We start from the raw sequence: 50,098 nt of genomic DNA on the forward strand, positions 1-50,098 counted from the left end.
TTGTTTCAGGAAGAAAGTGCACATAACCGACACGGGTTTAAATACTTATTGTGAAATGTAAATGGCTTTATATAGATGTGATTACTTACTATAATCGCGTTTAAATACTTATTGTGAAATGTAAATTTAATATAGAAGTTAATGCCCAGGTTAGCCAATAAGTTTAAATACTTATTGTGAAATGTAAATACGGTCGTTTACTATGTTCAAACGTGGGAAGAATGGGTTTAAATACTTATTGTGAAATGTAAATTCCTCTACTTCTTCTAATTTTGTCGCATATTTCATGTTTAAATACTCATTATGAAATGCAAATAATTGTGTGTTAAACTCACTGATTGCCTCGCTAGCGTTTAAATATTCATCATGAAAATTTTTCGTAATCTAATCACCAAACTTCTAAACGATCTCCCTCACTTAACCCCATACCAGTTCCCTATTCTCCCTCAATCCCCATCACACAACCCCCGTACTTTCCAAGGCCTCAAATCACCGCCCCACCCGCACAACCAAAACCACTTCCCTTGAAAAAAAATTCATCCACTCCAAAACATCTGAAAGTAAAACCAAAAATCGCGAAAACGATTTCAAATAAGAACGCTTTCTGCTAAACTGTCCATGATATAAATTATTTATGGATGGTGATAAAATGACAAAGAAAATCGTTGCTGTTACTGCATGTGCAGCGGGTATCGCCCATACTTACATGGCGGCTGAGTCAATCGAGAAAGCAGCTAAGAAACTGGGCTACGAGGCGAAAGTCGAGACGAATGGGGCCATTGGTGCCGAAAACGTTTTGACTCCTGAGGACATCGAACAGGCTGATCTAGTTTTGATCGCTGCTGATATTACGATCAGTCCAATCCGCTTTACAGGCAAACCGCTCTACGTGACGAAATCAATTCCTGCGATTGAAAATGCAGAGGCATTGATCGAAACGGCTTTTAAAGAAGCAGAAGTATTTGGGAAAAAAGGAACCAAAGTAGGGAAAATTCAAATCGGAAATGATAAAGAAAAGGTCAACTTCTTTACGCATATTATGAGCGGGATTTCCTACATGATTCCCATGGTTATTGCGGCTGGTCTAATTTTAGCCATCGCCAATGTCTATGCCTTCCAAAAAGATGACATGGGGCACATTGTCGATTGGGGCTTTAATACGAAAACAGCCATGGGTTACCTCATGTCGAAGCTGTTCTATGTAGGGCAAATTGGTTTCAAACTGATGATTCCACTGTTTGCAGGTTTTGTGGCCAAATCGATTGCCGATAAACCAGCGATTGCACCAGCCATGATTGGTGCCTATCTAGTCAATGACCCTGAATTCCTCGGAACAGAGGCCGGCGGGGGCTTCCTAGGCGCGATTGCCGTTGCTTTCATTGTTGGTTATATGGTAAAAGGCTTGAAGAAAATCAAATGGCCAAAACTTGTACGTCCAATCGTACCAATTATGATCATTCCATTTGTCGCAACTCTGGTTATTTCACTTATTGTTCTTTATTTGATCGGGATTCCGATTGCCAATGCGATGGATGCCATGTATTCAGGCTTAACAGATTTAAATAATAATTTTGCCGGAGCACCACTACTTATCGGGGCTGTCTGTGGAGCCATGATCGGCTTTGACCTCGGCGGGCCTGTCAATAAAACCGCTCTTATATTCGGAACCGCCATTTTTACAGATACGATGGCTCAGTACGGCATCAATGGTGCCAACTTTGTTCCTCAAACCGCTGTTCAAGCAGCTATCTCTGTAGCTCCGCTGGGCGTTTGGTTGGCAACAATTCTATTTAAAAAGAAATTTTCCAAAGAAGAAAAAGTGGCCGCGAGTGCAGCCTTTGGTATGGGTATCGTGGGTGTGACAGAAGGGGCGATTCCATTTGTCGCCGCCCAGCCCGTCCGGATGATTATTGCGAACGTAGTCGGGTCGGCAGTAGCCGGTGGACTTGCAGCCGCGACAGGATGTAAATTCTACGGCGGGATCGGTTCGCCGCTCGGGACATTTGTCGGCTATATTGAGCAGCCAGTGCCATTCATCACGTGGATATTATGTGTCGGTGCGGGGATTTTGACAACCGCCGTGTTGATCGGTGTGCTGCGCCGGGATGCAGTGGAATTTGCTTCCATGGCCCCGACAGAGGACGAGAGCAATTTGACCGAAGACCCAGCTTAAATAATCAATGAAAGTAGGAATTTTACCATGAATGAACAAGTTTTTAATCAAGCACACATTCTTTTTGATAATACCGCCACGACACAGGAGGAAGCGTTTAGAGTAATCGCTCAATTTGCTTACAAGTTAGGCTTTGTTGAGAACGAAGAGGCTTATTTTGAAGGATTGAAAGAGCGTGAAAACGAGGCGACAACAGGATTTAAAGACCATATTGCCATTCCGCATTGTAAACATCAAACGAATTTGAAACCGGGCATGTTTCTGGTCAAATTTGAGCATGATATTCCGTGGCAAGCATTAGACAAACAGCCAGTACGTGTGGCTTTTGCGCTGACAATTCCTTTAGAAGGGGCGACAGAGCATTTGAAACTGTTAAGTCTGATCGCGCGAAAACTGATTGACGATACTTTCAGGGAGGATATTTTAACCTCCAATGATCCGGAAAAATTAACACAAATCATTGATTCCATCGTCTTTTAAATAAGGGCTGGAGTAATCGCTACTCCAGCTTTTCATTTTTTGGCAGGACGGGAAATAGGATTGATGGGAAGCTTGAGAAGTGAAAGGAACGATGGCTTGATGAAAAAAAATGTACATGTCATTCACCATACGCATTGGGATTTTGAATGGTATTTTACGAATAATGAATCATTTGTTCAATTGACATACCATTTGGATGAAATGATCGAGGCGCTGGAGAACGACAAAATTGACCAGTATTTGCTGGATGGACAAATGAGCATTCTGGATGAATATTTTCAGTGCTTTCCGGAGCAAAAGGAACGGTTCAGCCGCTTAGTAAAAGCAGGTCGTTTGAAAATTGGTCCCTGGTACACGCAAACAGATGAGCTGATCGTGGCTGGCGAATCGATTGTTCGGAATTTAAACTTGGGGATGAATCTAGCAGAAGAACTAGGCGGCACGATGAAAATCGGCTATTTGCCAGACTCATTTGGACAAAGTAAAGATATGCCCAAAATTTATCGCGGCTTTGAAATGGAGCAGGCGGTCTTTTGGCGAGGGGTGGATAGTGAGCTGAGCACGGACAGAGAGTTTTACTGGGAAGCGGAAGATGGTTCCAAAGTGCTGACCGCAAATATCAGGAACGGTTATTTTGTTGGCGTTGGTCTGATCGAAAACGATGACTATGAGTCGTTGATGGCTGCCATAGAAGAAGGGGCGACGGGGGATGAGCTGGTTTTACCTGTGGGCGGAGATCAGCGCTACATTGATTTTAATTTGCGCGATCGCATGGAGCAGTACAATCGCCATTTAAGCGGCTATCAATTGCAAGAGAGCAGTTACGAGCAGTTTTTTGACGCGATTAAGGATCAACCATTAGCCACATTAAAAGGAGAATTCATTTCCAGCTCTGTCTCTAAAATTCACCGCTCGATTTATTCGTCGCGTTATGATCACAAATATTTGAATGACAAAATCGAACGCAGAATGATTTACCAAGTGGAGCCGCTGATGGTCATGGCGGAACAGTATCAAATCCCTTATAAAAAAGGACTTTTAGACCGCATTTGGAAATTACTAAGCAAAAATCAAGCGCATGATTCTGCTGGAGGTTGTAACAGCGACAAGACGAACCGAATCATCCGTGAGCGCTTTATTGAAGCTGACCAGCTGTCCTATTCGCTACTCGATTATTTGACGCGCAAACTGACGGAATCCAGAGCGGAAAAAACGGACTATGACATCACGATTTTTAACACTTTTCCATGGACTACTGAAAAAATCGTCCACTGTGAAATTTCAACACCATTTGAAGAAGTAACAGTGATGCAAAATGGTCGACCGGTTTCATTTGAAGTCTTAAACACCCGAAAAGAGTACAGCGGTTCGATTAGGCGGGCGGAGAATGAACAGGATCAAGATAAATATTTTTATGTCCATGAAATCGCGCTCGAGACGTCCATCCCATCTTTGAGCTTTGCCACATATCAAATAGTCGAAGCACCTGAGAAAGCAGTCTCCCATACGGAATCAGCCGCAGCACAGATGATCGAAAACGATTTTTATCAAGTCAGCTTTGAAAATGGTGCACTTCATATTTTGGATAAATTGTCGAACCGTACCTATCAAAATGTCTTGACCTTTGAGGACAGCGGGGATGAAGGCGACACATATGACTATTCGCCAGCCTATCATGACGACCAGTATGAACTAACACTAGAAGGGGCAAAAGTCGACACTAAGCGCCGGAAACTCTGGTCAGAAATGGTGCTTGGCGGAACGTGGCAGGTTGCGAAAGACTTGGAAGAAAGAGCCGCCAAAAAAAGAAGCCAGTCCATTCCGTATCAACTCATCATCACGCTGAAAAAAGACACCAATCACATTGCCTGCCAATTGGAACTTGACAATCGGGCCTGTGACCACCGAATGCGAGCGCTCATTGATACGCCACATGAAAATCATTTTTCCCATACAGATACCCCGTTTGGCACCATCAAACGAGTGGCAGAAGATCCGCATCTGCACAACTGGAAAGCACTTGGCTGGCGGGAAGAGCCGACTGCCATTTTCCCAATGCTGCACTATGTCAATACGCACGATGAAGATTCCAGCTGGACAATTTTTGCAAAAGGCATGAAAGAATATCAGTTGATTGGGGAGAACTACAGTCGAATCGCCCTTACTTTATTCCGTTCTGTCGGCTATTTAGGGCGGCCCGATTTGATTCGCAGACCTGGAGTGGCCTCTGGAAATGAGTTCAAATATATCCCGACCCCCGACAGCCAGCTGCTGGAGAAAATGAAATTCAAATTTGCAATCCAGCTTTCATCAGCCTATGAGCCGGCAAAAATTGCGCAGGATTATTTTGAATATGCAGTCCAGAATCCGTATTATCAAATCCAGGAATTGAACCGCTTTACCACCACCTTAAAATATTTTGTTTCGCACCCACTTGAGCAAGAAATCGCAGAAAAGGAAATGGTGGAGCTTACGTGCGACAAGCTGGTGTTCAGTTCACTTCGGAAAGCGGAGCAGAAGGACGGCATTGAAATCCGCGTGTATAATCCGAGTTTGACTAATGAGGTCGACGGCGCAAGCATTGATAGTAAAAAAGTCGTTTCGTATCAATTTGTAAATTTAAGAGGAAAACCGATGTCTGACTGTAAAAAAGCTGATAAAATAGAATTAGGAAATTTCAAGCCGGGGGAAATAAAGACCATATATATTTCTAATTAAGGAGCTAAAGATGAACATGCAGGAAGATATATTTATTTTGATTGAATCTTGTCGCTTAAACTTTACAAATGTCGAACAGGTTATTGCGGATTATTTTTTAAGCAAGAAGAAGCCGAAAAATATTAATCAATTGGCGGAAACTTTGGCTGTCTCAGAGTCATCCATCACCCGTTTTTGTAAAAAGATAGGCTTAAAAAATTACAAAGAATTGATCTTTTTATATAATCTTTCGTTAACTAAAGAAGAGACTGCCAGCGTGTCGGTCTCCTCTAAAGTGACGGCTGCATATCATTCGTTAGCCACACGAAGCAATCATCTTTATTCCAAGAAGGCACTCGATTCATTTTGCGAATATCTTCATCAGCGCCATATCATCCACTTTTTCGGCAAGGGCTTCAATTCCTATGCCGGGGCAGATTTCCAATTTAAATTCGCACGAGTGGGTAAATATGTACGCATCATAGCAGATGAAAATTCGATTCTTCTATCGTCGCATGCAGCAGCACTAGAAGAACTGATCATCGTGGCCAGTTTACGCGGGGACGACGAGGAGCTGATGAAAGCAATGAAGGCGGCAAAAGCAAAAGGAGTGCCGGTATTATTGATCACAGCCAACCAATATTCCCAGCTTTTACCATATGCAGATGTTGTGTTGCGGGCGGCCAGCCTGACAAAGGAAGAATCTCTAGGCTATGTTTCACCGCAAATTCCAATTTTAATGCAGCTGGACATGGTATATGAGCGCTATATTCATCTTTATTCAGAATCCCTCAGCAAGTGGTTTGAAGCGGAGAAGATTTTGCACAAGTAGAGAATATGCGTGTAAAAAGAAAGCAGATTTGTGCAGTTTGCGCAGGTCTGCTTTTTCTTGCTCCACAACAACATTCCACTCAGTTTTAACGAAGCAGTTTGAAAAGTTCTCTCACTAAATATTTCCTCTCTAAAAGTCCTCCCTCTCTACGCAATTAACAGCCCAATCCAAAAAGACGCACAAACAATCTGTTCATGCGCCCCACTCCCAATTATTCATCTCATTCATTCTTCATAAAAACGCATCATCTACACGCAATCTCATCTTTCCTATCCAACAAATGATAAACCGCACCAATCAAATTGGCATCACTTCCATAAGTTGCTTTGACGATATTCGGCCGGGAAATGGTTTCTTTCACAATCGGCAGCTCATCTATCAGCAGGTCATATTGCCTGTTCAAAGTTTCAATAACAATCGGCTGGTTACTGATTCCACCACCTATCGCAAAAATTGGCAAATCCAGCATTGCTTGAATATTTAATAACAGCGTCGCCAAATTTGTACAATAATCCATGAAAATTTGATTGACTTGCGGATGACGTTGCGAGCGGATCTCTTTAAAAATCACCTTGCCATCTGTGTCAGCCGGAAGCGAGAGAACGTCACTGATTTGGCTGATCAGATTAACAGACGAACAAGAAGTGCCGACTAGTTTATCCATCCCTTTCGCTTCGGGACGGCCGATCATGAAACTCACCTCACCGCACTGACCATGCGTGCCTCGACTAATTTTTCCATCAAGAATTACGCCGCACCCCACACCAGTACCTAAAACAAGCACAGCCCCACTTGGAAAACCAGCTAAGCTTCCCAGCCAGTATTCAGCCAGTGCACAAGCCTTTGCGTCATTTTCTATCTCTACCGACAGCTGGTATTTTTGCGAAAGCAGCTCTTTTAAATTGCAGCCGTGAAGAAACGGCAATGCGCCCCCAAAAGAAATCATCCCCGTTTCTGAATCGATTTTTCCAGGCGCACTGATTCCAATGCCCGAAATTTGCGCCTCAAACTGATCCACAATCCCATAAAGGGCAGCGAGAAAATCAGCCAAGTTGCAAGCTGGCGTGGCGATTTGATCTTTGAGAAAAATTTCCCCGTTCTTTTCTAATAATGCATATTTGATGTTGGTCCCGCCAATATCAATACCTAGTAATTTAGACATTTACTTACTCCTAACAACCATTCATTTAAAAAAATCAGCTATCTTATCAAGTGCTTTTTCCGTTTCCGGCATATCAAACAGGATAAATACATGGAAAAGGTCCCGCCAAATATCCAATGAGACATCTGTTCCGGCCTGCTGACACAAGGTATAAAGAACTTTTGCATGATCTAATTTAACCTCTTCACTGCCGCAGTTGATTTGGAGTTTTGGAAATCCAGTAAAATCGCCATATATCGGGGAAATCAAAGGGTCTCTTTTTTCCGGCTCATCAAAATAAGGAACAGGATCACCGGCTCCGATCAGCATAGGGTCGCGTTCAGAATGCGTGAATTCTGACGGCAAGATACTGAGTTGAGACATAACCGGTGAAAAGACGGAAACTTTTTCCGGTAAAGCCAGATTTTTAGCTTTGCGATCCAGCACAAGTGTCAAGGCAAGTGTCGCCCCGGCCGATTCTCCAAACACATAAATTTTTTGATAACGTTTTTCCAGCCAAGTATAGGCCGCTACGACATCTTCGTGAGCCTGTGGATGCCGCGCTTCCGGCCATTGCGCGTAGTCAACAGAGAAAATATCAAACTCAAGCCGCTTCAACAATTTGAAACAAATGCCCTGTCTTGATTTGACCGAACCCGTCGCATAGGCACCACCGTGCATGAAAAGCAGGACAGATTCACTTGCTTCTTTTGTGCGATATAATTCCCCCGCAACGCCATTTTCGGCAATATTTTCCAACTGAATATCAGCCGGCGTTTCAACCGCATTGCCTTCATCTGCATCTTTTCGAGCATGGGCGGCAATTTCTGGTGTTAATGGGAATTTTTGACCAGGTTTGATGAAGTTTCGAGAAAAAGTAATCGCTTCTTGGGCTTCTTTACTTAACATTTGTATGCACCTCATCCAGCAGATTTCCCTGTGGTTCATGGTATCTGATTTTTTCAAAGTTCATGCCCGCAATCGTTGCCACAACAAACAGGATGGCGAAAATAATCATACCGACAAAATAAGTAAATGTGGCCGATTGATTATGAAATACATTGGCAAACATTTCAGTGACATACGGAGAAATGAGTGTACCGACATTCGCACAAGTAATCGCGACGGAGGTTGAAAAAGCCACTTGCCGCATGGATGTGAATGAACTGATCAGCGTAATCATAGAAGCCATAAAAATCGAAACGGACATCCCAACTAATACAACCGCCACACCACTTAGGAAAAGAGAGTGCGAGAAGGAAAGCATGGCATAAGAAATCGCTGCAAAAGCAAGCCCAATCGCCATCGAATAGCGGTGCCATCTTTTTTGAATCACCATAAAGAGAAATCCACCCGCTGCCATCGCAAATGACATAATTCCCAGTAAAGTACTTGCATCCGAAAGCGTCCCGTAGCCTTCTGTCATCACAAGCGTTGCAAATTTAGTTGGAATAAAAGCAAATGTTGTATTGAAAAGAAAGGCAAAGAGCGCGAGTATCCAAATTTTCCCGTCGATTTTCTTGCTTGTTTGAGCGAACGGTGCTTGAGGAGCATGTTGATCCGCTTGATTTTTAGACAGGTTTGGAATGTAGAAAGCTGCCAGCAGTAAAATTGGTAAAGCGATCAAGTAGACAAAATAAGGCGCTTGCCAGCCGCTGCCAATCAAGATGCCCACTGCATACGTAATCGCAAACATGCCGAGCCCTTGGAAAACGCTAGATAGACCGAGCATTCTTTGCTGTTCCGTGCCTTCAAATAGTTGAATGATCAGGGATTGGGAGAAAGAAGCAATCAAGCCAGTTCCTAGACCAATGAAGATACGAGAAATAAAGATTAGCGGGAAATTCATCGTTAAAGCGGGAATAATTCCGGAGATTAAAATCAAGAACAGCCCCGTCAAAATGGTGTTTTTTATCCCAATCTTATCCGCAACAAAATTACTTAACGGGGTGAAAAGAATGATTCCCAGTGAAGGAATAGTCATCAATAGTTCGATTGTTGTCGGACTGATAGAAGAGAAGGACTCCATCATCAAAGGAATGGTTGCAGCCGTTGCCCCGGCACTTACCGTAAATACGGAAAGACATAAAATGGACAGCTTCATCAAAAGTTTTTTCATGTTTGTTTACTTCCTCTCTAAATTTTCTACTGTGTATTGCTTGAAAGCCGCATTGATTTGCTGAATATCTTCTTTTGTCAATTCAGGAAAACCAATCCCTTTCATTTCGTTACTCAATTGAATCAGTGAATATTTTTCAAAATTGGCCATGTTATTTGGCGCGGTCAAAAATCCCCAAAACGGCACATAATCAGCTATCTTTTCCACAAGCTCCTGATTTTGATTAAAGGCGTGGAGGGGCGAATAGATGGTGGGCGAGGAGATGAAAGGTGTTTCCGGCTCATATTCAATGACATATTTGCCAGCACTTAAAATAGCTCCGTTTGAAAATTGCCCGTTTTGAGTCGACCATGAGTGGGTATTCGGCATCCTCACTTGGGCTGTCACGCCGAATGGAACCAGTAGCTCGACTTGAACCTTGTCGCCAAATGGATTCATAATTTTCCAGCTGAGTGATAGCTTGTCACCATTAATCGCCGTGCAGCCCGAAACTTGCCGGAATCGCGGTGTTATGCCCGGATGAATGAGCACTTCCTGACGCGACTTCTGCTGAATGCCAAGCAAATGCTCATAGCCCCATTCCATCACGGAGCCAGTTGAATAGTGGTTTAGCGAGTTCATGCCATTTTCAGCAATTTTGCCCTCAGCATCCATGGAATCCCAGCGTTCCCAGATGGTAGTGGCGCCTTTTTCCACCTGATAAAGCCAGCTAGGGTAATCGGTATTCAAAAATAATTGACAGGCCAGTTCATGCTCGCCGTATTGGGAAAGAACAGGAAGCAGAAGAGCCGTCCCGACAAATCCGGTCGTCAAATGGTTGCCGTTTCTGGCGATTCGTTCGACTAATTTTTTCACAAGTTTGTTCGTATGTTCTTCCGGTGCTAATTGGAATTTCAGGCAGACAGCTAAGCCGGTCTGTGTATCCGTAATCAGCCGACCATTTTTTGTGAAAAATTCCGCCTGAAAAGCTTCTTTGATTTTGCCAGCCAGAATTTTGTAATAGTCGTGTTCTCTTTTCTTGCCCAAAATTTCGGCCGTTTTCGACACGATTTGACAAGAATGGTAGTAGTAGGCACTGGCAATCAGATCGTCCGGCGTCCTACCTTTTAGTCGCATAATATCTTCCGTATCAAGCGCCAACCAGTCACCTAGCTGATCTGAGTCCAGCCATAGAAATTCATTGCGGCTTTGTTTCGCTTGTTCATGAATCCAGTCCACCCAAGACATCATCGCTCCGAAGTTTTGTTTCAAAATGGCCGGATCATTCGTCCGTTCATATTGGACCCATGGAATAATCGTTGCCGCATCGCCCCAAACGGCCTTTCCGCCATCAGTGCCATGAATAGCCGGTGCATATAAAGGCACGCGTCCTTCATTCAAACTTTGTTCAACCGCTATTTCAAAGGCAAATCGTTGAAAGAAGGAATAAGTGTCCATATTATAGCTGGCTGTTTTCGCAAAAATGGCCGCATCCCCCGTCCAGCCGAGCCGCTCATCCCGTTGTGGGCAATCTGTCGGGATATCAACAAAATTGCTCTTTTGTCCCCACATCACATTTTGGAACAATCGGTTGACATCTTGTCGATCGGTTTCAATATGCCCAATTTCCTGCATATCTGAGTACAAAGCCCGGACAAAAAAGTCTTCTTCTGCAAAGGACTCAAAACCTGTGATTTTCGCATAGCGGAAACCAAAATAAGTAAAGTGAGGTCTAATCCATTTTTCCGTTCCGTCACTCACATAAGTGAAAGCTGCTCTGGCAGAACGTAAATTTTGCGTATATAGATCACCGTCTTGCAGCAACTCCCCGAATTCGATTGAGATTTTATCCCCTTTAGGAAGCCGATTAGCAAAAAAAAGCCAGCCGGACAAATTTTGCCCAAAGTCCAATATTTTCTCGCCAGTTGCTAGTGTCAGAACCTCTTTCACTTCAAAACGTTCCTGCAGTTTGACGGGCGGACTAAGGCGGTCAAGCAGATATTTCGTTTCTGGCTTTTTCTGCACGACTGGCAGCAAGACATGCTGGTCGGTAAGATCGTCCACATCTTCCCCGTAATAGATACCAGAATGTGTGATTTTAGAAGGCCGGCACTGCCAACTGTCATCCGTTATTAGGACATGTTCTTCCTCATTTTCATCGATATAATGAATTTCTGCGAGAGCCATCAAGTCATCCCCGTAGCTGTTATCACTGCCACCATGCGGAGTAATCCCGATTTTACCGCGATACCAGCCGTCCCCAAGCATGATTTTAAAAGTATGTTCACCAGCCTGTTGAAAAGCAGCCGTCAAGTCGTGCGTCGCCCACTGGACATAGTAATGGTAGTTTGTAAATCCTGGCGCCAGACACTCATCGCCAATTTTTTCTTCATCTAGATAACACTCATATACGCCAAGCCCGGTGACATATAAGCGCGCCTTTTTCACGCCGTGAGGGAGATGGATTTTCTTTAAAAGTTCGATGCCATGCCAATCATTATTTTCCGGACCGATCCATTTTGCTTGAACGGGGGAATCAAGCAGCCCTGTCTCGAACCACGTTTCTTTCTCCAACTGTTTTTCTTCATATTTAAGTCGCATTTGAACCCGGTATCTTGTCCGCGGTTTCAGAACAAGGTCAGGCTGGAAGATCAAATCATCCGCTTTTTCCCAATCAGATTGAAAGACCAGTTCTTGATGATCATAAATCAGCAGCATCTTTTGCAAATCGCTAGGATAACAGCCGGCTTCCAGAATGCCATTGATGAAAAGACTGTCAAATTTATATCCTAGGGGATTTTCCATGTGATTAATCTCAATTTTTTTGAACTTCATTCATGGTCCTCTCCTTCATAAATAAAATAATAGTAAACGTTTACAAATGAATTATGCTATAATGTGAACAGTGCTATTAAACAATTACTGTTTTTATTATACGATTACTGCTTTATTTAGGAGTGAAAAATTGTGGAGTTGATTGAAAGCCAACTAAATAGCTTTAGCATTTCAACCAATTTATCTGTCTTTATTTATGATTTACAAGAGGAAAAAATGACCAAAATCAAAGCTTCGGGTGAGCCTGAAATCACGGAGACAATCCTTCGATATATCGTAGCCAGTTCTCAGGAGAAGGGAAATGACATTTATTTTTCAAAACAGCAGGAATATCTAGGTTATGTTAAATTAGGCAGGCAGCTTTTTATCTGTTTATCCAGTAATAATGAAAAATCATTTTACAGCTATTTGAAAAAAGACAATCTTTCTAACTTAAACTCGGCGCAATTCAGAGAGCAGTATCGTCTTTTTTGTTTTTTGATTACGAAAAAATGGATGGATGTGCCAGAAAGTCATATTTTGTCCGATTTAGACTTCGCCTCGCATACTTACTCTATGAACAGCCACTATGATGAGCCGCATTTATTTTATACGGGCTTTTTGACCGAGCAGGAGATGCTTTTGGCAGTGGAGCGGGGGAATGTGAAGGAATTTAATCGCATTTATCCCTATTTTATGTCGCTGGGGAATTTTGGCGTTTTGGCCAGTGATGATTTGCGCAGTAAGAAGAATTTGACGATTGCAGCGACGACCTTGTTTACGCGGGCTGCTGTAAAAGGAGGCATGTTTGCGGAAAATGCCTATGCGCTAAGTGATGACTGTATTCAGAAGTCAGAGAAACGAGAGCAGATTGAAAATGTGTACGAGTATACCCGCAAAATTGGCGAGCTATTTGCCGAGCGAGTCGCGCGAATCAAGCGCCAGAACCTGCCAACACTCATTTATCGGACGCAGGAATACATTTACGACCATTTAGCCACGATCAAAAATATTGAAGAAATCGCGGAAAGTTTAAATTGCAGCGAGTCCTACCTGATGCACACATTTAAACAAACAACCAATCAAACGATTATGACATTCATCAATCAACAGAAGCTTGAAGAAGGCAAGCGGCAATTATTATTTACAGATTTAAGCATCCAAGACATTTCGGTTAGTTTAGGCTTTAAGTATCAATCGCAATTTTCCCGATTTTTTAAAGCGCAGATGAAGATGACCCCGTCGGAATATCGAGATAATCGACGTTTTTAAGAGAAGCGTTTTCGGAGCTTTGAATTTCATATGAGGAAAAACTTTTGATCGGGCAAAAAGAAGAAAATGAGGGAAACTTTTTGGGATAAAGAACTTGACAGAGTGAAGAAAGTTTAACAAAATTTAATATACAGGAAAGGTGGCAAACCATGAAAAAGCAGACGAAAAAGCGGCGACAGCAGAAGAAAAAATTAATCAGTACAATCATCGTTGCGGCCATTATCGCGATTACAGGCGGTAGTTATATTGAATTTGAACAAGGCGGATTTGATTTCCTGCATGAAAGCCAGCAAGCGAAAAGCAGCACAACCAACAAGACAAAAACCGAACTGGCGAATCTTACATACGAAGGCAATCAAATTGTTGAAATAAATGGGAACAAAACGACATTCACAGAAGAAGAACTAGATGTGAATCAGGAACCTAGCCAGACGTTTTCTGATTTAGATCAGTATAATCGAGTCGGCGAAGCAAACGCAGTCTTAAATAAATCGATGATGCCAACAGAAGAGCGCGAATCCTTATATATCGACCCGACTGGATTTAAGAACAAAAAAATCTCCACAGGATGGCTTTATAATCGCTGTCACCTGATCGGCTTCCAACTCACCGGCGAAAATAACAATATAAAAAATCTAATGACTGGCACACAAAGCTTCAATACCCCTTGCATGTTAGAATACGAAAATCAAGTAGCCGATTATTTAAAACAGACAGGCAAAAATGTCCGCTACCGAGTCACCCCAATTTTTAAAGATGACGAACTAGTCGCGCGAGGTGCCCAGCTCCAGGCTAAAAGTATGGAAGATGATGGCCTAGAATTTAATGTGTATATTTTTAATGTCCAGGATGGCGTGACGATTAATTATCAGGATGGGTCGTCGAAAGTAAACTGAGTACATGTGATTGTGCTATATGTCAAAAAATCATTTGATAAAGGCGGTATTAGGGCGTAGTGGGATCGGATTTAAACGATTTTGGTACTCTGCTAAAAAGAGGCATTGCTTAGCATGAAGCAGTGCCTTTTTCTTGTGAAAAAATTGTTTTAAATGTAAATTGACAGTTATTTCACAATGTTATATGATGGAACGGAAGAGAATCCTGACCTTCATAGCTTGTCAAATGAATTCCTTCTTTCTGACAAGCTATCCCTCTCTGCCAACAGGGAGGGGCTTTTTTGAATAATAATATAGAGTAACTGCTAATAATGGAGGATGGCAATGACTAGATTGAATAAAAATATTTTCAATAGTTGCGTTTTTAGGATCCCTCCTTACAAAAGGAGGAGTCCTGATGAATAACGATGATTTAAAGAAAAAGATTGAACAAATTGTAGATGATTATATATGCTTTAGTGAAGAAGAAAGAGTAGAGAAATCAATTAGAAGATATACTTTGTGTAATCTTCAAGTCTTTATAGGTTATGACTTCAATAAAGAACTGTATGCTATTTATTGTACGATACCTGAATGCAGTAAAGGGAAAGCTTTTGATGTATTTAAGAAGGAGATAGAGAAAATTTGTTGTTCAGAGAAAGATATTGTTTCTGGAATAATGGATTACATAAAAGAATTGAAAGAAGCATCGCTTAAGGATTTTGCAGTTCTTTCTTCTATTAAAGGCTTAAAAATGAACTGTATTAAGAAAAGTTTTGGTGAATTTCAAATTATTAAAACTCCGGAAGGTAAAGATATCATCACTAGTATGGGACATATGCCTACTAAATTTTTTGATGAATGGTTTGAAGCTCAATCACAAGAAAAAATGTTCTTATGTATCAAAATAAGCGCTCAAGACTATAATTCGGCAATAGCAATGGCAAAGCCAAAGTTTGAAGAATTTAACGCCATTATGAAATTCCTTTTAGCAGGATCAAAATACAGGGATGTATATACTCTGCAACCAGATCCATATGGCATTGACTACATCGTATTAGAACCTTCAAGCTCTTATAAGAAGGACACTGTAGATAGGAGTATCCACCTAATAAATGCTGAAAGTACATCGCTAAATAATAATTTATCAAGAAAAGTATGGGAACTACAAAAAAAGAAAAGAAACCAAAAAGAAGAACGAATTTTTAATGCAATTATATGGTGCGGGAAAGCCATGCGGGATCAGGATCAGAAGCGTAGTTTTGTACAACTTTGTTTTGCGTTAGAAACACTATTACAAGTAGAACAATCTGGTAGAGGCAGTGTTGTAACTCCTTCGGTGATGAATACATTATCAGAAAATGCGGCATTTATATGTGGGAATGACTATGAAGAGAGAATGAAAATTTCAAAACAAGTAAAAAATCTATATAGTAAAAGATCGGCAATAGCTCACGGAAGAGAGCAAGATATTTCTGAATTTGATGTAGATGAAATGCGGCTTTTGATTGTTCAGATAATTACTGAATTATTGTGGGGAACAGAATTTGAAAATTTAGAACGCATAGAACAATTAATCGATAAAATTAACAAGAAAAAATTCTCATGACAACTAATAAAATTTTAAAAGTGTAAGTCATAAATTAAAAGTAGGTGAAGATGATGTTTGATATGCGGCCAAGTGTAACTAAGATAAATTTTTATCGTCAAGGAAGAGGATACGAAGAGGATGTTACAGTAAGGGAGATTAAACTTGAGAATGATGAAGAAAACTTTGAGTTAGGTTTTGAGATGACTCTTGCAGGATTAGATTTCTTGAAAACACCAAAAGAGCTTATTGGAGATGATGATTCTCAATATAATCCCTTCTATTTATATTTTATTCTCTATCTTCAGCGGGGGCAAAGAGATAACAAAGTTATTTCTTTTAACAGTCGATATGTAACTGAAGATGAATTAAAGATGGGAAACCTAGATATTTCTTTCACAGTAACGAAATTTTTGAATCGTAAAGAGGATGATGGACTAGATTACAATATGGATTTTATAACTTCTATGCTCCATTTTAGTGTGTTTTATTCCTATGAAGAAAATGTTGAAGATATTAGTCAATATATTAATAATCCATATTTAACTCTCTTTAGTACTAAAATCCCCTATATCGTGGAGGGGATTTTAAATGAGTGAAGTTAGGTTTATTCCCAATAGAGAGGGAGAAACATTTAAACAAACAAGCTTCATTTCAGAACGAGAGTTTGATGCAACTAAAGATCATCTTATTGAGAAAATAAATACGGTTCAGAATGAACTTGAAAAACTACAAAGAGAATTAAAAGAGGCTGAAAAGCAAAAAAAAGTAAATAGTAATAATAGTATTACAAGTATAATCTCAGGGATAGCTGTGATAGTTGCTATTATAGGTATATTTGTTTGATTTAAAAAATACACACATTATCGTCAAAATAGACAAATAGTATACCTGAAAGGAATATAAAATGATAGAAGTCACGTTTTTAATAGGAAATGGTTTTGATATTTTACATGGAATGAAAACGACTTATAGTAATTTTTATGACTATGCTGAGAAAACTTTTAATGAAGATAAAATTAAAAGTAATTTCTTTTATAATCAAATAAAAGAAGATGTTTCAAAGTGGTCTGATTTTGAACTGGCTATGGGTCTATCAACTTTTGATGGTGTTTCTTTTAAAGATAAATTAAATCTAGCAAACGATACAAAAACAAATTTAAATAAAAAAGAATTTAATTCTGAGGAATTCATGAACTCGCTGCAAGAATTTCGCATGGATTTTCAATCATATTTGAGCGCTGAACAAAAACGCATTCAAATTCCTAATATTGAGGATTCATTAGTAACTTTCTTTAAAGATCTTAAACCAGGGGCATTAAAAGATGTTAACAACCTTTTTAATCAACAGGGAGGAGATATTAAATTCAATTTTATTACCTTTAATTATACTAGCTTACTGGAATTAACTTTGAATAAAGTAAATTGGATAAATGTATCTAATCGGGCACGAGAAATTTTTCCCAGTTTCAAATTTCAGATTATACTTGGTGAGATTGAGTATGTCCATGAGAGAATTGGATCAGGAACATTTTTAGGCGTAAATGATGCTAGTCAGATTAATGTAGAAAGGTTCAAAGAGGAGGATGCACAGATAATAATCAAGCCTTATTTGATTAGAGAAAATGATCGCTATAAAATAGATCAATTAACGACAATGATTAAAAGATCAGGGTTGCTGATAATATTTGGTATGTCATTAGGGGAGACAGATAAGCTGTGGTGGGAAGAGATACTTGGTTCTATGAAAAGCCTAGACTCCTCTCAACTTCTTTTAATTCATTATTATGATAGTAATAAAAAATCATTGACAAGAAATAATCCTCGTCAATATTTTGAGATGCAAAAAAATATTAGAAATTTGATTCTTAGATATGATAAATCTGAAAATTTAAAGGAGGTAGAGCGAATTATGACATTATGCAATAATGATAAAATTTTTAAACATATTGATAGGAAGGAATATAGAGGACATACTGTGGATACAAGGTTTTAAATCGCAATAATGAAAGTGTCCAGAAATCATAATTTCTGGACTTTTTTTAATCCAACGAAAGAATGCGGCTTTTCACGCATCAAATCACTTGTTTTTTGTCTATAATAATAAGTATAGATTATTGTATATTTTGGACGTTGAGAAGGTGAGATTTTGAAATTAGGATATGCGATAGTTAGTACAGTTGGCCAAGATTTAGAAATGTAGATTGAAAAGCTAAAAGAAATCAATATTCAAGATGATTATTTATTGAAAAAAATCTGGAACAACAATCAGGAATCGAGAAGAGTTAGAGAAAATCATCAAGCAATCTAGAAAAGGCAATCATATTTATGTGACTAAAATTGATCGGTTGGCCAGATCTATTATTGATTTGAATGGAATTATTCAGCGATTTAAAGAAAAAAGTGTTAATGTCACATTTTTGGATAACAATATGACCTTTGGATCTGATACTGAGAATGATCCTATGCAACGGTTACTTTTCAATGTTTTAGGATCGTTCGCAGAATTTGAACGTGATATGATTGTCAATCGAACAGGAGAGGGGCGACAACGAGCATTAAAAGCTGGCAAAAAATAAGGTAGAAAGGGACAACAGGATACCGAAGTAAAGAGAGCTATTGAACTTTGGAAGAATAAGAAACAAAATGGATTAGCCATTTCGGATATCGTGAAAATGACAGGTGTTCCAAAAGCAACTCTTTATAAGAAATTGAAAGAAAATAATTTATAATTAATAATAAAAAAAGATTTTAGAGTACTATTTTTAATATTAAATTTGAATACAGCATAGTGATATAATGAACAAATAGTATTATTAATATGCATGCATATAGAAGGGATGTCTTAGTGAATAATGACGGATCAGAAAAAAATAATTGATGTGGGAAGTCAAGATAACTATTTTGAATATCATCAGAGTGCTAATACGTTATTTCATTTTATGGGCAAATTAGAATATTTGTTATTAAGCCTAAAAAAAATATGTTTATTTCCTCGATATGTATTAGAAAATGTAGAATATTTGAACCTAGAGTATAAAGAGAAACAAATAAAGTGGGTATCGTTTCCAATGCTTTGTTTTTGTGATATAAATTTTCATATGCTTTCAATGCATGCTGAAGGTAATCCTTTAAATGGTAATAGGGATGGTTATGGAACATATGGGTTAGGACTAGATAAGAAATGGTGTGAGCAAAATGGTCTTCAGCCTATTTCTTATCTGAATGGAAAGGCTTCTCAAACGGAATCACTGCGATTATTATTCAATAGAGGATTAGATTTAAGGGCGCAAAAGAAATTTGATGAGTCCAACGAAGATCTGTATGATTTTATTTTTACTCAAGTAGCTTTATCTAAACCTTTAGGCGGGAAAATGAGGAAAGGGGAAAACGAAGTACAAAAAAACTTTCATGATGAGAGAGAATGGCGATTTCTTCCTAATCTAGAAGGCTTAAGTTCACCAGAGTTTCTAAATGACGTAACAGACCCACAATACATGGATTATGCATCTCAGAGGGACTTATCAAGTGGGTTGCAAGTGGAAGAGGGGACCCATTTGAAGCTTGAAATAGATATTATTAAATATATTATTGTGAAAAGTGAAGACGACAGAGCTGAGGTAATTACTCTATTGGATAAACAATTTTCAAGAAGCAAGGCATTAGGAATGGCTTCAAAAATAGTTGTGTATGATCAAATGGTAAAGGACTGGTAGAATGAGATTTAGAAATAGTTTTAATGAGAACGAAAGTGGAAAAAAAATAGCGCCCGATGTTTATGAAAAATTCTTAAATAGAGATTTGCCACCTAATGTTCATTATGTTACTACTAATAATCAAGAATTCTTCTTAGTACCTAAGGATGAAGAAGGGATACTTAAGTTCAAATTTAAAATAAATGTAAAAGAACTGTTTGGTGATGTGGAGATTGCTTCAGCTAAAGATCTTGAGGAACTTTTGTATCGAACTCAAAAGATAGTAGAGGGGAAGACAAAGGATGTTATACCATCAATTGGGGAAGATGTGATAGATCTTGATAAGATGGTTAAGATATTTGGTGAAAATGTTGAATTTGAGAATGGTAATTTTATTATAAAACCAGCCTCTTTCCCACCTCCTTTTAATATGAATTATAAATTAGGTGATAAGAACTATTCCTTAAAATTGGTACAAAAACCTTATCAAAGCTTGACTGAGGTATTAATAGAATCAGTAGACGAAGATATTTTTCATTTTAAGTTTAAACTCTCTCACAATGATCAATGTAATGATGAACGTATTAATATGAAAATTAATGTTAGTTATAATTTTAATAATGCAGACTCTCTGGATAGTATTATAAGGCAAAAAGAAAAGTTGATTAGTTATAGCTCTGGATATATGGAAATTTTTGGAACTAGCATAGAATTAAACGATGGAGAAAGAGATGAAAATATCCCAAAACTTGTTGATTTTTATGAGAAGCTCCAGGCTATTTCAACTACCCTAGAAAGGGAATTCGATATTAGTAAAATAATAATGAAATCAGATTTTATAAACATGAATAAATTGTATTATTCATTTGTAAAAGATAAATACTATTATTTTCCTGAGTTAGTTGAGAAATTTAATTTGTTTTTTGGGGAAGAATTCTCACCTGACGAGTTCTTGGATAAGAATATGGCTATTACAGGATTTGATGAGGTAGAACTCAAGTTATTAGGTCAAACATTTCAACTAAATGAACAATTTATTTTTAAGAACGCTAGGTATCTACCAACACAAAATGAAGATAATCTTGGCAATAAATTGGTATTCGAGGCATTAGATGACAAAATTCGATATCAGAAATTATTTGAGAAAGAGAACCCCCCTAAAACTATAGATTTTAATGAACTTATACTCCACCTAAATGAAGCATGTGAGATAAAATTAGAAGAAAAGAATTTAAGTGAATAAAACATAATGTCTATTAAAGGAAGTACATTCTGTCAAATGTTATTTTTTCTAATGAAATCAAAGCAGTTCATCATTTATGAGCTGCTTTTTTCATTGCAAAAAAAGCGGGTTTTTCATACATTGGCATAAAAAGGGCAGTGCATTTTTCAGCTGAAGGCAATTTTGAGGAAATTCATGTATAAAATCCTGTATAGAAATTTTTGAAGGTGCAGACGGTTTGTGAAAAACCAGAGGACCTATTATTAAAGAAAGAATATGAACAAAAAAACGCCAGGAAGGATCCTGGCGTTGCTGTCATGACTTTTTCTTCGCCAGATTGTTGTTCTTGGGATGAGCTTGGCGAAAAGTCTTCACAGCAAATGAGATGAATGAAAACTACCAGTTGTTTACTTCGATTTCAAGTAAATAAAAGGGAGTTCGAGAGCATATCGCCCTACTGTTAGATACGTCGTAAAAGCGTATCTAACAGTAAAGAAAAATGTTCAGAAACATACTGAGTTTGGTGGAACCCAGTATGTTTTGTGACAGAAATGTGAAAATAGTTGAAATATGCTATGTCTGCTCACATGATCAGTAGTATCTTCCACGTGGATTGTATATAATGTAGACATATGATCATCATTGGTCATGAACAGCAGCTATTGAGCTGATGGTTATGAGGCCGGGCTCAATAGTTGGCTTCTTGAGCGTTAATTATCCAATGAAGTAAATAACGCCAAGTTTAGATAGCAATTCCATCATAATTTCCACCTCCTGTTAGTGGTAAATGTATCATAAATAAAGGTAAGCGGTACATTTTATCTCGAAAATGAAACGAAGGGATGCGTTACTCAGTGGAAAAGGTGCTAGAAAACGAGATTGGATCAGTCTTGAAGCGATTAAGAGAGGAGAGCGGATTAACCAGAAGCGAATTATATTCTGGAGTTATGTCTCCAGCACACGCTCATCGAGTAGAGAATCAAAATCAAGTACCCGGCTTCTTTAAAATTACAGAAATATTAAAAAGAATGTCGCTGGATGTAGATGAGTTTCTCTTTATCGCCAACGGATACGAAATGGAAGAAACGGGCCAATTTATTCAACGATTTAAAGACATCAGAATTACACTGAATGTTGAAATGATGCAACAGCTAAAAAAAGAAATCGATCAGACATTAGTCGAGGGCAATAAGCCGTTTCTTGAATGTCTGTCCCAGGTATTGGATAGCTATATTTATATTCAGGAAACCGATGACTGGGTAGGAGCACGAAAGAAGTTTTATCAAGTTTGGCAGATCCTCGAGAAGAAGGAAATCTGGAACTACCAAGATATTTTGTTGATGAGCAATATATTTTATATTTTTGATGAACCGGCAATCAATCAAATTTTTAAGCGGTTAAATTTCTATTTTGAGTTATACGGTGATTTTAAGGACTTGAAAAAACTGAAAAGAGTGACGAAATATAATTATTGTTCTTTTTTAAGAGAAAGAGGGCGTCAATTAGAAAACGAGCAGCGGTTGAATGAAGTTGCAGCAGAGGCCAAACAAGCAATGGATATCCCGATGTATTTAGAATGTAGATATTATCTTTCTGAGCTACTATGGATGAAGAATATGAAGGATGTGGGACGGCGTGAAGCGAAAAGAGTGCTTCTCTTACTAGACAATTTAGAGATGGACATATTCTCCAATGATAATCGGAAAGATTGGAAAAAACTAACAGGAGAAGACTTAGAGCCGTTTCATGTAGCAGAAGAGGGATTGACATGGTAAAAATACAAGTGAAGGAAAGTACATTCCAAACGCATGCGACTCAGCTGAGCAACGATGTAGCGGGGCAGTCCTTATGATTCACGAAGTTGTGGGCATATGGCTTACTCCAATGGGAACGCTGTACAAGATCTTCAGGTTTCTATAGGTTGAAGTTGTTATTAAACTTAAATTCTATTATAAAAGTAAAAACTACAATTTACAACACAGCCAAATGAGACAAAATAGTTCGTTTTACATGTGTACAATTTCAATATAAAGCAGCAAACAGAAGTAAGAAGCCATTTCTTAAAATGGTTCCATCTGTTCGCTGCTTTTTTGTCATGCACACAAATGAATGCGATAGGCGTCATTCGGTCTATCCAAACGGCAGCTTTATGTAATATATGTTTTAAATTTACATTTTAAAAATTTAATAAAGAAAATCATTTACAAAATCGAAAATCTAGCATATAATTTACCTGTAAAAGAAAACGATTACAAATTTAGGAGGAGAAAAAAAGCTATGTTTCCAATCGATCTAGAAAGTTTGACAATCAGTTTGCCAGAAGTCCGAGTTGCTCTTATTGTTTTGGTCAATGTATTTTTTGTTGTATTGATGATCAAGAAAAAATGTCCTACATTGGTTGCTTTACCAGTAATGGGGATCTTGACGGCACTTATTGCTTCGGTCGGTTCTTTACCAATGGCCGGTTTGTTTGATATGACGACGGGCGTTGATGAGGCGGGGCAAGATATTATTCAATCCGGTATTTTGAACGGTGTCATCATGGAAGGTGCCAAGATGATGGCCAGTGCAGTCGTGGCGGCAATTTTCGGGGCAGCCTTTGCAAGATTGCTGATGAAAAGTGGAGTTGTTGAATCGCTCATTCAAAAAGCTGCTGAGCTGGCGGGAGATCGGCCACTTGTCATTGCGTTAGTATTCTTTTTTGCAACAGTCATCATTTTTTCAGCAATCGGTGGTCTGGGTGCTGTTATTCTGGTTGGTACGATTGCTTTGCCAATTATGGTCAGTGTGGGGCTTGGCGAGGTACTATCCGGGACGATCGTTCTGCTAGGGCTCTCGTGTGGTGGGCTCATTAATCCAGCCAACTTTGCTACTTTCGCCGCAATTTTGTCCCCTGCAATGGGTGATGATTATAATGCTGCATTCAATGAAATTTCGCAAATGTCGATCGTTCTTTTTCTAATCGTATTAGTTATTTCTGTTATTTATATTATCTTCTGTTCTCGAAAACTCGTTTTTACTAAGACATGGGCAAAAGCGCAGGGTGAACAAGGGCCAAATAAAAATGTTCCTTGGTATCTGCTCATTACACCTGTTATTCCAGTACTCATCGTTGTTATCAGTACCTTTATGAAAATGACGGTTCCTGCTGAAGTAGCGATTATGCTAGGGATTTTATACTTGCTATTCGCTTCTAGAATGCCTGGGAAAATCAATCAGCTGACTTCTTCTTTCATTGAAGGAACTCAAGATGTTGCGGGTGCCATCGTGCTTTTGATCGGCTTGGGAATTTTGATCAAAGGTTTCCAATTCTTCTCAGTCAGTATGATTATCACACCATTTATTCAACTACTTGTTTCTTACTTGCAAAATCCATTAACCTATGTGATCGGCTTCACCATTGCGACACCACTTGTGCTTTATCGTGGACCACTTAATACATTTGGTATCGGCGGCGCATTGCCAACTATTTTTGCATCAGCAGGTTTCTCGCCATTAGCCATTATTTGGGCACTACGGGCAACTGGTAATATGCAAGGCTTCGGTGATCCAACGAACTCACAAAATATTTGGATTGCCAACTTTTTAAAAATTGATCCGAATGAGATTACAAAGAAAACATTCTTACTGGGGATCATTATCACCTTTGTCATACTATGTTACGCAGCATTTATTTTGCAGATCGATCTGGTTGCCTAACCTAACCGATTTGCTAGAGTGAAATCATAAACGGAGGGAACAAAATGAGTAGAAAAGTGAGAATCGGGATCGATGTCGGCGGTACTTTTACGGATGCTGTAGTCATTGATAATGAAACAGGAGAAGTACTGGCCAAAGCCAAAACCCCTACGACGCATACAGCGGAAGAAGGCGTTGCAAAAGGAATTATTGAGCTGATTACTCAAATCCTTAACGAGCAAAATATTTGTCCTGATGATGTCGTTTTTATTGCTCATGGAACTACTCAAGCGACGAATGCCTTACTTGAAGGCGATGTGGCCAAAGTAGGTGTTATTGGTATTGGCGAATCTCGAATGGCGCAAAGTGAATTAAAGATAAAGGATATTGAACTCGCTCCAGGTCGCTACTTGCAGGTGGTTAATCATTATATTGAACTGAGTCATTTTTCTAAGGAAACTGTGATGCAAGGGCTGGAATATTTGAAAGAAAATGGTGCTGAAGTGATCGTCGTTTCGCAGGCGTACGGCATCAATGATCCGAAGAATGAAATTCAGGCAGTGAAGTGGTGCCAGGAAGCGGGCTTTTTTGCAACGGCGGGGCACGAAGTCAGTGAGCTGTATGGATTAAAAGTGCGCACAGCAACCGCAGTGATCAATGCCTCCCTGATTCCCAAAATGATGGCAACCGCCGATATGACGGAAAAAGTAGTCAAGGAAATCGGGATTAAAAGTGAACTGATGATCATGCGTGCAGACGGCGGCGTAATGTCGATTAAGGAGGTCCGCAAACGGCCGATTTTGACCATGCTTTCCGGACTTGCTGCCGGAGTTGCAGGGGCACTAATGTATGGCAAGGTAACGGAAGGGATATTCTTTGAAATTGGCGGCACCTCCATTGATATTTCGGTCATTAAAGACGGGAAGGTCATGATTAAAAATGCACGCGTCGGCGGTCATAAAACCTATTTGAAATCGCTGGATATTCGCACGTTGGGGATTGCCGGCGGGTCCATGATTCGCATAAAAAATGGCGACCTTGTGGATGTTGGGCCAAGGTCGGCTCACTTGGGCGGCTTTGAATATGAGTGCTTTGCAAGTGATGCCGCTCAAGCAACAAATCCATCAGTGAAGTTAATTCGACCGCTTGAAGGCGATCCAGATGATTATGCCGTTTTTGAGGCGGGCGGTGTTCAATATGCGTACACACTGGCAGGAGCAGCGAATATATTGGGCTATATTCCAGAAAAAGACTATGCATACAGCTGTGCCGAAATGAATCGACTAGCATGGGAGACACTGGCGGCTTACTGTCAAAGTACTGTGGAAGAAGTGGCACGAAAAGTGATGGATATTGCTTCTGATAAAGTATGGGCGACAGTAAAACCGATGATTGAAGAATATGAATTAGAAGAAAGCTTTTTAACGTTGATCGGAGGTGGCGGTTCAGCCTCCGTTCTGACGGGATATTTGGCAGAGCGGCAGTCGGTCAACTTTAAAATTGCTGAAAATGCGCCATATATTTCCACGATTGGTGTGGCAATGGCCATGGTGCGTGAACAAATGGAGCGCTCAGTTATTCATCCAACGAATGACGATATTCGCAAGCTGCGCCATGATATTATTAATAAAATCATGGAATCGGGAGCGAAGGAAGAGACGATAGAGGTCACCATTGAGGTGGATGAACAGCAGAATAAACTCATTGCCACTGCTACCGGTGCGAATGAGTTTAAAGCCAAGGACATGAAAAAAGTATTTTTGACAGATGAACAACTGCATGCCAATGTTGCCCATTCTGTTCAATTAGAAATCGGCGAGGTAGAAGCTGTCAAAAAAGTTGGGCGCTATTCGGCTTTTCGCGGCGTGCAAACCACGACCAAGTTTTTCGGCCTGTTGAAACAGAAAAAAAATATCACAGCCATCAGCGACAATGAAGGGGTCGTGGTTCTGCGACGTATCGGAGGAACCGTTTACTGGACGACAAAAGAGCGCTTAGAAGAAAAATTAAGCAAAATTGTAGAAGAACTGTCTTCTTATTCCGATGCAGGTCAGACCATTCCGGCGATCTATGTGTTTACACCAAGCCGCATGCACGATTATTCAGGACTGCATGACTACGAGCAGCTCAAGAGCCTTTTGCAGCTGGACACGGAATTTTTGAAACCTGATGATGAGCTGATACTTGTCGGAGAGAAAAAATAATGAATGGTCAACTGATTCAAACGCTTTTTGCAGACGATATGCAGGAAGCGTTTGACCTTGATTTATTAAAGTCGGATCGAGCCTTTCCCTATTTAGAAGAATCGCCGCAAGAGCTGCTTGCACGTGTTTATGCCTATACAGATAAAATTTATGCGACATATAGCAATCAAAATATCGCGAAAATGCTCAAGAAATTGGCTTGCACTTATACGGTAGTAAAGAATGATGGCACCACCAGTTCAGCCTATAAACGGGCGATGATCTCTATTACTAAAAAAGAAAAAAAGATTCTCATCTATCAAGATTCCATAGATGAAATCAGTCAGCTAACCAAGCAGTTTCTTCCGATGATTACAAGGGAACAAATTGAGCAATTGCATGCGGCTCATGAATTTTTCCATCTGCTGGAATATGAAAATGGGGCAGATGTCTCCAAGGTTGTGCAGCCCGTATTACGGTCTAGCTGGCTCATGAAAAGGAAACGAATGGAGATGCTTTCGGAAATTGCCTGCTACCGGTTTTCAATGAAATTTGCAAAAGTAGATGTTCATCCCAGAGCCTTTGATTACGCGGCGCTATTGGCACGAAAACAGGATAGTGAGCAGTATGTAAAAACGATATTCTCGCTTTGAGAAGAAAGGATAATGGCTATGAGTAAAATCGAGCAAATATATGATGTGGTCGTTGTTGGCGGTGGGACAGCAGGAGCCATGGCAGCCCTTGAAGCTTTAAAGCAGGGACTTTCAGTAATCATTATTGAAAAAACACTGGCACTAGGCGGAACGATGACCAATGCTCTAGTTACGCCAATGATGCCAACCTATGTTGAAAATACACATTTGACCAAGCATATCAAAGCACTGCTAGAAGCCTATGAAGGGAAAAAGTTAACAAAAGATTCGCCAGTCGTTTGGTTCAATCCAGAAACAGTCAAGTATGTCATGGAGAAAGAGATTCTTGATTGCGGCGGAACGATTCTATACGATGCCACACTCACAGAGGCGCAGATAAAAGAAGGCTCTATCGTCGAGGTCACACTGCTAGCCGCAAATCAGCCATGCCGAGTAAAAGGACGCCACTTTATCGACTGCTCGGGAGATGCCGCATTGGCAAAAGCTGCAGGAATTCCGACGCGCTCTGGCAATGAGACAGACGGGAAAAATCAGGCTGTTTCTTTCCGCTTTGAGATTGGTGGCATTGACATTTCAACGTTGCGCAACTGGTGCAAAAATGAAGCCTATACATTCAATGACTGTTTGAACGATCAATTTTTTGAATTTGTTCACGTGCCGAACAACCCAGCTTGCGGGAATCTGCTCGAAATTTTTGAAGCTGGACGTAAAAACGGTGAGTTAACGGCAGCAGACATTCGTTATGTTCAAGCATTCAGTATTCCTGCCAAACCCGGTGTCATGTCATTCAACGGACCGCAACTACCTAATGACCATGCGGTAACAGACCCGCTAGGCTTTAGCCAATATGTCAGTACAGGCCGTGCCATGCAAAGACGTCTGTTTCAATTTTTGAAAAAACATATTCCAGGATTTGAACAGGCCTACATTGCGCAGGAAGCGAGAATGCTTGGTGTTCGAGAGTCTTGCCGAATTGTTGGTCAATATGTACTGGATGAGGCAGATTACATTGCCCGGCGCAAATTTGATGATGGGATTGCACGTGCTGACTGGTATGTAGATGTGCATACGGATGACCTCGAAGTAGAAAAAGAACACTTTAAGGTGAAATATGATCCAGGGGAATATTATGAAATCCCGTACCGCTGCTTAGTCAGTCATGAAGTGAAAAATTATATTGCAGCTGGTCGACATATTTCGACAACCTTCAAAGTCCAATCTTCCGTCCGAATTCAATTCACCTGCCAGAATATGGGCGTGGCTGCGGCTTATGCGTGCAAATATAGTAAAGAAACAAATATACCGCTCAATCAGATTGATGGCAAGGCACTGAAAGCCCTATGTCTGAAAGAAATCTACACGGAAAGATAGGAGGCGTTGATGTGGAAAAAATGATCATCATGACGCATACACATTGGGATCGGGAATGGTATGAGTCATTTGAAAGCTTTCGTTATAAGCTACGTCATGGAATGGATGGCGTTGCTCGGAAAATCCAAAACGGTGAGCTAGCCTATTTTTTCTTGGATGGGCAGACAGTCGTGCTGGAGGACTATCGTGAAATTGCGAATGAAGAGGATTATCAAAGGCTGGTTCAGCTAATTCAAAATAAAAAAATAGAAGTTGGTCCGTGGTATTTATTGGCGGACGAATTTTTAGTTTCCGGTGAATCACTCATAAAAAATTTAGAATTTGGCACGGATACGGCTAAACAGCTAGGCTCTGCGCATAATATCGGCTATTTGCCTGATACTTTCGGCCATGTCAGCCAAATGCCACAAATACTAGCAGGCTTTGAGATCGAACATGCGCTAATTTGGCGGGGCTGTGATGCAGAAGCTTATGAAAATAACTGGCAGAGTCCAGATGGTTCGGCGGTCAAGACAATCGTTTTGCCACTATTTGAAGGCTATTACCAAACCTATCTAAATGCAGATAATTTTGCTGAGCAAGTAACCACCTTTATTGAAAAACACCGCGAGCGAGTCAAAAATGGCACACTGCTGTTGATGAATGGCGCAGATCATAGCATTATAATCGATCAAATGGCTGCAAAAATAAAGACGATTCAGGCCGACCATCCTGAACTGACCATCATAGAGGGCAACATGTCGACTTTTGTAGATGAAATAAGCCAAGCGCCATTTGCCGATACTATTTACGGTGAGCGAAGAGAAAATGAGAAAATTTTTCTTCTGCCGAATGTGTTGTCCACACGCCTATACCTGAAAGAGCAAAATCAGCGCTGTGAAGATTGGGCAATCCATTATTTGGATACATTTTCACTCTTTGCGCGCGATACAGCACTAAACGAGCAATTCCGGCGCTATATTTGGAAGACGCTGTTAAAAAATCAACCGCACGATAGTATTTGCGGCTGTAGCATCGATGAGGTGCATAATGAGATGGAAGGGCGCAGTGTCAAGGTTCTTTCAGCGATCGATCAATATTTAAAGAGCACGTTACAACAGCAGTTTCCTTATAAATACGGGGCTACATTAGCCGCCAATCCATTTTTATATTTGACGCATGTTTTGCCTTTTGCCACCTCTGTTTTAACTGAAATAGAAGTTATCGTGCCCGTACAGGATGATACAGGCAACATTCTTCTCACAGATGCCAAAGGACAAAGCGCTCTGTATGATGTGCTCGAGCGAAAAGAAGAGGAGCGTCTTTTTAGAAATGTCTATAATGAGCCGCAGTATCACCAGGTTGTCGCTTACCGAGTCGCTTTATTGGCGTTTTCGGAAGGGATTGAAACGAAACGGTATCAATACCAGCAGAGTGATAAACCCTTGGCCTTGTTTGCAGCGACAGATAAAAAGAACAGTATTGAAAATGACTATCTCAAAATAACCGCCGATCTAGATGGAATTGTTGTGCTAGATAAAGAGTCTAACCAGATATATCGAAATATCAATGAGTTTCGGGCCAGTCTAGATGTTGGTGACAGCTATAACTATTCTCCGCCACTAGAAGATGTCATCAGTGATGCCAAAATCAGCAAGGTTTCCTGCCAATTTGTTGGCGATACACATCAGGAATTAGTCGTTCACTATGAATTGAACACACCGAAAGAGCTAAATAAAGAAAGAACAACAGGCAGCACCGAAAAAGCAGTCACAGAAATTCGCTCATCTATTCGACTCGTAAAAGGAAGCAGACGGATTCAATTTAAAACGACCGTCACCAATCGTGCAAAGGATCAAAAAATCGTCTTGCGTTTCGGCGTCGGTCAGGCAGATGACAGCTTGGCAGATACAGCATTCGATATTATCAAACGAAAGACGGATTCACAAGCTCAGTATGACGCAGATAAGAATAAAGAAGTCCGTGTGCAGCAACATCCAACGCAATCTACCATTTGGGTGAATGGTTTCCAATTTACACATCGCGGCTTGCAGGAATATCAGATTGCACGTGAGGAGCAGGATTATTTGCAGGTGACCTTTTTACGCAGTGTGGGCTGGCTATCAAGGCGAGATCTGCGTACGCGCGGCAACGGGGCAGGACCGGGATTTGAAGCTCCAGGAGCCCAGTGCCTAGGAACCTATACTTTTGAATACAGTCTGCAACTAGGTATGCCAGAAATAGATTTGAATGAAAGCAAGAAATGGCGGGTTCAGCCTGTGTTTCAGCAGGCAGATGTCTCGCGAGATGAAACGAAAATATATGCTCAGCTGACACAAAATACCGTTTTTTCAAGTGCTAAAATGGTTGATGAAAATGTAATGGAGCTGCGCTATTTCAACCCGCAAAATAAACATGTGAAAGAATCATTCCAGTTTAAGTGGCCGGTTAAGCAGGCGACAGTAGTGAATTTGAATAAAAAAATCATTGAAAATGTGGAGGGGGCTCAGGAGTTATCGTTCAGCTTTGCTCCGTTTTGCATCAAAACCATCCATATTTACTTTGAGAAAGAGCAGAAGGAGGAACTGGAATGTCCCAAATACTAGCATTCGATATAGGGGGAACATTTATTAAATACGGCATCATCAGCTCTGTGGGGCAGGTGATTAGCAAGGGACAGGAAGAGACCCCTTCAAAAGAGGGCGGAAACGGCATTGTTCGGTTGCTGAAAGAGATTGGTGATCGGCTAATAGATGAGCAGGTGACAGGGATTGCCATCAGTACAGCCGGACAAGTAGACGTTAAAACAGGCGAAATTATACATGCTTCGGAATTAATTCCCAACTTTAAAGGGATCAATCTGAAAAGAGAGCTGGAGTCCTATTTTCATCTGCCTGTAGAGGTTGAAAATGATGCCAATTGTGCGGCGCTTGCTGAAATGTGGCTTGGGGAAGCGAAAGGAAAAGAGACGATTTTCTGCCTGACACTGGGGACTGGAATAGGCGGCGGTTATGTTGCGGGAGGGCAGCTGCAACATGGCGCCCATTACCGGGCAGGAGAGATCGGCTATTTGCGCATAGGAAATGAAAAGTTTGAAGATTTGGCGACACCGCGCGTACTAATTGAAAACGTTCGAGAGAAAATAACGTCAACTGAGATGGACGAATTAACAAGCGAAAAAATTTTTGAACTGGCTAAATCGGGGAATCAGGTTTGTATTGATGCGATTGATGAAATGATGTATCATTTGAGTAAAGGAATTTCCGCAGTTTGTTACTTGCTAAACCCGGAAATGATCGTGATTGGAGGCGGTATTTCTGCACAGCGGGAATATTTGCAGCCGGTTTTGGAAAAGCATATCAAGAATGAATTATTGACAAGCTTTGTTCAAGATGTCACCGTGACCTTTTCAAAAATAAAAAATGAAGCAGGGATGATTGGCGCCGTTTATCATTTTATGCTTCATTAATCGTAAAGGATGGAATGAGCGGATGCGGGAGTTTTTGTCATTTAGTATTGAAAGCACCTATATTGCTTTTGGTATTGTTACGGAAATGGGCAGCGTTGTTGAAAGCTCAGTGATCGAATACAACAACCGCCTAACTGGTCCGGAAATTGTCACGACGATTATCCGCATCGCCAAAGAATATCATGCGCGGGGAATTTCGGGGCTTACAATTAGTACAGCCGGCCAAGTAGATGCGAATCGTGGCGAAATTCTTTACGCATCTGAACATATTTCTGATTATACGGGAGTTAAATTAAAAAGCTTGATTGAAGCAGAGACTCATATACCTGTGGAAGTTCAAAATGATGTCAATGCATCGGCTTTGGCAGAATCTTGGCTGGGCGTAGCAAAAGATGTTCAAAGTCTGTTTTATTTGTCTATTGGAACAGGCGTTGGTGGCAGTTATATCATTGATAATAAGCTGTATGCCGGACATAGTTTTAGCGCGGGTGAGATTGGCTATCTGCCCATCAAGCAGCACTATTTGGAAGATTTGGGTTCCATGCACGCCTTGCAGACACAAATTGCCGAACAACTGAACTTGCCGCTTAAATCTGTCACAGTGGCTGATATTGTAAGCAAATATGAGCAGGGGGAGACCGTTTATGTAGAAGCAGTGGATGCTTTTGTAGATGTTATTGCCCAAGCGCTAGCAACGATTGTTTATATACTTAATCCAGAATTGATTGTGATTGGCGGAGAGGTTAAAAATAACCGTTCGTTCTTTCAACCGCGCTTCAGTCAGGCCTTAGCCAATAAACTGCTCCCTAATTTCCGCAAGAATATTCGGCTGGAAATCGCAGACACATTGAAGAAAACACGTTTAGTGGGTGCCGTTCGGAATTTCTTACTGCAAGAAAGCAATTTACCACTTAGGAACTTTCTGACCCTTGTCGAGCAAAAAAGAGCTACTTTTACCAAAAGAGAAACGATTATTGCTGACTTTATTCTAAATAATATGGAGCGGGTGCCAGCCCTCACCATTTCGGAGATGGCCAAGCAAGTAGATGTTTCGGATCCAACTATCACACGTTTTTGCCGGAAGATTGGTGTAAGCTCATTTAATGAATTAAAAATGATGGCTAAAACCGCACAAGCCAGCAGTAAACTATACGAAGGAAATAGGAACCGGCTGCCATTTAGAAGTATTTACGAAAATGCCATGATTGCAGTTGAAAATGAACTGAAAACAGAGCAGGGGCAAGCGCTAGTAAATATGGTCGGGCAACAGAAGCAGCTTTATTTTTTGGCGTATGACATGGAGCCGCAGCAATTTTCCGAGATTCAACGGATGTTTTTACAGAAGAATTACATTGTGACGTCCTTTTTAGGAAATGAAGCGATTGAAGCTGCTGAAAAAGCACTTCCTCAAGATGCCTTCATTATGTACTTTTTTAGAGAAAATGACGCAGCTAAGCAAAAGAAAAACATGTATCAATTGCTGCAAAAACGTTCTAATGCGCTAGGTATCAGTGAGGTTCATTTTACAGAGACGGTCCAGCCAATGATCACACTACCAGTAATGGCTGGCAACATGAACTTCGCATTGACTTATTTTTTCCAACTACTAATCGAGATGATCGAATAATAAGCCAAATAAAGAGAATCCGTCATCAAGCAATCGAAAGCATTTCTTACAATGCCCATTGCTTGATGATGGATTCTCTCTTTATTATGTCTAAAACGAACTCATTTCTCTTCCGACTCGTCCTGCTCAATAATCTCATGCTCGGAATCATCGGACTGTTCTTCAATCGTCTGTTCCTCCCGTTCGCGTTCAGCGTCCTCCTGCTCCTCGTAAGCATCGATCTCTTCTGCGCGTAATTCCCAGTCCAGCCGATCTTCCAGCGCTTCCTTCTCCTGCCGCGCTTTTTCGATCTGCTCTTGACGAATGATCAAATTCTTCCGCTGCTTGATATCGTCTTTTTTGACGGAACGCAACTGGTCACGAATCCGAATCGCAAGGGGAACGCCCGTATCATAAGCGGCCCGGTTGATCAGATGGGAGGCGACCGGCGTTGTCAAAAAGATGAACAGAATCGCCAGCAATACCCGCGCATTAAAACCTTCCCCTGAATGGAAAAAATAGCCGACCGTTGCAAAAAGCAACAAACTGACGCCAAACGTATTGCTGATTCCGGCCGCATGCGTTCTTGTGTAAACGTCTGGAAGGCGAATCACACCAACTGCCGACAAAATGCTGAGCAGTCCGCTGATTATGATCATGACAGAAATAATAATCTCAATTATCACGTTCACGTTCGATCACCTTCCCTTTCTCAATGAATTTGGCAAATGAAACCGTCCCGATAAAAGCCAGCAGTGCGATTAACAAAATAACATCCAAATAGGCATTCGTATCATAAAACATGGAAAGCAGAGCGACAATGGCGACCAGATTCATACCAATCGAGTCCAGCGCGACAACTTTATCCGAAGTGGTCGGTCCTTTCAAAATGCGATAGAGATAAAGAAAAATCGAAATCGAGTAAAGCAGCAGCCCAATTGAAAGTGCAATTTTTAAAATCATCCGTGGAACACCTCCATGATCGCCCCTTCATAAGAATTCCGGATCGTGGCGATTTCCTCTTCAATATTCGGCACATGCAGCGAGTGAACATAGATGGCTTTGTAATCATCAGAAATCGTAATGGAAAGCGTCCCCGGCGTCAGTGTGATCATCAGTGCCAGCATTGTGACCTCCCAATCCGTCTCAAGCATCGTATCATAACGGAAAATACCCGGCCGAATATTCATATCCTTTTTCAAAACAATCCGGCTGACATGAATCGTCGAAACAATCAAATCGTGCAGAAAGTTGTAGAGCAGTTTGACAAGTGCCAGCAGTCGGAACACGTAAAATGTCGTGCCCAGAAAGCGCCGCATGAAAAACAGCAGAATAACGCCAATGAAAAACCCAACAAAAAAGGTGCCAAAGGTGAAGGATGATTCAAGGAACATCCACAAGCAGGCAAGAATCAAATTGATTATCAGTTGAAAAGCCATGAACCATCACTCCTTAAAGACGGCGTTGATATAGATACTCGGATCAATCAAAGAGTCAACCGCCTGTGAAATATAAGGCAGCATCAGCTCCGAGCAAACGCCGTATAATATTGAAATCGATAACAAAATGACAACGGGCAGCATCATTTTCCGGTAAGGGATTTTTAGATTGAAATTCCCCTGCTTGCCGCCCCAGAAGCCACGTGTGAACACTTTGATCAGCGACATTAGGACAAACAGGCTCGACAGAAGGACGATCACGCCGCCAACGATCATTCCCGCCGAAAATGAGCCCTCGACAATCAGCAGTTTCCCGAAGAAGCCACTAAGCGGTGGAATTCCGGAAAGCCCCAGAATTGCAATGAAGAAAGCCCAGCCGAGCGACGGTTTGACGGTCATGAGCCCGCTGAATTTCTTGACACTGGAATAGCCGGTAATCGCCATGACGACACCCACAATTAGGAAAAGCGCCGCCTTGATAATCATATCATGGATTAGATAGAAAACCGCACCAGTCATTGCTTCACGTGACATAAGCGAGACGCTGAACAGGATGACCCCGATGGCAATCAAAATATTATAAATCACAATCGTTTTTAAATCATAGTAGCTCATTGCGCCAATTACACCCAGAATGATCGTGATGATCGCCAAAATCCCGAGCAGCGGCAGAACAAAATCGGACAGCTGATAGAAAAACAGCGAGTAGGTTCGCATGATGGCATAGACGCCAACTTTTGTCAGCAGTCCGCCGAATAGTGCCAGAATGGGGATTGGCGGTGCAAAATAGGAACCTGGCAGCCAGAAGTAGAGCGGAAACAGCCCGGCCTTGAGTCCGAACACAAACAGGAACATCACGGCGACGACGCTGATCATGCCGTAGTTGCCGCTACCATCAAGCGCCGCAATCTTTTGGGAAATATCCGCCATGTTCAGAGTGCCAATCATTGAATAGAGCAGGGCGATCGCCACAACAAAAAATGCAGAGCCCACAACATTGATCAGAAGATATTTGATGGTGGCTTTCAGTTGGATTTTCGTCCCACCGATTACAAGCAGTACGTATGACGACATCAGCATGACCTCGAAGAAAACAAACAGGTTGAAAATATCACCCGTCAAAAACGAGCCGTTCACACCGACCATCATAAATAGGATTACCGCATAGTAGAGGAACTTTTCACGCGGCTTTCCGATCGTATAGAAGGAATAAATGACCACGCAGTTCAGGACAATACTGGAAGTCGTCACTAGGAGAAGGGCCAGCATATCGCCAACCATGGTAATCCCAAAAGGTGCGTCCCAGTTGCCGATATTCAGCGTCATAATCCCATTTTTGTGTACATAAAAGACTAGAAATAGGGAGGCCAGAAACAGCAGAATACTGAAAATCAGTGCAACAGTTCGCTGGAGATAGATCCGTTTTGGTAAAATCATCAGTAAAATTGCACCGAAAAACGGAATCAAAATCGGCATCAGTACAAGGTTATTCGTCATCGGCTTCATGTCCTCTCGTTTTCGATACACTTTCACTATCCAGTTCCTGATAAGCCCGGTAAGCCAGTACTAGGAAGAAGGCCGTTACACCAAAGCCAATCACAATGGCTGTTAAAATTAAGGCTTGCGGAATCGGGTCATTGTAGGCAGTGGTCACCTTTAAACCTAAGATGGGTGCCTCGCCGCGCTTCAAGCCGCCCATTGTCAAAACGAGCAAGTTGACACCGTGGCTTAAAATGGCCGTGCCGATAATGATCCGAAGCAAACTTTTCGATAAAATTAAATAGACAGCAGCAGCAAACATTAAACCGATGAGGATCGACATTAAAAGTTCCATTAGTCACTCTCCCCAATCGATTGAATGATGGTCAGTGTCACACCAACGACGACCAGATAGACACCTAGATCAAACAGAGTGGCCGTGTGAAGGGAGACATCACCAAGGATGGGCAAGTCGATATGTGTATACTTATGCGTCAAAAATGCATCTCCCGTCAGAATCCCAATCAGCCCCGTTCCAAGTGCAAACAGAAGTCCGATCCCCGTCAGCATGATCGTATTGATATTGAGCATGCTTTTGACTGTTTTTGTATCATAAGCAAGAAACATCAGCGTAATCGCACCGGCACTCGTAAGCCCAGCCACAAAGCCGCCGCCGGGATTATAGTGTCCCGCAAGAAATAAATGAAGCGAGAACAAGAAAATGATGAACGCCACAACTTTTGTGACATTTCTCAGCAAGACGTCATTGGTTTTCATCTTTTTCCCTCCTCTTTGTTAAACGTAATTTAATCATCGCATAAATGCCAATGGAAGCAATTGCCAGAACCGCCGTTTCAAACAGTGTATCAAAGCCCCGGAAGTCAACCAGAATCACATTGACAACATTTTTTCCGCCCGCTTCTTTATAGGCATTGTCTAAATAGTACTGCGAAATCGAATCATAGAAAGTCGTATCAAATGCAGAAAGCGCAATGAGCGTCACTGTCACGCCGACCCCGATACTTAAAATCGTTTTGACCGAGAACCATTTCGGCTTTTCCTCAATATTACTGAATTGCGGCAGATGATAAAAGACCAGCAGATAAAGCACAACAGAAATCGTCTCGATCACGAGCTGCGTCAGCGCCAGATCCGGCGCCCGCGAAATAATGAAGAAAATACTCACCGTATAACCCATGGCTCCGAGTAAAATGATCGAAGTGATACGCGATTTGGAAAAAACCGTTCCGATCAAAGTCACCAGAATGACCGCCGCTAAAACAAAATCAACCGCCGTTACCGGTGTCATGGCACTAAAGTTAAAATTAAAGGCATCCGTTATAAACATGGTGCCGATAATCAAAATAATAAAAGCCGTCAGCATGTAGTTCAAATAAGTCCGCAGCCAGCCAGTCATGATCCACATCGTCGTCCGGTATGAGCCCTGTTCCAAATAAAACATACTCGCATCATAAGCACGGCCAATTCGCAGCTTCTTCGGCACGCGCGTCGTAATCCAAGGCTTCCAGTAGCGATTCGTCTTGTAAAGCAGGGTCCCAACGATGACCACACCAATCGTCATTAATAGTGCCGGCGTGATGCCATGCCATAGACTGATATGAATGGAAAAATCGCTGTCCGCCGCTCCCAGTGTTGGAACGATCGCTTTAACAGCCGGCTCTAAAATCGGCGCGGCAATCAGATTCGGAAAAATCCCGATTAGAACGACCAGAAAGGCCAGAATGCAAGGTGGAAGAAGCAGTCCGAGCGGTGCTTCATGTGGTTTTTTCGGCAGCAAGTAAGGCTTATTTTTACCCGTAAAGGTTTTGAAGAAAATAATCATACTGTAGACAAATGTAAACACGCTGGCAATCCAAGCAATCACCGGAAGTAGAACGCCCCAAGTGTCGGCATTCCAAAGATTCATGTGCACAATATCCGTCATGCTTTCAAAGAACATCTCTTTACTCAAGAAACCGTTAAACGGCGGCAGACCAGCCATCGCGAACGTCCCGATAAAAGCGATCGTAGCAGTAATCGGCATGATTCGCATTAACCCGCCAAGACGCCGAATGTCGCGCGTCCCCGTTTCATGGTCGACGATCCCGACCATCATAAACAAACTTCCTTTGAAAGTCGCATGGTTGAACAAGTGGAACACAGCCGCCACAATCGCTGCTGCATAAAATTCCTCGTTGCCAAAATGCAGACTGAGCGCCCCGACCCCGAGCAGGGACATAATCAAACCAAGCTGGCTAATCGTCGAGTAGGCCAAAATGGCTTTCAAGTCATTCTTCTTGGTTGCATTGATGGAGCCCCAAAGCAGCGTAACAATCCCCACAATCGAGACCGTCCAAAACCAGACCTCGGATACAGCGAAAAGTGGCGTAAAACGGGCGACAATATAAATCCCCGCCTTAACCATCGTAGCCGAATGCAGATAGGCGCTGACAGGAGTCGGAGCTTCCATCGCATCAGGCAGCCAAACGTGGAACGGCACCTGAGCTGATTTGGTAAATGCACCGAGCAAAATGAAAATCATCGCAGGGACAAAAAGCGGATTCCCCGCAATCGCCGGCCCGCTGGCAATGATTTCCCGAACAGAAAAGCTGTCCGTCATGATGTGCAGCAGAATAAAGCCGCCGAGCATCATCAAACCGCCAAACACCGTGATCATCATCGACTTTCTGGCCCCATAACGCGACCGCTCCCGATGATACCAGTAACCAATCAAAAGGAATGAACTGATCGACGTCATTTCCCAAAATAGGTAGAGCACAATCAAGTTGTCACTGAGCACAACCCCCAGCATGGCCGACATAAAAATCATCAGAAACGCATAAAAATTATTCAGCCGCTCCGTTTTTTTACCCAGATAATAGATCGAATAGAAAACGACCAGCGACCCGATCCCCGTGATGAGGAGGGCAAAGAGCAGACTCAGACCGTCCACAACGACTGTAAAATTAATCCCGAAGCTTGGAATCCAGGGCATTGTGGCAGTTGTCGACTGGTGCATCGTTTTGGGAATAAAACTGCAGAAATAAATGAAAAGCAAGACAGGAATCGGCAGCACCAGCCAACCTGTATGAATTTTTTTGGTCCACTTATAAACGAGCGGAATCAAAAGTGCCGCAAAAAATGGCAGCAAAATAGCAACATGCAGTAAAGACAAATCGGCTCCTCCTTTTAATTTTATCTATCTAACCAGCCGAAAGAAGTCCAATCTAATGGCTGAAATAAGCAAAACAACATTCAAAAAGCAAGCAAGTACTTACATTTCTTTTCTTTGATAAAAAAATGCTTGAAAAAGAAAGCACAAATTTATTATAGCACACTTTTTTCCATGAAAAAAAGATAGACAGCTTAACTTTATAAATGGCGGGCAAGGTTTGAGGACGAATGTTAAATAGGAAGAAAACGCCTATATTTTTGCTAGAGGGCAATCAAAAAATAAAATTTTACAGATAATGCCCGTTGTCAAACGATGAGAATAAACGATGTCAGAACTGGAAATAGGGCTGCCTTATAAAGTTCATTTTATTTCAAAAAGCAGTCCATTCATTATAGAATAAAAAAGAGCAAGCCGAAAAGCCATGCGTGAAAAGGAGAAAACATGATTAAAAAAATTGTGATTTGGACATTGGCTGTTATACTAGTAATGTATCTTGTTGCCGTATTCATCAATCTGCTCATCATCTGGTTCGGCAGCTAAATCTAATCAAAGGAGCTATCAATACATGAACTATCCTCAATTATCAAAAGAAATTGCTGAAAACGAAATTTCAGCTGAAATGGTCACAAACCGCGGAACAATCAAATTAAAATTATTCCCAGAAATCGCCCCGAAAACGGTCGAAAACTTTGTGACACATGCCAAAAATGGCTACTATGACGGTTTGATTTTCCACCGTGTCATTCCTGAATTTATGATTCAAGGCGGCGATCCAGACGGTCTTGGAACAGGCGGCGAAAGCATCTGGGGCGGCCCATTTGAAGATGAGTTTTCTCGCTATGCATTCAATCTTCGCGGTGCGCTTTCAATGGCCAATGCTGGCCCGAACACAAACGGCAGCCAATTTTTCATCGTCCAAAAGCCAGATATGCCAGAAGATATGCTGGAACAAATGCAAGCGGTAGGTTTCCCAGCAGAAATCATTGAAGCCTACAAAGAAGGCGGCACACCATGGCTTGACGGTCGTCATACGGTTTTCGGTCATGTTGTCGAAGGCCTTGACATCGTGGACAACATTGCAAATGTCCCAACTGGCGCACAAGACAAACCAGTCAATGACGTCATCATTGAAAAAATCAATATTTTAGATTAAATAAGAAAGCGGCTGGGAAATTAGCGCTCCCAAAAAGATGGATTTTCAGGTCTACCTTTTGGCGGTGCACTATCATACGAGCCGTTTTTTTGAAAAGAACAACAGCTATATCCAGACATAAAGCAAGTCTTTTGCAAGCCAGAAGAAATGGCGCCATTTTCATTTTTGCGATCAAGCAAGTAAAATCGCCTTTCTGGTTGAATGTTACGCATAAAAAAGCGCTAGTCTCAGCTTATTAGGCGAAGACAAGCGCTTTTTTCTATCAGGAAACAGGCACCGAGCTGAAAAATTCATGGTAGAGCGCTCTTACCGCCTGATGCTCCTGTTCCTTTTTGACACCAAACATGATGCTCACTTCCGACGAGCCCTGATTGATCATTTCAATATTGACACCAGCATTCGATAAGGCTCTCGAGGCCCGATAAGTCGTGCCGACATTGTGCCGCATGGCTTCACCGACCACCATGAGTAGCGAGATGCCATGCTCGACAACCACTTGATCGGCATCCACTTCATGCTTCAACCGCTCGATGACGTGGCGTTCTTTCTTTGCGTCAAGCTGATTTTCGCGTAAAATAATCGTCAAGTCGTCAATCCCAGAAGGCATATGCTCATAGGAAAGTTCTGCCTCCTCTAAAATCTGCAAAATTCGCCGTCCGAAACCAAGCTCACGGTTCATTAAATATTTGCTGATATAGATGCTGCAAAAACCGTCGTCACTGGCGATCCCAACGACCGGACCATTTGAAGCATCGCGTTCACGAATGACACGAGTTCCTGAACCGTCTGGATTATTGGTGTTTTTGATATGTACAGGAATCCCAGCCCGAAAAGCCGGAACAAGCGCTTCATCATGAAACACCGAAAAGCCAGCATAGGAAAGTTCCCGCATTTCCCGATAAGTCAGCTCATCTACCTTGCACGGATTTTTCACAATCGCCGGGTTGACCGCGAAAACGGCATCCACATCGGTGAAATTTTCATACAGCTCCGCCTGAACACCATTCGCCACGATGGCTCCTGTAATATCTGAGCCGCTCCGAGAAAACGTACGAATTTCACCGGCCTTGGTATAACCAAAGAAGCCAGGAAAAATAACCAATCCCTTTCGCTCACGCAAGGCAAAGAGGTTATCATAAGATTCCGGTAAAACGCGTGCACTCGCATGTTCATCCGTGACAAACAGCCCAGCATCGAACGGATTCACATACTCCGCATCCATCCCCTTAAAACGGAAGAAAGCCGCGACAAGTTTGGCATTATTATCCTCACCGCTCGCCTTCATCAAATCCATAAACTGATCAGGATCTGACTTATCTGACTGTAAAATTTGATGGAGATTGTGTTCGATTTCCTGAATGATCGAGAGCTCCATCCCCATATCCTGTGCGATTCCGGAATAACGCTCAATAATCGTCTGGAATAGGGCATCCGTACTTTCCCCGAGCAGCGCCTTGGCAGCACAATCAATCAAAAGATCCGTTACCTTGGTATCCTCCTTGAACCGTTTTCCGGGCGCTGAAACAACAATGATTTTGCGGTCTTTGTCGCTTTTCACTACATCAAAAACTTTATGAAGCTGCACACTTGAAGCAAGTGAACTGCCGCCGAATTTAATTACTTTCATTCCACAAACTCACTCCTGTTTTAGTAAAAAGTTATTGTCTATTATCGCTTGTTTTAAGGAAAAGCGCAATCTATTTTTAGTAAATTTTAAAAATTTGTTAAGGTTCATACTTATCAGTCTGTTTGGTAAACGTTTACTTGTTAAATAAGCGGAAAATGCGTATAATGAAGAAGGTAAGGTACAAAATATATTCCCTTTGTTGGAAAGGAAGATTTGACATGAAAAATATCGTTTTGGTTTGCGCAGCAGGAATGTCTACTAGCCTATTAGTTACAAAAATGCAGCAGGCAGCAACAGCGAAAGGCGAAGAGTGTAATATCAACGCTTACTCTGTTTCTGAAATTAATAATGTAATCAATGACGCAGATGTGGTGCTTCTCGGCCCACAAGTTCGCTATCAAAAAGACTCCATTGAAAAACTTGCCGATGGACGTATGCCAGTGGATGTAATTGACATGGCAGCATACGGAACAATGAACGGCGAAAAAGTTTTGGGTCAGGCGCTTGATCTGATCAATAAATAAACGGTATAAAAGTAAACCCCGAAGTGCGTATCATCAGCATTTCGGGGTTTTTTGTATTAGCGTTCTTTCGTCAAAAGACCGTCTTCCATTCGATAAACATGGTCGCAAAGGTCAAGCATCCGCTCATCATGTGTGACCATAATCGCAGCGCGTTCCGTACCAACAACTTCAGCTCGGATTAGCTCCACGACTTCTTTACTGCGCTTGGAATCAAGACTGGCAGTTGGTTCATCGGCCAAAATCACAGATGGAGAATTGATCAGCGCACGCGCAATGGCAACCCGCTGTTTCTCACCACCCGACAAATCACGTGGATAAAAGTCGGCTCGATCGGTCAATCCCAACTGTTCCAAAAGATACATCGTCTGTTTTTGAGTAGCAGTCTTATCTTTAGACGCCAGATTTCCAATAAAACGAATCTGATCCTTCACTCTTAGGTAGGGAACAAGATGAGCCGCTTGGAAAATAAAACCGATCTCATTCAGACGCAAAGCAGTTTGTTCTTTCTTCGACAAATGGCTGATTTCCTTGCCGCCGATCGTAATACTTCCTTCTGTAGGTGTCAAAAGCGCACCTGCTAATGAAAGAAATGTACTTTTCCCAGAGCCACTTGGGCCAACAATAGCCGTCAGTTCCCCTTTTTTCACCGTGAAATCAGTCGGCTTTAAAGCTTCCACCACAGAACGTCCAGAAGGATAGGTTTTTCGTACATTACTAAAACGAAGCAATTCTGTCATCATTCATCACCTCCGCGAATCGCATCAAGCGCATCGACTTTTGCTACTTTTCTAAGTGAAAGCAGGGAGCCGAGTAGCGCCACTACAAAGAAAATCAGACTGTAAAGCACGATCGTCAGGGAAGAAAGTCTAAATGGCATCGCTTCTGGCAGAACACTTGGAAGTAGAAGTGTCACGCCCACACTGATCGCAATACTAATCAGCGAAATGATCACAACTTGAATAATGACGCTGCCAGCAATCGTACTGGTTTTAGTTCCAAGTGCCTTCAAAATACCAAACTGCGTCGTTTTTTGTAAAGTCATCACATAGAAGAAGGCGGTTAAAATAAAGCCACCGATCACAATTAGAAAGGCAATCATCATGTTAAGCGTCATTTGTTCCGCCGAGTAGCCCGGAATCTGATTTAAGAATTCATCAGACGTCAAAGTGGTCAGTTCTTTATTGCTGAGCTTCACACCTTTATCGGCATCCTTCGTCTTGATGGCAATGGCATTGATTTGCGGCACTTTTTGGTGATAGAGCACCGGATTGATCGATTGCCAAGTGGCCATATTGATATAAACAACCGGAGCATGGCTGTATTTCTGATCTTCCGTAAAGCCGACAATTTTTAATTCCTTGTTCAGCATATCGTCCATCAACACATCGCCAAGTTTTAAGCCATCTTTTTTGAGCGAACTATCGACGACAATCTCATCAGGCTTCGTCACAGATAGTCCTTTTCCTTCCACGATCTTGGGATCAAGAAATTGACCCGGCTGAATCGCAAAGAAGGCAATACTATATTTTTTATCATCACTTTCACGTTTGAGCGTCTGCATAGACTGACCTAAAACAGCGGCATCTTTGACATTTTCATCATTTTTGACTGCTGTGAAGTCAGATTCTGGAAATTGGGAACGTGAAAGCTTTCCTTGTGCATCTTTTGTAATCGCATAGTAGGGAACGCCGTTATCTGAAACAGACGAAGCGTTATCATAAGCAAGCCCATTTGCCAAACCCGATAAAATGAGGGCGAGCAGCATGATCAAAATCATGATACCAGTTACGAGCAGGTACCGCAGCTTTGAAAAAAGCAATTCGCGAAAACCTAAAAACATCTTTTCAACTCCTTTTTGATTGCGATAAAAAAACTGGGCGAAAAACGCTCAGTTATTATCATATGTACTACAAATTTAGTATACCAAAATTAACATTTGATTACGAAAATAACGCTTAAAATAGAAAAAACGACCGCAGAGGGAAGATGCCTCAAACGGTCATTCAACAGCCATCATTTTTTAATACCGGCAATCAGTGCCGCAACACCTTTTTCCAATGTTTCTTTTGGACAGGCAATGTTTAAGCGAATAAAGCCGCTGCTACTTTTGCCAAAGCCACTACCCATCTGCACGCCACAGCCAGCATCAATGATATCCTGATACAAGGTTTTTTCATCTTTCGGAAGTGCACGGGCATCCAACCACATCAAATAAGTGGCCTCAAGCTCTGTCACGCCAATTTCAGGAACTTCCTTCTTCAGCGCTTCCTTCACATATTCATAATTGGAATAAATATAGTCGCGCAGCTCGTCCAGCCAATCCTCACCTTCATTATAGGCAGTTTCCATACCAATCAGTCCGAACACGTTCAGCCCGGCCGCATGCTCATAACGTTGAAATTCTTTGAAGCGGTCCCGTAATTGTTCATTCGTAATGACTAAATAGGAGGCCTTAATTGCAGCCAAATTAAAGGTTTTTGTCGGTGCCATGAGCGTAACAATCTGATCCTGATAATCCGGTGCAGCCACAACCAGCGGATAATGCTTGCGCGATTTAACCACTAAATCAGCATGGATCTCATCAGAAACGATGGGAATCTGGTATTTCTTACAAAGTGCGACCATCTGCGTGAGCTCTTCAAGAGACCAAGCTCGACCACCCGGATTCTGCGGATTACAAAGTATAAACAATTTAACATTTTCCCGTTGAATTCTTTCTTCCATATCAGCCAAATCAATATGTAGACGATTATTTTCATATTTCAATGGAGACATTACGACTTTCCGCTTCGTTTCCCTTGTTACATTGAAGAAGGGTGGATAAATCGGTGAATGCATTAAAACAGCGTCTCCCTCATTCGTCAGTACACGGAGAGCAAGCGAAATTGAAGGAACAACAGCCGTATTGAAAAGCAAGTCCTCTTTTTTGAAATGAAACTGGTGACGCCGTGCATTCCAATTGATAATGGCTTCTTTTACTTGATCAGAATGTGCCGAATAGCCGAAAACGCCATGCTCGACACGCTCTTTAAAAGCTTCTAGTACAGGCTTTGGCGCACGAAAATCCATATCTGCTACCCACATTGGGATGATTCCTTTTCTGCCGAACAGCTCTTCCGCGCCGTCCCATTTTTCTGAATCCGTACCTAAACGGGGGATGACTTCATCAAATTGACTCATATAATAGGCCTCCTTTAAAATTAAGCTATTTCCGACTATTATTGTATCATATAAAAGCACTTGGAAGATTACAAAAAAACGTTGAAATTTAGATTTATTGTACTATTTTTCTCAGAGTGTTATAATTTAATATTATCGGTAATTTGGAAAGTAGGTGTTTGGGAATGAGTTCTTATAAAGTTGGAGATACAGTAACCGGAAAAGTAGCTGGAATCCAAGGCTACGGTGCATTTGTGGCGCTTGATGATGAGACGCAAGGATTAGTCCATATTTCGGAAATCACACATGGTTTTGTCAAAGATATCCATGATTTCCTTGAAGTGGGTCAAGAAGTAAAAGTGAAAATTCTTGATATTGATGAAGAAAATAACAAAATCAGCTTATCGATTCGCGCAACTGAAAGCGTGAAACCAGCAAACAAAACCAGCAATAAAAATGAACAAAAAGGCGCTGACGAAGGCTTCAATACGTTACGCGACAAATTGCAAGAGTGGGTAAAAAAAGCTGACAAATAAACCAGCTTGTGACTAAGTGGAAACTTTCATGTTGAAATGGAAGCTTCCATTCCGCTTTATTCTAAATTGACTAATATTTTAGAACAAACTAAAACTTATTTACGATTTAAAGTTAAAATTTTTAGATTATTTGCTAGAATAAAATAATTTAACTGCCAATTTAGAAAACTTTGACCAAAAAAGGAGGATTTCAGTGAAAAGGACAATCAATGTGGAAGCGTTTATTTATAACGAAAAAAAAGACGAGATTTTGGCTGTGAGAAAACGTGATTTGACATGGGGCTTCCCGGGCGGTTCAGTAGAGACGGACGAAACGATGGAAGACACCCTTAAGAATAAAGTGAAAGAGCAGACAAATGTGGATATCCGCATTGATAGTTTACTTTTCTGCAAAGAGCGGCGTACTGAGTGGGAGCATGTATGCACGTTTGTATTTAAGGCAAGTGCCAAAGGTGATTTTCAGAATATTCGAAGTGGGGACAGTATTTTCAGAGCCAAATGGTTGTCAATCCCGTCAGCTGATGATTTGATCCAGCTAGATAATCTCGTTCTGAACAAGCTGATTTTCGAACGGGGCGTCCTTTATGAAAATCGAAATGAATTTCCGGTCAGATAATCGCATCATTTCTTGATAAACTTTGGACTTTGTAATAAAGTTAGTACAGAACCTAAATATTTTTTGGAGGGAAAATGATGACACATATTAAATTTGATTATTCCAAAGCGTTACGTTTTTTTGAAAAACGCGAAATCGATTATTTAGAACCAGCTGTAAAAGCTGCCCATGATGCTTTACATAATGGTACTGGTGCAGGCAGTGATTATCTAGGCTGGATCGATCTTCCAACGAATTACGATAAGGAAGAATTCGACCGCATTTTGAAAGCATCCGAAAAAATCAAGAATGATTCTGAAGTTCTGATCGTAATCGGAATCGGCGGCTCTTATCTTGGCGCCCGTGCTGCGATCGAAACACTCAATCATTCCTTCTATAATGTTCTTGAAAAAGGCGACCGCAAAACGCCACAAGTTTTCTTTGCAGGAAACAGCATCAGCTCAAGCTACTTGCATGACCTAATTGAAGTAGTTGGCGACCGTGATTTCTCCGTTAACGTGATCTCTAAATCTGGTACAACAACTGAACCAGCAATTGCGTTCCGCGTGTTCAAAGAATTGCTTGAGAAAAAATACGGCAAAGAAGAAGCGAAAAAACGCATTTATGCAACCACTGATAAAGCAAAAGGCGCGCTTAAAACGCTTTCGGACAATGAAGGCTATGAAACTTTCGTTGTACCTGATGACGTTGGCGGCCGTTTCTCCGTTTTAACAGCAGTAGGCTTACTACCAATTGCTGTCAGTGGCGTAGATATCCAAGCCATGATGGACGGCGCAGCAGCAGCCAGCAAAGATTTTGCAGCACCATCACTTGAAGATAATATTGCTTACCAATATGCAGCAGCACGTAATGTTCTTTACCGCAAAGGAAAAGTAACAGAACTGCTTATTTCTTATGAACCAGGTCTACAATATTTCAACGAATGGTGGAAACAATTATTCGGCGAAAGTGAAGGGAAAGACAAAAAAGGCATCTACCCATCCAGTGCCAACTTCTCGACAGACTTGCACTCCCTTGGTCAATATATCCAAGACGGACGCCGCAACCTATTTGAAACAGTCATCAAAGTGGACAAACCACGTCACAATTTGACCATCAATAAAGAAGAAGTTGATTTGGACGGCTTGAACTACTTGGCAGGCGAAACAATCGATTTCGTTAATACAAAAGCTTTTGAAGGAACTTTGCTTGCTCATACAGACGGCGAAGTACCAAACTTTGTTGTAGAAGTCCCAGAACTTGACCCATACACATTCGGCTATTTAGTTTACTTCTTTGAAAAAGCAGTCGGCATCAGTGGCTACTTGAATGGCGTCAATCCATTTGACCAACCAGGCGTTGAAGCATACAAAGCTAACATGTTCGCATTGCTGGGCAAACCAGGCTTTGAAGATAAAAAAGCAGAACTTGAAAAACGCTTGAACGACTAAAACGACCCAACCAAAATGATATGTAAAAAAAGGGTTCTACGGTGCAGAATGATTAGCACTTTAGGACCCTTTTCATTTAAAAAAGAGAGAAGAGGTGGCAAAAAAGTGCTTTCCATCGAAAGAAAACGGGCAGTCGTCCAATATGTCAAAACGCGCAAAATTGCAACGGTCACCGAACTTGCCAAGCATTTTGCAGTCCATGAAGCCACTATCCGCCGTGACCTGGCCGTTCTAGAAAAAGAAAAGAAGCTGAAGCGAACTCACGGTGGCGTCATGATTGAAGAAAAAGTAGTCTCAGAGCCCGACTGGAAAAAACGCAGCGAAGCCCACTATGAAGAAAAACGCCGAATTGCGGCTCATGCAGCCACGCTGATCCAAGACGGCGACACGATTATCCTAGATGCCGGCACAACGACCGGCCATATTGCCGAAGCATTAAAAGAACGCGCCAAGCTGACCATCATCACAAACGATATCAACGTAGCCTCGATTATGCGGTTCTCCCAAAGCAAAGTCATCGTAACCGGCGGCGTCTTATATCCGGAAACTTATATTTTGAATGGCATGATCACAAGCGGCACATTGCGCAATCTCCACGTCCATAAAGCTTTTGTTACAACGCCCGCATTAGATATTGATAAAGGATTGATGCACTATGATGAATACTTGGTACCTGCTAAGCAAGAGATGCTTCACTCAGCAGATGAAGTAATCCTCGTAACAGATCATACGAAATTCGGCCGCATTTCTTTATATAAATACGCAGAGCTGGATGAAATATCTTCTATTATCACCGGAAACGAACTTGATCCAGTATTAAAACAGCAATTTGAGGAGAAAGGCGTGCAGATTCACACGACCTAAAACCATTTGATCGTCTGTTCTTATGGCTGTATAAATATAGCTGAAAACATGCCAATTTAAACTTTTTTCATCTTTCTTAAAAAAAGTTTGCCAAAACTATTGACGAATGCATAAAAAGTTGGTATATTTATAAACGTTGCTGATGCACACGAAACGCTCAGCTAACTGAAATGAATGACCTTTGAAAACTGAACAAAACGAAGATGAAAAAGCGATGAGACATTATGTTTCACCATTAATTCATAGGGCAGGAAATGAAGAATCATTTCC

At 41.3% G+C, this 50,098-nt stretch carries 42 protein-coding genes and 1 CRISPR repeat array; of the genes, 27 read left to right on the top strand and 15 right to left on the bottom strand.

Features of this window, described 5'->3' with window-relative positions:
* Nucleotides 1–35 precede the first annotated feature (35 nt).
* Nucleotides 36–316: a CRISPR direct-repeat array (repeat unit 28 nt; unit sequence GTTTAAATACTTATTGTGAAATGTAAAT).
* Nucleotides 317–649: 333 nt separating this feature from the next.
* The 4 genes from CS921_RS11950 (at nucleotide 650) to CS921_RS11965 (ending at nucleotide 6,182) form a co-directional block, all read left to right on the top strand.
* Nucleotides 650–2,173, top strand: a complete 1,524-nt coding sequence (locus CS921_RS11950; RefSeq protein ID WP_099224179.1) for a PTS fructose transporter subunit IIC — start codon at nucleotides 650–652, stop codon at nucleotides 2,171–2,173.
* Nucleotides 2,174–2,200: 27 nt separating this feature from the next.
* Nucleotides 2,201–2,653: a PTS sugar transporter subunit IIA gene (locus CS921_RS11955; RefSeq protein WP_099224180.1), complete on the top strand. Its 453-nt coding sequence runs from the start codon at nucleotides 2,201–2,203 to the stop codon at nucleotides 2,651–2,653.
* 99 nt (nucleotides 2,654–2,752) lie between these two features.
* On the top strand, nucleotides 2,753–5,371 hold the full coding sequence (locus CS921_RS11960; RefSeq protein ID WP_099224182.1) for a glycoside hydrolase family 38 N-terminal domain-containing protein: 2,619 nt from the start codon (nucleotides 2,753–2,755) through the stop codon (nucleotides 5,369–5,371).
* A gap of 10 nt (nucleotides 5,372–5,381) precedes the next feature.
* On the top strand, nucleotides 5,382–6,182 hold the full coding sequence (locus tag CS921_RS11965; RefSeq protein WP_205527783.1) for a MurR/RpiR family transcriptional regulator: 801 nt from the start codon (nucleotides 5,382–5,384) through the stop codon (nucleotides 6,180–6,182).
* Nucleotides 6,183–6,426: 244 nt separating this feature from the next.
* Here the strand turns inward: CS921_RS11965 and CS921_RS11970 are convergent, their stop codons facing one another.
* Genes CS921_RS11970 through CS921_RS11985 form a run of 4 tightly spaced genes read right to left on the bottom strand, consistent with a single transcriptional unit; the run spans nucleotide 6,427 to nucleotide 12,256 of the window.
* The gene (locus CS921_RS11970; protein ID WP_099224184.1) at nucleotides 6,427–7,344 is read right to left on the bottom strand and encodes an ROK family protein; all 918 of its coding nucleotides are present in this window, start codon (nucleotides 7,342–7,344) and stop codon (nucleotides 6,427–6,429) included.
* Nucleotides 7,345–7,365: 21 nt separating this feature from the next.
* The gene (locus CS921_RS11975) at nucleotides 7,366–8,232 is read right to left on the bottom strand and encodes an alpha/beta hydrolase (RefSeq protein ID WP_099224186.1); all 867 of its coding nucleotides are present in this window, start codon (nucleotides 8,230–8,232) and stop codon (nucleotides 7,366–7,368) included.
* Nucleotides 8,222–9,442 carry an MFS transporter gene (locus CS921_RS11980; RefSeq protein ID WP_099224188.1) on the bottom strand — a complete coding sequence of 407 codons (1,221 nt, stop codon included), beginning with the start codon at nucleotides 9,440–9,442 and terminating at the stop codon, nucleotides 8,222–8,224. Before CS921_RS11980 ends, CS921_RS11975 begins: the two co-directional genes overlap by 11 nt.
* Before the next feature lie 6 nt (nucleotides 9,443–9,448).
* Nucleotides 9,449–12,256 (bottom strand): family 78 glycoside hydrolase catalytic domain, encoded by a 2,808-nt coding sequence (locus tag CS921_RS11985; protein WP_099224190.1) that lies wholly within the window; start codon nucleotides 12,254–12,256, stop codon nucleotides 9,449–9,451.
* Nucleotides 12,257–12,388: 132 nt separating this feature from the next.
* Between CS921_RS11985 and CS921_RS11990 the strand changes: the two genes are divergently transcribed.
* The 17 genes from CS921_RS11990 (at nucleotide 12,389) to CS921_RS12070 (ending at nucleotide 33,847) form a co-directional block, all read left to right on the top strand.
* Nucleotides 12,389–13,507 (top strand): helix-turn-helix domain-containing protein, encoded by a 1,119-nt coding sequence (locus CS921_RS11990; RefSeq protein WP_099224192.1) that lies wholly within the window; start codon nucleotides 12,389–12,391, stop codon nucleotides 13,505–13,507.
* Between the two features lie 149 nt (nucleotides 13,508–13,656).
* Entirely contained in the window at nucleotides 13,657–14,403 is a 747-nt protein-coding gene (locus CS921_RS11995; RefSeq protein ID WP_099224194.1) for a DNA/RNA non-specific endonuclease, read from the top strand.
* Nucleotides 14,404–14,800: 397 nt separating this feature from the next.
* Nucleotides 14,801–15,991: a HEPN domain-containing protein gene (locus tag CS921_RS12000; protein ID WP_099224196.1), complete on the top strand. Its 1,191-nt coding sequence runs from the start codon at nucleotides 14,801–14,803 to the stop codon at nucleotides 15,989–15,991.
* A 53-nt stretch (nucleotides 15,992–16,044) separates the two neighbouring features.
* The gene (locus tag CS921_RS12005; protein ID WP_099224198.1) at nucleotides 16,045–16,569 is read left to right on the top strand and encodes a hypothetical protein; all 525 of its coding nucleotides are present in this window, start codon (nucleotides 16,045–16,047) and stop codon (nucleotides 16,567–16,569) included.
* The gene (locus CS921_RS12010) at nucleotides 16,562–16,816 is read left to right on the top strand and encodes a hypothetical protein (protein WP_099224200.1); all 255 of its coding nucleotides are present in this window, start codon (nucleotides 16,562–16,564) and stop codon (nucleotides 16,814–16,816) included. Before CS921_RS12005 ends, CS921_RS12010 begins: the two co-directional genes overlap by 8 nt.
* Nucleotides 16,817–16,877: 61 nt before the next feature.
* Nucleotides 16,878–17,966, top strand: coding sequence for an AbiH family protein (locus CS921_RS12015; protein WP_099224202.1), 1,089 nt, complete (start codon nucleotides 16,878–16,880; stop codon nucleotides 17,964–17,966).
* A gap of 301 nt (nucleotides 17,967–18,267) precedes the next feature.
* A complete protein-coding gene (locus CS921_RS15740) occupies nucleotides 18,268–18,549 on the top strand; it encodes a recombinase family protein (protein ID WP_240422358.1) in 282 nt (93 codons plus the stop codon).
* 276 nt (nucleotides 18,550–18,825) lie between these two features.
* Complete coding sequence (locus CS921_RS12025) at nucleotides 18,826–19,686, top strand: abortive infection system antitoxin AbiGi family protein (protein ID WP_099224204.1); 861 nt, start codon at nucleotides 18,826–18,828, stop codon at nucleotides 19,684–19,686.
* Nucleotide 19,687: 1 nt separating this feature from the next.
* The gene (locus tag CS921_RS12030) at nucleotides 19,688–20,908 is read left to right on the top strand and encodes an abortive infection system toxin AbiGii family protein (protein ID WP_099224206.1); all 1,221 of its coding nucleotides are present in this window, start codon (nucleotides 19,688–19,690) and stop codon (nucleotides 20,906–20,908) included.
* Between the two features lie 833 nt (nucleotides 20,909–21,741).
* Nucleotides 21,742–22,662: a helix-turn-helix domain-containing protein gene (locus CS921_RS12035; protein WP_099224208.1), complete on the top strand. Its 921-nt coding sequence runs from the start codon at nucleotides 21,742–21,744 to the stop codon at nucleotides 22,660–22,662.
* A gap of 502 nt (nucleotides 22,663–23,164) precedes the next feature.
* Nucleotides 23,165–24,586 (top strand): transporter permease, encoded by a 1,422-nt coding sequence (locus CS921_RS12040; RefSeq protein WP_099224210.1) that lies wholly within the window; start codon nucleotides 23,165–23,167, stop codon nucleotides 24,584–24,586.
* 44 nt (nucleotides 24,587–24,630) lie between these two features.
* On the top strand, nucleotides 24,631–26,769 hold the full coding sequence (locus CS921_RS12045; protein ID WP_099224212.1) for a hydantoinase/oxoprolinase family protein: 2,139 nt from the start codon (nucleotides 24,631–24,633) through the stop codon (nucleotides 26,767–26,769).
* Nucleotides 26,769–27,401, top strand: a complete 633-nt coding sequence (locus CS921_RS12050) for a hypothetical protein (RefSeq protein ID WP_099224214.1) — start codon at nucleotides 26,769–26,771, stop codon at nucleotides 27,399–27,401. The genes CS921_RS12045 and CS921_RS12050 overlap by 1 nt, the downstream gene beginning before the upstream one ends.
* Nucleotides 27,402–27,413: 12 nt before the next feature.
* Complete coding sequence (locus tag CS921_RS12055; protein ID WP_099224216.1) at nucleotides 27,414–28,772, top strand: FAD-dependent oxidoreductase; 1,359 nt, start codon at nucleotides 27,414–27,416, stop codon at nucleotides 28,770–28,772.
* A 20-nt stretch (nucleotides 28,773–28,792) separates the two neighbouring features.
* On the top strand, nucleotides 28,793–31,357 hold the full coding sequence (locus CS921_RS12060; RefSeq protein WP_240422359.1) for a glycoside hydrolase family 38 N-terminal domain-containing protein: 2,565 nt from the start codon (nucleotides 28,793–28,795) through the stop codon (nucleotides 31,355–31,357).
* Nucleotides 31,342–32,220, top strand: coding sequence for an ROK family protein (locus tag CS921_RS12065; protein ID WP_099224220.1), 879 nt, complete (start codon nucleotides 31,342–31,344; stop codon nucleotides 32,218–32,220). The genes CS921_RS12060 and CS921_RS12065 overlap by 16 nt, the downstream gene beginning before the upstream one ends.
* Before the next feature lie 22 nt (nucleotides 32,221–32,242).
* Nucleotides 32,243–33,847 carry an ROK family protein gene (locus CS921_RS12070; RefSeq protein ID WP_099224222.1) on the top strand — a complete coding sequence of 535 codons (1,605 nt, stop codon included), beginning with the start codon at nucleotides 32,243–32,245 and terminating at the stop codon, nucleotides 33,845–33,847.
* Nucleotides 33,848–33,948: 101 nt separating this feature from the next.
* Here the strand turns inward: CS921_RS12070 and mnhG are convergent, their stop codons facing one another.
* Genes mnhG through CS921_RS12105 form a run of 7 tightly spaced genes read right to left on the bottom strand, consistent with a single transcriptional unit; the run spans nucleotide 33,949 to nucleotide 39,919 of the window.
* Nucleotides 33,949–34,518: a monovalent cation/H(+) antiporter subunit G gene (gene mnhG / locus CS921_RS12075; protein ID WP_099224224.1), complete on the bottom strand. Its 570-nt coding sequence runs from the start codon at nucleotides 34,516–34,518 to the stop codon at nucleotides 33,949–33,951.
* Nucleotides 34,502–34,789, bottom strand: coding sequence for a Na(+)/H(+) antiporter subunit F1 (locus CS921_RS12080; RefSeq protein ID WP_099224226.1), 288 nt, complete (start codon nucleotides 34,787–34,789; stop codon nucleotides 34,502–34,504). Before CS921_RS12080 ends, mnhG begins: the two co-directional genes overlap by 17 nt.
* Nucleotides 34,786–35,265, bottom strand: coding sequence for a Na+/H+ antiporter subunit E (locus CS921_RS12085; protein ID WP_099224228.1), 480 nt, complete (start codon nucleotides 35,263–35,265; stop codon nucleotides 34,786–34,788). Before CS921_RS12085 ends, CS921_RS12080 begins: the two co-directional genes overlap by 4 nt.
* A gap of 6 nt (nucleotides 35,266–35,271) precedes the next feature.
* Complete coding sequence (locus tag CS921_RS12090; RefSeq protein ID WP_099224230.1) at nucleotides 35,272–36,762, bottom strand: Na+/H+ antiporter subunit D; 1,491 nt, start codon at nucleotides 36,760–36,762, stop codon at nucleotides 35,272–35,274.
* Nucleotides 36,752–37,099, bottom strand: a complete 348-nt coding sequence (locus CS921_RS12095; protein ID WP_099224232.1) for a Na(+)/H(+) antiporter subunit C — start codon at nucleotides 37,097–37,099, stop codon at nucleotides 36,752–36,754. Before CS921_RS12095 ends, CS921_RS12090 begins: the two co-directional genes overlap by 11 nt.
* Nucleotides 37,099–37,521 carry a Na(+)/H(+) antiporter subunit B gene (locus CS921_RS12100; RefSeq protein ID WP_099224234.1) on the bottom strand — a complete coding sequence of 141 codons (423 nt, stop codon included), beginning with the start codon at nucleotides 37,519–37,521 and terminating at the stop codon, nucleotides 37,099–37,101. The genes CS921_RS12095 and CS921_RS12100 overlap by 1 nt, the downstream gene beginning before the upstream one ends.
* Nucleotides 37,508–39,919 (bottom strand): Na+/H+ antiporter subunit A, encoded by a 2,412-nt coding sequence (locus CS921_RS12105; RefSeq protein WP_099224236.1) that lies wholly within the window; start codon nucleotides 39,917–39,919, stop codon nucleotides 37,508–37,510. The genes CS921_RS12100 and CS921_RS12105 overlap by 14 nt, the downstream gene beginning before the upstream one ends.
* A gap of 565 nt (nucleotides 39,920–40,484) precedes the next feature.
* Here CS921_RS12105 and CS921_RS12110 point away from each other — a divergent pair.
* Nucleotides 40,485–41,072, top strand: coding sequence for a peptidylprolyl isomerase (locus CS921_RS12110; RefSeq protein ID WP_099224238.1), 588 nt, complete (start codon nucleotides 40,485–40,487; stop codon nucleotides 41,070–41,072).
* 262 nt (nucleotides 41,073–41,334) lie between these two features.
* Here CS921_RS12110 and CS921_RS12120 read toward each other — a convergent pair whose 3' ends face one another.
* On the bottom strand, nucleotides 41,335–42,699 hold the full coding sequence (locus CS921_RS12120) for an aspartate kinase (protein ID WP_099224242.1): 1,365 nt from the start codon (nucleotides 42,697–42,699) through the stop codon (nucleotides 41,335–41,337).
* A 218-nt stretch (nucleotides 42,700–42,917) separates the two neighbouring features.
* Here CS921_RS12120 and CS921_RS12125 point away from each other — a divergent pair, with 218 nt between their 5' ends.
* Nucleotides 42,918–43,223 carry a PTS sugar transporter subunit IIB gene (locus tag CS921_RS12125; RefSeq protein ID WP_099224244.1) on the top strand — a complete coding sequence of 102 codons (306 nt, stop codon included), beginning with the start codon at nucleotides 42,918–42,920 and terminating at the stop codon, nucleotides 43,221–43,223.
* A gap of 56 nt (nucleotides 43,224–43,279) precedes the next feature.
* Here CS921_RS12125 and CS921_RS12130 read toward each other — a convergent pair whose 3' ends face one another.
* From CS921_RS12130 to CS921_RS12140, 3 genes are all read right to left on the bottom strand, one after another.
* Nucleotides 43,280–43,960, bottom strand: coding sequence for an ABC transporter ATP-binding protein (locus CS921_RS12130; RefSeq protein WP_099224261.1), 681 nt, complete (start codon nucleotides 43,958–43,960; stop codon nucleotides 43,280–43,282).
* Nucleotides 43,960–45,063 carry an ABC transporter permease gene (locus tag CS921_RS12135; RefSeq protein ID WP_099224246.1) on the bottom strand — a complete coding sequence of 368 codons (1,104 nt, stop codon included), beginning with the start codon at nucleotides 45,061–45,063 and terminating at the stop codon, nucleotides 43,960–43,962. The genes CS921_RS12130 and CS921_RS12135 overlap by 1 nt, the downstream gene beginning before the upstream one ends.
* 173 nt (nucleotides 45,064–45,236) lie before the next feature.
* Complete coding sequence (locus CS921_RS12140; protein ID WP_099224248.1) at nucleotides 45,237–46,403, bottom strand: MalY/PatB family protein; 1,167 nt, start codon at nucleotides 46,401–46,403, stop codon at nucleotides 45,237–45,239.
* Between the two features lie 164 nt (nucleotides 46,404–46,567).
* On the opposite strand from CS921_RS12140, the gene yugI reads away from it, so the two are divergent.
* The 4 genes from yugI to CS921_RS12160 all read left to right on the top strand — a co-directional run bounded on the left by yugI (nucleotide 46,568) and on the right by CS921_RS12160 (nucleotide 49,828).
* Nucleotides 46,568–46,918 (top strand): S1 domain-containing post-transcriptional regulator GSP13, encoded by a 351-nt coding sequence (yugI, locus tag CS921_RS12145; RefSeq protein ID WP_099224250.1) that lies wholly within the window; start codon nucleotides 46,568–46,570, stop codon nucleotides 46,916–46,918.
* 193 nt (nucleotides 46,919–47,111) lie between these two features.
* Nucleotides 47,112–47,534, top strand: a complete 423-nt coding sequence (locus CS921_RS12150; protein ID WP_099224252.1) for an NUDIX hydrolase — start codon at nucleotides 47,112–47,114, stop codon at nucleotides 47,532–47,534.
* 77 nt (nucleotides 47,535–47,611) lie between these two features.
* The gene (locus CS921_RS12155; protein WP_099224254.1) at nucleotides 47,612–48,964 is read left to right on the top strand and encodes a glucose-6-phosphate isomerase; all 1,353 of its coding nucleotides are present in this window, start codon (nucleotides 47,612–47,614) and stop codon (nucleotides 48,962–48,964) included.
* Between the two features lie 105 nt (nucleotides 48,965–49,069).
* A complete protein-coding gene (locus CS921_RS12160; RefSeq protein WP_099224256.1) occupies nucleotides 49,070–49,828 on the top strand; it encodes a DeoR/GlpR family DNA-binding transcription regulator in 759 nt (252 codons plus the stop codon).
* The last annotated feature ends 270 nt before the right edge of the window (nucleotides 49,829–50,098 follow it).

Origin of the sequence: Listeria costaricensis (genome assembly GCF_900183385.1) — a bacterium.
GTDB classification, from domain to species: Bacteria; Bacillota; Bacilli; order Lactobacillales; family Listeriaceae; genus Listeria; species Listeria costaricensis.

Coding starts and splice junctions, on each gene's coding strand:
- CS921_RS12050 (WP_099224214.1), top strand. CDS start 26,769: ATGAATGGTCAACTGATTCAAACGCTTTTTGCAGACGATATGCAGGAA.
- CS921_RS11970 (WP_099224184.1), bottom strand. CDS start 7,344: ATGTCTAAATTACTAGGTATTGATATTGGCGGGACCAACATCAAATAT.
- CS921_RS12000 (WP_099224196.1), top strand. CDS start 14,801: ATGAATAACGATGATTTAAAGAAAAAGATTGAACAAATTGTAGATGAT.
- CS921_RS12010 (WP_099224200.1), top strand. CDS start 16,562: ATGAGTGAAGTTAGGTTTATTCCCAATAGAGAGGGAGAAACATTTAAA.
- CS921_RS12110 (WP_099224238.1), top strand. CDS start 40,485: ATGAACTATCCTCAATTATCAAAAGAAATTGCTGAAAACGAAATTTCA.
- CS921_RS12070 (WP_099224222.1), top strand. CDS start 32,243: ATGCGGGAGTTTTTGTCATTTAGTATTGAAAGCACCTATATTGCTTTT.
- CS921_RS12080 (WP_099224226.1), bottom strand. CDS start 34,789: ATGATTTTAAAAATTGCACTTTCAATTGGGCTGCTGCTTTACTCGATT.
- CS921_RS11960 (WP_099224182.1), top strand. CDS start 2,753: ATGAAAAAAAATGTACATGTCATTCACCATACGCATTGGGATTTTGAA.
- CS921_RS12120 (WP_099224242.1), bottom strand. CDS start 42,699: ATGAAAGTAATTAAATTCGGCGGCAGTTCACTTGCTTCAAGTGTGCAG.
- CS921_RS11965 (WP_205527783.1), top strand. CDS start 5,382: ATGAACATGCAGGAAGATATATTTATTTTGATTGAATCTTGTCGCTTA.
- CS921_RS12015 (WP_099224202.1), top strand. CDS start 16,878: ATGATAGAAGTCACGTTTTTAATAGGAAATGGTTTTGATATTTTACAT.
- CS921_RS12030 (WP_099224206.1), top strand. CDS start 19,688: ATGAGATTTAGAAATAGTTTTAATGAGAACGAAAGTGGAAAAAAAATA.
- CS921_RS11995 (WP_099224194.1), top strand. CDS start 13,657: ATGAAAAAGCAGACGAAAAAGCGGCGACAGCAGAAGAAAAAATTAATC.
- CS921_RS12005 (WP_099224198.1), top strand. CDS start 16,045: ATGTTTGATATGCGGCCAAGTGTAACTAAGATAAATTTTTATCGTCAA.
- CS921_RS11950 (WP_099224179.1), top strand. CDS start 650: ATGACAAAGAAAATCGTTGCTGTTACTGCATGTGCAGCGGGTATCGCC.
- CS921_RS12065 (WP_099224220.1), top strand. CDS start 31,342: ATGTCCCAAATACTAGCATTCGATATAGGGGGAACATTTATTAAATAC.
- CS921_RS12125 (WP_099224244.1), top strand. CDS start 42,918: ATGAAAAATATCGTTTTGGTTTGCGCAGCAGGAATGTCTACTAGCCTA.
- CS921_RS11980 (WP_099224188.1), bottom strand. CDS start 9,442: ATGAAAAAACTTTTGATGAAGCTGTCCATTTTATGTCTTTCCGTATTT.
- CS921_RS12060 (WP_240422359.1), top strand. CDS start 28,793: ATGATCATCATGACGCATACACATTGGGATCGGGAATGGTATGAGTCA.
- CS921_RS12025 (WP_099224204.1), top strand. CDS start 18,826: ATGACGGATCAGAAAAAAATAATTGATGTGGGAAGTCAAGATAACTAT.
- CS921_RS12055 (WP_099224216.1), top strand. CDS start 27,414: ATGGCTATGAGTAAAATCGAGCAAATATATGATGTGGTCGTTGTTGGC.
- CS921_RS12085 (WP_099224228.1), bottom strand. CDS start 35,265: ATGGCTTTTCAACTGATAATCAATTTGATTCTTGCCTGCTTGTGGATG.
- CS921_RS12140 (WP_099224248.1), bottom strand. CDS start 46,403: ATGAGTCAATTTGATGAAGTCATCCCCCGTTTAGGTACGGATTCAGAA.
- CS921_RS12130 (WP_099224261.1), bottom strand. CDS start 43,960: ATGACAGAATTGCTTCGTTTTAGTAATGTACGAAAAACCTATCCTTCT.
- CS921_RS11985 (WP_099224190.1), bottom strand. CDS start 12,256: ATGAAGTTCAAAAAAATTGAGATTAATCACATGGAAAATCCCCTAGGA.
- CS921_RS11975 (WP_099224186.1), bottom strand. CDS start 8,232: ATGTTAAGTAAAGAAGCCCAAGAAGCGATTACTTTTTCTCGAAACTTC.
- CS921_RS12090 (WP_099224230.1), bottom strand. CDS start 36,762: ATGACGAATAACCTTGTACTGATGCCGATTTTGATTCCGTTTTTCGGT.
- CS921_RS12040 (WP_099224210.1), top strand. CDS start 23,165: ATGTTTCCAATCGATCTAGAAAGTTTGACAATCAGTTTGCCAGAAGTC.
- CS921_RS12155 (WP_099224254.1), top strand. CDS start 47,612: ATGACACATATTAAATTTGATTATTCCAAAGCGTTACGTTTTTTTGAA.
- CS921_RS11955 (WP_099224180.1), top strand. CDS start 2,201: ATGAATGAACAAGTTTTTAATCAAGCACACATTCTTTTTGATAATACC.
- CS921_RS12135 (WP_099224246.1), bottom strand. CDS start 45,063: ATGTTTTTAGGTTTTCGCGAATTGCTTTTTTCAAAGCTGCGGTACCTG.
- CS921_RS12045 (WP_099224212.1), top strand. CDS start 24,631: ATGAGTAGAAAAGTGAGAATCGGGATCGATGTCGGCGGTACTTTTACG.
- CS921_RS12095 (WP_099224232.1), bottom strand. CDS start 37,099: ATGGAACTTTTAATGTCGATCCTCATCGGTTTAATGTTTGCTGCTGCT.
- yugI (WP_099224250.1), top strand. CDS start 46,568: ATGAGTTCTTATAAAGTTGGAGATACAGTAACCGGAAAAGTAGCTGGA.
- CS921_RS12100 (WP_099224234.1), bottom strand. CDS start 37,521: ATGAAAACCAATGACGTCTTGCTGAGAAATGTCACAAAAGTTGTGGCG.